This is a genomic window from Tabrizicola thermarum (assembly GCF_003574395.1).
Lineage (GTDB): Bacteria > Pseudomonadota > Alphaproteobacteria > Rhodobacterales > Rhodobacteraceae > Tabrizicola > Tabrizicola thermarum.
Genome location: NZ_QMJY01000013.1, coordinates 278,943 through 334,177 on the forward strand (window position 1 = coordinate 278,943; position 55,235 = coordinate 334,177).

Annotated in this window: 57 protein-coding genes, 1 tRNA gene and 1 other annotated feature (2 of these 59 cut by a window edge); of the genes, 24 read left to right on the plus strand and 34 right to left on the minus strand. The window is 66.6% G+C overall.

The window, feature by feature from the left end; genetic code table 11:
- A protein-coding gene (locus D5084_RS06160; protein WP_128514637.1) for an ABC transporter permease crosses the window boundary here: on the minus strand, nt 1-102 show its 5' portion. Its footprint begins 723 nt before the window's first position; 102 of the gene's 825 nt are visible here — the first part of the coding sequence; the start codon lies at nt 100-102; its stop codon lies beyond the left edge, outside the window.
- Between the two features lie 110 nt (nt 103-212).
- On the opposite strand from D5084_RS06160, the gene cysQ reads away from it, so the two are divergent.
- The 7 genes from cysQ to D5084_RS06195 all read left to right on the plus strand — a co-directional run bounded on the left by cysQ (nt 213) and on the right by D5084_RS06195 (nt 8,075).
- The gene (gene cysQ, locus D5084_RS06165) at nt 213-1,001 is read left to right on the plus strand and encodes a 3'(2'),5'-bisphosphate nucleotidase CysQ (RefSeq protein ID WP_128514638.1); all 789 of its coding nucleotides are present in this window, start codon (nt 213-215) and stop codon (nt 999-1,001) included.
- Entirely contained in the window at nt 998-1,789 is a 792-nt protein-coding gene (locus D5084_RS06170; protein ID WP_128514639.1) for a 3-deoxy-manno-octulosonate cytidylyltransferase, read from the plus strand. The genes cysQ and D5084_RS06170 overlap by 4 nt, the downstream gene beginning before the upstream one ends.
- Nucleotides 1,790-1,965: 176 nt before the next feature.
- Entirely contained in the window at nt 1,966-2,862 is an 897-nt protein-coding gene (gene galU / locus D5084_RS06175; RefSeq protein ID WP_128514640.1) for a UTP--glucose-1-phosphate uridylyltransferase GalU, read from the plus strand.
- 71 nt (nt 2,863-2,933) lie between these two features.
- Complete coding sequence (locus D5084_RS06180) at nt 2,934-3,968, plus strand: glycosyltransferase family 2 protein (protein ID WP_128514916.1); 1,035 nt, start codon at nt 2,934-2,936, stop codon at nt 3,966-3,968.
- Between the two features lie 13 nt (nt 3,969-3,981).
- Entirely contained in the window at nt 3,982-4,992 is a 1,011-nt protein-coding gene (locus D5084_RS06185; RefSeq protein WP_128514641.1) for a glycosyltransferase family 2 protein, read from the plus strand.
- On the plus strand, nt 4,989-6,686 hold the full coding sequence (locus tag D5084_RS06190) for a DUF5927 domain-containing protein (RefSeq protein ID WP_128514642.1): 1,698 nt from the start codon (nt 4,989-4,991) through the stop codon (nt 6,684-6,686). The genes D5084_RS06185 and D5084_RS06190 overlap by 4 nt, the downstream gene beginning before the upstream one ends.
- Nucleotides 6,687-8,075: a nodulation protein NodH gene (locus tag D5084_RS06195; protein ID WP_128514643.1), complete on the plus strand. Its 1,389-nt coding sequence runs from the start codon at nt 6,687-6,689 to the stop codon at nt 8,073-8,075.
- A gap of 146 nt (nt 8,076-8,221) precedes the next feature.
- Here D5084_RS06195 and D5084_RS06200 read toward each other — a convergent pair whose 3' ends face one another.
- The 21 genes from D5084_RS06200 to D5084_RS06300 all read right to left on the minus strand — a co-directional run bounded on the left by D5084_RS06200 (nt 8,222) and on the right by D5084_RS06300 (nt 31,173).
- Nucleotides 8,222-8,686 (minus strand): PTS sugar transporter subunit IIA, encoded by a 465-nt coding sequence (locus tag D5084_RS06200; protein ID WP_128514644.1) that lies wholly within the window; start codon nt 8,684-8,686, stop codon nt 8,222-8,224.
- Between the two features lie 32 nt (nt 8,687-8,718).
- Nucleotides 8,719-9,294, minus strand: coding sequence for a ribosome hibernation-promoting factor, HPF/YfiA family (gene hpf / locus D5084_RS06205; protein ID WP_128514645.1), 576 nt, complete (start codon nt 9,292-9,294; stop codon nt 8,719-8,721).
- A gap of 226 nt (nt 9,295-9,520) precedes the next feature.
- Nucleotides 9,521-10,294, minus strand: a complete 774-nt coding sequence (gene lptB / locus D5084_RS06210; RefSeq protein ID WP_128514646.1) for an LPS export ABC transporter ATP-binding protein — start codon at nt 10,292-10,294, stop codon at nt 9,521-9,523.
- Nucleotides 10,294-10,791: a lipopolysaccharide transport periplasmic protein LptA gene (gene lptA / locus D5084_RS06215; RefSeq protein WP_128514647.1), complete on the minus strand. Its 498-nt coding sequence runs from the start codon at nt 10,789-10,791 to the stop codon at nt 10,294-10,296. The genes lptB and lptA overlap by 1 nt, the downstream gene beginning before the upstream one ends.
- A 22-nt stretch (nt 10,792-10,813) precedes the next feature.
- A complete protein-coding gene (lptC, locus tag D5084_RS06220) occupies nt 10,814-11,416 on the minus strand; it encodes an LPS export ABC transporter periplasmic protein LptC (RefSeq protein ID WP_238382542.1) in 603 nt (200 codons plus the stop codon).
- 2 nt (nt 11,417-11,418) lie between these two features.
- Nucleotides 11,419-12,381, minus strand: a complete 963-nt coding sequence (locus tag D5084_RS06225; RefSeq protein ID WP_128514649.1) for a KpsF/GutQ family sugar-phosphate isomerase — start codon at nt 12,379-12,381, stop codon at nt 11,419-11,421.
- On the minus strand, nt 12,362-12,976 hold the full coding sequence (locus D5084_RS06230; protein ID WP_128514650.1) for a ribonuclease D: 615 nt from the start codon (nt 12,974-12,976) through the stop codon (nt 12,362-12,364). Before D5084_RS06230 ends, D5084_RS06225 begins: the two co-directional genes overlap by 20 nt.
- 227 nt (nt 12,977-13,203) lie before the next feature.
- Complete coding sequence (locus D5084_RS06235; RefSeq protein WP_128514651.1) at nt 13,204-14,295, minus strand: flagellar basal body P-ring protein FlgI; 1,092 nt, start codon at nt 14,293-14,295, stop codon at nt 13,204-13,206.
- On the minus strand, nt 14,292-15,293 hold the full coding sequence (locus D5084_RS06240) for a flagellin (protein ID WP_128514652.1): 1,002 nt from the start codon (nt 15,291-15,293) through the stop codon (nt 14,292-14,294). Before D5084_RS06240 ends, D5084_RS06235 begins: the two co-directional genes overlap by 4 nt.
- Nucleotides 15,290-16,753, minus strand: coding sequence for a flagellar hook-associated protein FlgK (flgK, locus tag D5084_RS06245; RefSeq protein WP_128514653.1), 1,464 nt, complete (start codon nt 16,751-16,753; stop codon nt 15,290-15,292). The genes D5084_RS06240 and flgK overlap by 4 nt, the downstream gene beginning before the upstream one ends.
- Before the next feature lie 6 nt (nt 16,754-16,759).
- Nucleotides 16,760-18,067 (minus strand): flagellar hook protein FlgE, encoded by a 1,308-nt coding sequence (locus D5084_RS06250; protein ID WP_128514654.1) that lies wholly within the window; start codon nt 18,065-18,067, stop codon nt 16,760-16,762.
- A gap of 90 nt (nt 18,068-18,157) precedes the next feature.
- Nucleotides 18,158-19,003 carry a flagellar motor protein MotB gene (locus tag D5084_RS06255; RefSeq protein ID WP_128514917.1) on the minus strand — a complete coding sequence of 282 codons (846 nt, stop codon included), beginning with the start codon at nt 19,001-19,003 and terminating at the stop codon, nt 18,158-18,160.
- Nucleotides 19,004-19,098: 95 nt separating this feature from the next.
- Entirely contained in the window at nt 19,099-20,994 is a 1,896-nt protein-coding gene (locus D5084_RS06260; protein WP_128514655.1) for a Hint domain-containing protein, read from the minus strand.
- A 156-nt stretch (nt 20,995-21,150) separates the two neighbouring features.
- Complete coding sequence (locus D5084_RS06265; protein ID WP_128514656.1) at nt 21,151-22,008, minus strand: hypothetical protein; 858 nt, start codon at nt 22,006-22,008, stop codon at nt 21,151-21,153.
- Nucleotides 22,009-22,039: 31 nt separating this feature from the next.
- Nucleotides 22,040-22,411, minus strand: coding sequence for a hypothetical protein (locus tag D5084_RS06270; protein WP_128514657.1), 372 nt, complete (start codon nt 22,409-22,411; stop codon nt 22,040-22,042).
- A gap of 18 nt (nt 22,412-22,429) precedes the next feature.
- Complete coding sequence (locus D5084_RS06275; protein WP_128514658.1) at nt 22,430-23,386, minus strand: dynamin family protein; 957 nt, start codon at nt 23,384-23,386, stop codon at nt 22,430-22,432.
- 31 nt (nt 23,387-23,417) lie between these two features.
- Complete coding sequence (locus D5084_RS06280; protein ID WP_238382566.1) at nt 23,418-25,481, minus strand: dynamin family protein; 2,064 nt, start codon at nt 25,479-25,481, stop codon at nt 23,418-23,420.
- Between the two features lie 133 nt (nt 25,482-25,614).
- On the minus strand, nt 25,615-28,059 hold the full coding sequence (locus tag D5084_RS06285) for a GTPase domain-containing protein (RefSeq protein ID WP_128514660.1): 2,445 nt from the start codon (nt 28,057-28,059) through the stop codon (nt 25,615-25,617).
- 3 nt (nt 28,060-28,062) lie between these two features.
- The gene (locus D5084_RS06290; RefSeq protein WP_238382543.1) at nt 28,063-29,148 is read right to left on the minus strand and encodes a PP2C family protein-serine/threonine phosphatase; all 1,086 of its coding nucleotides are present in this window, start codon (nt 29,146-29,148) and stop codon (nt 28,063-28,065) included.
- Nucleotides 29,129-29,962, minus strand: a complete 834-nt coding sequence (locus tag D5084_RS06295; RefSeq protein ID WP_128514661.1) for an FHA domain-containing protein — start codon at nt 29,960-29,962, stop codon at nt 29,129-29,131. The genes D5084_RS06290 and D5084_RS06295 overlap by 20 nt, the downstream gene beginning before the upstream one ends.
- Nucleotides 29,963-30,192: 230 nt before the next feature.
- The gene (locus D5084_RS06300) at nt 30,193-31,173 is read right to left on the minus strand and encodes a polyprenyl synthetase family protein (protein ID WP_128514919.1); all 981 of its coding nucleotides are present in this window, start codon (nt 31,171-31,173) and stop codon (nt 30,193-30,195) included.
- Nucleotides 31,174-31,257: 84 nt separating this feature from the next.
- On the opposite strand from D5084_RS06300, the gene D5084_RS06305 reads away from it, so the two are divergent.
- From D5084_RS06305 to D5084_RS06315, 3 genes are all read left to right on the plus strand, one after another.
- Entirely contained in the window at nt 31,258-31,482 is a 225-nt protein-coding gene (locus D5084_RS06305) for a putative signal transducing protein (RefSeq protein ID WP_128514662.1), read from the plus strand.
- On the plus strand, nt 31,472-32,230 hold the full coding sequence (locus D5084_RS06310; RefSeq protein ID WP_128514663.1) for a tRNA1(Val) (adenine(37)-N6)-methyltransferase: 759 nt from the start codon (nt 31,472-31,474) through the stop codon (nt 32,228-32,230). The genes D5084_RS06305 and D5084_RS06310 overlap by 11 nt, the downstream gene beginning before the upstream one ends.
- A gap of 101 nt (nt 32,231-32,331) precedes the next feature.
- Nucleotides 32,332-32,496: a YdcH family protein gene (locus D5084_RS06315; RefSeq protein WP_128514664.1), complete on the plus strand. Its 165-nt coding sequence runs from the start codon at nt 32,332-32,334 to the stop codon at nt 32,494-32,496.
- Here D5084_RS06315 and yddG read toward each other — a convergent pair.
- The 5 genes from yddG to D5084_RS06340 form a co-directional block, all read right to left on the minus strand.
- Complete coding sequence (gene yddG, locus D5084_RS06320; protein WP_128514665.1) at nt 32,493-33,353, minus strand: aromatic amino acid exporter YddG; 861 nt, start codon at nt 33,351-33,353, stop codon at nt 32,493-32,495. The genes D5084_RS06315 and yddG overlap by 4 nt on opposite strands.
- Nucleotides 33,350-34,489, minus strand: coding sequence for a sugar-transfer associated ATP-grasp domain-containing protein (locus D5084_RS06325; protein WP_128514666.1), 1,140 nt, complete (start codon nt 34,487-34,489; stop codon nt 33,350-33,352). Before D5084_RS06325 ends, yddG begins: the two co-directional genes overlap by 4 nt.
- Nucleotides 34,490-34,556: 67 nt before the next feature.
- Nucleotides 34,557-35,282: a beta-ketoacyl-ACP reductase gene (locus D5084_RS06330; protein ID WP_128514667.1), complete on the minus strand. Its 726-nt coding sequence runs from the start codon at nt 35,280-35,282 to the stop codon at nt 34,557-34,559.
- A 108-nt stretch (nt 35,283-35,390) separates the two neighbouring features.
- Nucleotides 35,391-36,566, minus strand: a complete 1,176-nt coding sequence (locus tag D5084_RS06335; protein ID WP_128514668.1) for an acetyl-CoA C-acetyltransferase — start codon at nt 36,564-36,566, stop codon at nt 35,391-35,393.
- Between the two features lie 254 nt (nt 36,567-36,820).
- A complete protein-coding gene (locus tag D5084_RS06340) occupies nt 36,821-37,675 on the minus strand; it encodes an EAL domain-containing protein (protein WP_128514669.1) in 855 nt (284 codons plus the stop codon).
- Nucleotides 37,676-37,790: 115 nt separating this feature from the next.
- Between D5084_RS06340 and D5084_RS06345 the strand changes: the two genes are divergently transcribed.
- The 6 genes from D5084_RS06345 (at nt 37,791) to D5084_RS06370 (ending at nt 42,781) form a co-directional block, all read left to right on the plus strand.
- Nucleotides 37,791-38,348 carry a DNA-3-methyladenine glycosylase I gene (locus D5084_RS06345; protein WP_128514670.1) on the plus strand — a complete coding sequence of 186 codons (558 nt, stop codon included), beginning with the start codon at nt 37,791-37,793 and terminating at the stop codon, nt 38,346-38,348.
- A 72-nt stretch (nt 38,349-38,420) separates the two neighbouring features.
- Complete coding sequence (trxA, locus tag D5084_RS06350; protein WP_128514671.1) at nt 38,421-39,323, plus strand: thioredoxin; 903 nt, start codon at nt 38,421-38,423, stop codon at nt 39,321-39,323.
- A gap of 27 nt (nt 39,324-39,350) precedes the next feature.
- Nucleotides 39,351-40,007, plus strand: coding sequence for an LON peptidase substrate-binding domain-containing protein (locus D5084_RS06355; RefSeq protein ID WP_128514672.1), 657 nt, complete (start codon nt 39,351-39,353; stop codon nt 40,005-40,007).
- Complete coding sequence (locus D5084_RS06360) at nt 40,004-40,180, plus strand: Trm112 family protein (protein WP_128514673.1); 177 nt, start codon at nt 40,004-40,006, stop codon at nt 40,178-40,180. Before D5084_RS06355 ends, D5084_RS06360 begins: the two co-directional genes overlap by 4 nt.
- Nucleotides 40,181-40,231: 51 nt before the next feature.
- Nucleotides 40,232-40,289, plus strand: a sequence feature (sul1 is cis-regulatory element that is thought to sense ions involved in sulfur or methionine metabolism; They are found in Alphaproteobacteria).
- Nucleotides 40,290-40,355: 66 nt separating this feature from the next.
- A complete protein-coding gene (locus tag D5084_RS06365; RefSeq protein WP_128514674.1) occupies nt 40,356-41,846 on the plus strand; it encodes a SulP family inorganic anion transporter in 1,491 nt (496 codons plus the stop codon).
- Nucleotides 41,847-41,860: 14 nt separating this feature from the next.
- Nucleotides 41,861-42,781: a universal stress protein gene (locus D5084_RS06370; protein ID WP_128514675.1), complete on the plus strand. Its 921-nt coding sequence runs from the start codon at nt 41,861-41,863 to the stop codon at nt 42,779-42,781.
- Between the two features lie 42 nt (nt 42,782-42,823).
- Here D5084_RS06370 and D5084_RS06375 read toward each other — a convergent pair whose 3' ends face one another.
- Nucleotides 42,824-44,527, minus strand: a complete 1,704-nt coding sequence (locus D5084_RS06375; protein WP_128514676.1) for an acyl-CoA dehydrogenase — start codon at nt 44,525-44,527, stop codon at nt 42,824-42,826.
- Nucleotides 44,528-44,640: 113 nt separating this feature from the next.
- Between D5084_RS06375 and D5084_RS06380 the strand changes: the two genes are divergently transcribed.
- Together D5084_RS06380 and mscL are read left to right on the plus strand one after the other, a co-directional pair.
- A complete protein-coding gene (locus D5084_RS06380) occupies nt 44,641-45,588 on the plus strand; it encodes an L-threonylcarbamoyladenylate synthase (protein ID WP_128514677.1) in 948 nt (315 codons plus the stop codon).
- A gap of 153 nt (nt 45,589-45,741) precedes the next feature.
- The gene (mscL, locus tag D5084_RS06385) at nt 45,742-46,119 is read left to right on the plus strand and encodes a large-conductance mechanosensitive channel protein MscL (protein WP_202910033.1); all 378 of its coding nucleotides are present in this window, start codon (nt 45,742-45,744) and stop codon (nt 46,117-46,119) included.
- A gap of 54 nt (nt 46,120-46,173) precedes the next feature.
- Here mscL and D5084_RS06390 read toward each other — a convergent pair whose 3' ends face one another.
- Together D5084_RS06390 and ald are read right to left on the minus strand one after the other, a co-directional pair.
- Nucleotides 46,174-46,782 carry a protein-methionine-sulfoxide reductase heme-binding subunit MsrQ gene (locus D5084_RS06390; RefSeq protein ID WP_128514679.1) on the minus strand — a complete coding sequence of 203 codons (609 nt, stop codon included), beginning with the start codon at nt 46,780-46,782 and terminating at the stop codon, nt 46,174-46,176.
- Nucleotides 46,783-46,844: 62 nt separating this feature from the next.
- The gene (ald, locus tag D5084_RS06395) at nt 46,845-47,963 is read right to left on the minus strand and encodes an alanine dehydrogenase (protein ID WP_128514680.1); all 1,119 of its coding nucleotides are present in this window, start codon (nt 47,961-47,963) and stop codon (nt 46,845-46,847) included.
- 147 nt (nt 47,964-48,110) lie between these two features.
- On the opposite strand from ald, the gene D5084_RS06400 reads away from it, so the two are divergent.
- A complete protein-coding gene (locus D5084_RS06400) occupies nt 48,111-48,569 on the plus strand; it encodes an Lrp/AsnC family transcriptional regulator (protein WP_128514920.1) in 459 nt (152 codons plus the stop codon).
- Here D5084_RS06400 and D5084_RS06405 read toward each other — a convergent pair.
- Complete coding sequence (locus tag D5084_RS06405; RefSeq protein WP_128514681.1) at nt 48,566-49,156, minus strand: TetR/AcrR family transcriptional regulator; 591 nt, start codon at nt 49,154-49,156, stop codon at nt 48,566-48,568. The genes D5084_RS06400 and D5084_RS06405 overlap by 4 nt on opposite strands.
- A gap of 243 nt (nt 49,157-49,399) precedes the next feature.
- Complete coding sequence (rpsU, locus tag D5084_RS06410; RefSeq protein ID WP_128514682.1) at nt 49,400-49,606, minus strand: 30S ribosomal protein S21; 207 nt, start codon at nt 49,604-49,606, stop codon at nt 49,400-49,402.
- A gap of 107 nt (nt 49,607-49,713) precedes the next feature.
- Between rpsU and D5084_RS06415 the strand changes: the two genes are divergently transcribed.
- Together D5084_RS06415 and D5084_RS06420 are read left to right on the plus strand one after the other, a co-directional pair.
- A complete protein-coding gene (locus tag D5084_RS06415) occupies nt 49,714-50,388 on the plus strand; it encodes a COQ9 family protein (protein WP_128514683.1) in 675 nt (224 codons plus the stop codon).
- 9 nt (nt 50,389-50,397) lie between these two features.
- On the plus strand, nt 50,398-51,390 hold the full coding sequence (locus D5084_RS06420; RefSeq protein WP_128514684.1) for an NAD(P)H-quinone oxidoreductase: 993 nt from the start codon (nt 50,398-50,400) through the stop codon (nt 51,388-51,390).
- Nucleotides 51,391-51,629: 239 nt separating this feature from the next.
- Here D5084_RS06420 and D5084_RS06425 read toward each other — a convergent pair whose 3' ends face one another.
- Nucleotides 51,630-52,268 (minus strand): ribonuclease T2 family protein, encoded by a 639-nt coding sequence (locus D5084_RS06425; RefSeq protein WP_128514685.1) that lies wholly within the window; start codon nt 52,266-52,268, stop codon nt 51,630-51,632.
- Between the two features lie 125 nt (nt 52,269-52,393).
- Here D5084_RS06425 and D5084_RS06430 point away from each other — a divergent pair, with 125 nt between their 5' ends.
- The gene (locus tag D5084_RS06430) at nt 52,394-53,152 is read left to right on the plus strand and encodes a DUF1013 domain-containing protein (RefSeq protein WP_128514686.1); all 759 of its coding nucleotides are present in this window, start codon (nt 52,394-52,396) and stop codon (nt 53,150-53,152) included.
- A 123-nt stretch (nt 53,153-53,275) separates the two neighbouring features.
- Here D5084_RS06430 and D5084_RS06435 read toward each other — a convergent pair.
- Nucleotides 53,276-53,360: transfer RNA gene (locus D5084_RS06435), tRNA-Leu, on the minus strand.
- 153 nt (nt 53,361-53,513) lie between these two features.
- Here D5084_RS06435 and D5084_RS06440 point away from each other — a divergent pair.
- Together D5084_RS06440 and D5084_RS06445 are read left to right on the plus strand one after the other, a co-directional pair.
- On the plus strand, nt 53,514-54,500 hold the full coding sequence (locus D5084_RS06440; RefSeq protein ID WP_128514687.1) for a complex I NDUFA9 subunit family protein: 987 nt from the start codon (nt 53,514-53,516) through the stop codon (nt 54,498-54,500).
- A gap of 4 nt (nt 54,501-54,504) precedes the next feature.
- Nucleotides 54,505-55,235, plus strand: the 5' portion of a protein-coding gene (locus D5084_RS06445; protein WP_128514688.1) for an undecaprenyl-diphosphate phosphatase. 70 nt of this gene lie beyond the right edge of the window; only the first 731 of its 801 coding nucleotides appear in the window; the start codon lies at nt 54,505-54,507; its stop codon lies off the right edge, out of view.

Here is a 55,235-nt window from a genome sequence, read left to right on the forward strand (position 1 = left end):
ATGCGTCCTGCGCATCTTCCGCACGCCGACATGGTAGATCAGTTCCAGGGTCTCGAACCCCAGGCTGAACCATGACCGTTCGTATTTCTTGTGTCGGAACATGCGGTCCAATTCTCTTCGGTGCGGCATCCTGCAACAGGAAATCTTGCCGTTCCGTTGACGCCGAAGGATAAGGACGCGCGACGCGTTGTTCAATCGCCACGGGAGCGGACATGGATTTTGCCGAACTGATGCCGCTTTTCCGCCGACTGGCGCTGCAGGCGGGCGAGCGGATCATGGAGATCTACGCCCGCCCCGACTTCGAGGTCCGCGCCAAGAGCGATGCCTCGCCCGTGACCGAGGCCGACGAGGCCGCCGATGCCGTGATCTCTGCGGGCCTGCGCGCGGCCTTCCCGCGGGTGCCGCTCATCACCGAGGAACAGGCGGCGTCGCACGCGCTGACCGCGCAGACCTTCTTCATCGTCGATCCGCTGGATGGCACCAGGGAGTTCGTCCAGCGCCGGGGCGATTTCACCGTGAACATCGCCTTTGTGCAGAACGGCGTGCCCCTGCGCGGGGTGGTCTATGCCCCCGCAAAAGACCGCCTGTTCTACACCCTGCCCGACGGCCGGGCGGTCGAGGAAACCGGACCCTTCGGTCCCGAACCCGGCGCGCTGCGGCCGCTGCGTGTCTCCACCCCCGACAATGCCGCGCTGATGGTCGTCGCCTCGAAATCCCACCGCGACCAGGCGACCGACGACTACATCGCGCGCTATGCCGTCAAGGACATGACCTCTGCGGGCTCCAGTCTGAAGTTCTGCCTTGTCGCCAGCGGAGAGGCCGACCTCTACCCCCGCCTCGGCCGCACGATGGAATGGGACACCGCCGCCGGAGATGCCGTCCTGCGCGGCGCGGGCGGCCGGGTCGTGCGGTTCGACGACCACCAGCCGCTGACCTATGGCAAGGCGGGCTGGGCCAACCCCTTCTTCATCGCCTTCGCGCCGGGAGTGGTGCTGAAATGAAGTCCCTGATCGCCATTCCCGCCCGCTATGCCTCGACCCGTTACCCGGGCAAGCCGCTCGTCACGCTGCGCGGCCCCGATGGCGAAAAGACCCTGATCCGGCGCAGCTGGGAGGCCGCGATGCAGGTCGCCGGCATCGACCGGGTCGTGGTCGCCACCGACGATACCCGCATCGCCGACCATGCCAGCGCCTTCGGGGCCGAGGTGGTGATGACCTCCTCTGATGCGCGCAACGGCACCGAACGCTGCGCCGAGGTGGCCGCCCGGCTGCCCGGCTACGATGTGATCGTGAACCTGCAAGGCGACGCCCCCCTGACACCCGCCTGGTTCGTCGAACACCTTGTGCAGGGCCTGGCGAAGGATCCCCTGGCCGACATCGCCACCCCCGTCCTGCGCTGTGATGGCCGCGCGGTCGCGGGCTTTCTGAACGACCGCCGCAATGGCCGCGTCGGCGGCACCACCGCCGTCTTCGGCGCCGGGGGCCGGGCGCTGTATTTCTCGAAGGAAGTCATCCCCTATACCGGGACCGACTACGCCCCGGACGACCCCACCCCGGTCTTCCACCATGTCGGCGTCTACGCCTACCGCCCCGCCGCCCTGGCCGCCTATCCGACCTGGCCCATCGGCCCGCTGGAAACCCTGGAAGGGCTGGAGCAGCTGCGCTTTCTGGAACAGGGCCGCCCGGTGCTTTGCGTCGAAGTCGAAGCCCGGGGGCGCCGCTTCTGGGAACTGAACAACCCGTCGGACGTTCCGATCATCGAGGCGATGCTGGCGGGCCAGTCCGCCTGATGGCGCGAAACCGAGTATGGATTGCCTTCTGCCTGTCGTTTTTTGCTGCGAAAGGAGGCGGAGTGGTGCAGTTTATGAATATTGCCGCGGCGCTGCCCGTTTAAGGTCAGATTCGGCTGCGAATGGCATTCTGACCAGAGCATTGCGCCGGGACGGACGGGGTTAGGACGAGTCACATGAAAGTCAGAAAGATCACCAAGGCGATATTTCCAGTTGCGGGCCTGGGCACGCGCTTTCTGCCCGCCACCAAGTCGATCCCGAAAGAGATCATGACGCTGGTCGACCGGCCGCTGATCCAGTACGCCATCGACGAAGCCCGCGCTGCCGGGATCAAGGAATTCATCTTCGTGACCTCGCGCGGGAAATCCGCGCTGGAGGATTATTTCGACCACGCGCCCGAGCTTGAGGCCGAGCTGCGCCGCAAGAACAAGACCGACCTGCTGGACATCCTGAAGGACACCAACATGGATTCGGGCGCCATCGCCTATGTCCGGCAGAACCGCCCGATGGGTCTGGGCCATGCCGTCTGGTGCGCCCGCCGCCTGATCGGGAACGAGCCCTTCGCCGTGCTGCTGCCCGACGACGTGATCGCGGCGGAAACGCCTTGCCTGCAACAGATGGTCGAAGCCCATGCCGAAACCGGCGGCTGCATGGTCGCCGCGATGGAAGTCGCCCCGAAAAAGACCTCCAGCTACGGCATCCTCGACATTGCCGAGGACGACGGCCGGATCGTCAAGGTCAAGGGCATGGTGGAAAAGCCCAAGGCCGGCAGCGCCCCGTCCAATCTGGCGGTGATCGGGCGCTATATCCTGACGCCCAGGGTCCTGACCAACCTCAACAAGATCAAGCAGGGCGCCGGCGGGGAAATCCAGCTGACCGACGCCATCGCTCAGGAAACGAAGAAGACGGACGGCGTGTTCGGCCTGCGCTTCCGGGGCCAGCGCTATGACTGCGGCTCCAAGATCGGCTTCCTGCAAGCCACGGTCGCCTTCGGCCTGTCGCGGCCCGAGTTCGGCGCCGAGTTCGCCGATTTCCTGAACGACCTGACCGCGATGCAGAAGGCGGCGCAGTAGGCTTGGCGACCCTGGGCAAGACGGCTGGTGGCTTTCCCCGGGGCCTGCCCCATGCCTGCCCGATCGGCGCGCTGTCCGAACCGCTCGGCGGACTTTCGGGCCTTCTGCTGGCGCTGAAATTGCGCAGCCGCCGCCAACGCCTTTTGCTGCGCGCCTGGCGCAAGCGCGGCCAGCTTGCCGCCGTGGCAGACCGGACCGCCGGGATCGCCCCCGGCGACATCCTGTGCTTTCTCTGCCTCCGCAACGAGGCCCGGCGCCTGCCGCATTTCCTGGCGCATCATCGCGCCCTTGGCGTGCGCCATTTTCTGGTCGTCGACAATGCCAGCACCGACGGCTCGGGCGCGCTTCTGGCCGACCAACCGGATGTCTCGCTCTGGCAGACCGGGGCCAGCTACAAGGCCTCGCGCTTTGGCATGGACTGGCTGACCTGGCTGATGCTGCGCCACGGGCACGGGCATTGGTGCCTCACGCTTGATGCGGATGAACTGCTGATCTACCCCTACTGGCAGACCCGCCCCCTGCCCGCGTTGACGGATTGGCTGGACACCCAGGGCCGCGTCTCCTTCGGCGCGCTGACCGTGGACATGTATCCCGAAGGCCCGGTGTCACAGGGGCAGGTCGCGCCGCAGGACGACCCGCTGACCCACCTGGCATGGTTCGACGCCGGGAACTATCAGGTCCAGGTCCAGCCCCGGATGCGCAATCTGTGGATCCAGGGCGGGGCGCGGGCGCGGGCCTTCTTTGCCGACACCCCCCGCCGCGCGCCAACGCTGAACAAGACCCCGCTGGTGCGCTGGCACTGGCGCTATGCCTATGTCAACTCGACCCACGCCCTGCTGCCCCCGCGCCTGAACGAGGTCTATGCGACCGACGGGGGCGAGATCACCTCGGGCGTCATCCTTCACACCAAGTTCCTGCCGGGGATCACCGAGAGGTCGGCCGAGGAAAAGGCGCGGGGCGAACATTTCGCCGATGCCGCCCAGTATGCCGCCTACTACGACCGCCTCACCGCCGACCCGATCTTGCATACGCCCGCATCCACCCGCTACACCGGCTGGCGGCAGATGGAGGCGCTCGGCCTGATGTCACGGGGCGGCTGGATATGACGGGACAAGTCGGATGGGCCTGATCCAGCTTTTTCGCCTCCGCACCAAGCGCCAGTATCTGCTGGTCCGCGCCTTCCGTCGTCGGCGCCAGCTGACGCCGGTGCGGGACCGCACCGCTGGCCTGACCGCGCAGCCGATCCTCCTGTTTTCCACCCTGCGCAACGAACGGGTGCGGCTGCCGTATTTCCTGGCCTACTACCGCCGCCTTGGCATCGACCACTTCCTCATCGTGGACAACGGGTCCGACGACGGCACCCGCGAATACCTTTCCGAACAGCCCGACGTGTCGGTCTGGACCACGACGCACAGCTACAAACGCTCGCGCTTCGGGATGGACTGGCTGATGCACCTGCTGCGCCAGCACGGCCACGGGCGCTGGTGCCTGACGGTCGATGTGGACGAGTTCCTGGTCTACCCGTTCTGCGAGACGCGCCCCCTGCGCGCCCTGACCGACTGGCTGGACAGCGCCGAGACGCCCAGCTTTTCCGCGATGATGCTGGACATGTATCCCAAGGGCGCGATGCACGAACAGCCCTACCGCGAGGGGCAGAACCCGTTCGAAATCGCGCAGTATTTCGACAGCGGCAACTACGTCATCAGCCGCAACCCGCTGTATCGCAACCTCTGGATCCAGGGCGGCCCCCGCGCCCGGCTGTTCTTTTCCGACCGCCCGAAACATGCGCCCGCGATGAACAAGACTCCGCTGGTCAAGTGGCACAAGTCCTATGCCTATGTCTCCTCGACCCACATGATGCTGCCGCGCGCGCTGAACCTGACCTACGACGACCAGGGCGGCGAGCGTCCCTCGGGCGTCCTGCTTCACGCCAAGTTCCTGGATACCTTCGCCGCCAGGGCCGCCGAGGAACTGGCCCGCGGCGAGCATTACGCCCAAAGCAACGAATACCGCGCCTACCGTGAGGGGATCGCCCGCGAGCGTGATCTCTGGTGCAATTGGAGCGAGAAATATGTCAACTGGCGTCAGCTGGAGGTTCTGGGGCTGATGTCGAAAGGAAACTGGGCGTGACGCTGGGAGTGGTGATGCTCTGCCACGCCGCGCTGGACCGTGCGGCGCAACTGGCGCGGCACTGGGCGCAGCACGGCTGCCCGGTGGTGATCCACGTCGATGCCCGCACCCCGCTGGACCAGTTCGCCGGACTGAAGACCGCCCTTGCCGACCTGCCCGACATCCGCTTTTCCCGTCGCACCCCCTGCGAATGGGGCACCTTCGGCATCGTCCAGGCCACCATCGACGCCAGCACGCAGATGCTGGCCGACTTTCCGCAGGTCAACCGGGTTCTGCTCGCCTCCGGCTCCTGCCTGCCGATCCGCCCGGTCCGCGCGCTGCAAGCCCATCTGGCCGCGAACCCCCATACCGATTTCATCGAAAGCGTCACCACCGCCGATGTCGGCTGGACCGTGGGCGGCCTGAACGAGGAACGCTTCACGCTCCGCTTCCCCTTCGCCTGGAAGCGCCAGCGCCGCCTGTTCGACAGCTATGTCACGCTGCAACGGCTCTTGCGGTTCCGCCGCCGCCTGCCTCCCGGCCTTGTGCCGCATCTTGGCAGCCAGTGGTGGTGCCTGACCCGCGCCACGATGCACGCCGTGCTGACCCATCCCGACAGGCCCCGGCTCGACCGCTACTTCCGGCGCGTCTGGATCCCGGATGAAAGCTACTTCCAAAGCCTGGTCCGCCAGGTCTCCTCCCGGATCGAAAGCCGGTCGCTGACCCTGTCCAAGTTCGACTATCAGGGCCGCCCGCATGTCTTCTACGACGATCACCTGCATCTCTTGCGCCAGACCGACGCCTTCATCGCCCGCAAGATCTGGCCGCAGGCCGACCTGCTGTACCGCACCTTCCTGACCCCGGACGGCGACCGCGCGCTTGCCATGCAGCCGAACCCCGGCAAGATCAACCGCCTGTTCGCCAAGGCGGTCGAACGTCGCGTCAAGGGCCGCCCCGGCCTGTACATGCAAAGCCGCTTTCCCACCCGCGCCCGGGGCGGCACCCAATCCGCCGCGCCCTACGGCGTCTGTTCCGGCTTTGCCGAGCTGTTCCACGACTTCCAGCCCTGGCTGGCCCGGGCGCTGGACGCCCGCGCCCACGGCCATCTCTTCGCCTTCGACCGCGTCGAATTCGCTGGCGGCGAGCGCGTGTTCAAGGGCGGTCTCTCCGACAGCCCGACCCTGCGCGACTACAACCCGCGTTGCTTCCTGACCAACCTGATCTGGAACACCCGGGGCGAGACTCAGGTCTTCCAGTTCGGCCCCGCCGACGAACAGGAGATCGTGCCCTTCATCGCCTCGGACCCCAACGCCACGATCTTCGCCATCACAGGGGCCTTCGCGGTGCCGCTCTGGCAATCCGGCCGCACTGCCGCCGAACTCCGCCCCGAAGCGGCGCGTCTGCAGAAGGTGGAATCCGACTTCCTCGCGGTTCTCGACCGGCCCGATACCAAGGCCCGTGTCCGCGTCTGGTCGCTGAGCGAATTCATCGAGAACCCGGCCGAGCCGCTGGAAGAGATCGTCGATCTGCTGAACCCCCGTGCCGCACACCGCACGACGGGCCTGCCGCAGCTGAAGCCGCTGCACGGTTTCGGCTCTTTCCTGCAGGACCTGCGCAATCAGGGCATGGCCCCGGTGCTGATGGGCGATTTCCCGTCGGACGCCGATCTTGCCCAGCCCGACCGGACCTTCGCCCGCCCCCGGATCGTCCGCTAGATGCCGCGCTTCACCTCGTTCGTCGTCTTCGCCGAAATGCGCACCGGCTCGAACCTTCTGGAGGCGAACCTGAACGCGCTGCCCGGGGTCCACAGCTACGGCGAGGTCTTCAACCGCTATATCCTGGGCAAGAAGGACCGGACCGAGCTGTTCGGCATCACGATCGAGGACCGCGACCGCGACCCGCGACCCCTGCTGCGCAAGCTGCGGGAAAAGACCGAGGGCCTGCCCGGTTTCCGCTTTTTCCACGACCACGACCTGCGCATCCTGGACGACGTGCTGCCCGACCCGACCTGCGCCAAGATCATCCTGACCCGCAACCCGCTGGAAAGCTACGTCTCCTGGAAGATCGCCCAGGCGACCGACCAGTGGAAGCTGACCAATCCCAAACGGCTGAAGACCGCCAAGGTCCGCTTTGACGTGCCGGAATTCCTCAGGCATCTGCAGGACATCCAGGCCTTCCAGATGCTTCTGCTGCACGCGCTTCAGACCACGGGCCAGACCGCCTTCTACCTCGATTACGAAGACCTCGGCTCGGTCGAGGTGCTGAACGGCCTCGCGGCCTTTCTGGGTGTCGAAGGCCGGTTGAAGGCGCTGGACGACACGCTGAAAAAGCAGAACCCCGGCCCGATCGAGGACAAGCTGGAAAACCCCGAGGCCCTGGCCGAAGCCATCGCCGCCGTCGATGTCTTCAACCTTGGCCGCACCCCCTGCTTCGAACCGCGTCGCGCCGCCGGGGTGCCGACCGTGCTGGCCTCGGACGCGGGGCTTCTGTTCTTCCCGATCCGCTCGGGCCCCGAAGCCGCGATCCGCGGCTGGTTCGAAAGCCTGGGCGCGGTGAGCGAGGGCTTCGAGCAGAAGTCGCTGCGCCAGTGGAAGCGCAGGCATCCCGGCCACCGCAGTTTCACCGTGCTGCGCCATCCCCTGCTGCGCGCCCATGCCGCTTTCCGCCGCAAGATCGTGGCAGGCGAGGCGCAGGATCTGCGCCGCATCCTCATCAACGGCTTCCTGGCCGAGTTGCAGCCCCCGGGCGAGCCCTTTGCGACCCCCGAGGCGGAACGCGCCGCCTTCCTGATCTTCCTCACCTACTGCCGCCTTGCGGTGGGCGGCCAGACCGGCGCGCGCGTCGATCCCAGCCTGGCCAGCCAGACCGCGCTGGTGCAGGGCATGGCGGGCTTCCAGCCGCTGGACCATCTTCTGCGCGAGGATCGCCTGGCCGAAGGCCTTGCCGCCCTGGCGGACGAGGTGGGCGCTGTCCCGCCCGCCGTCGTCCCCGACCCGACCGAGGCGGCGCTTCTTTCGATCTGGGACGAAGCCCTGGAATCCGCCGCCGCCGAGGCCTATGCACGCGATTACATGGGCTTCGGCTTCAGCCGCTGGCGCAGGTGACGCTTCCTCGTTCGACGTCGTCTCCCTGTCGCAAGGCAGCGAGGAGTGACGAAGTCATCGACGAGGGATTGGTTAAGCAGACCTGAACGCCCGCAGCCAAGCCATTGATTTCATTGTGGCTGGGCAAGTGCCCGCGCGTGGGCAGCCTAGGCCGCCTGCGGCGCCCGCGCCTCGGTCAGGATCGCGTAGAGCTTGGCCGGATCGGAGTTCGCCCGCAGCTTGGCCACCACGCCCTGATCCCGCATCGTCCGGCTGACCAGCGCCAGCGCCTTCAGATGATCGACCCCGGAATCCTTGGGCGCGAACAGCCCGAAGACCAGGTCCACCGGCTGGCGGTCGACGCTGTCATAGTCCAGCGGCTTTTCCAGCCGAAGAAAGACCCCGATGATCCCCTTCAGGTCCTCAAGCCGGGCGTGGGGCAGGGCAATGCCATGTCCCACGCCGGTCGGTCCCAGCGTCTCACGCTCTTGCAAGCCCTCGATGGCCGCCGCCCCGTTCAGCCCATAGGCCTGCGCTGCGATCTCGCCCAGTTCCTGGAACAACCGCTTCTTGGAGGTCAACTGCCCGACCACCCGAACGGCGCCTGGGACAACGAGCTTGGAAAGTTCCATGTATCGGCGTTTTTCCTGCGTCGCGCGACGCGTTACTTGCTGTTGCGAGGGTCGATCCAGCCGATGTTGCCGTCATCCCGACGGTACACCACGTTCACGCCCCCATGGCCTTCGTTCCGGAACACCAGCATCTTCTGACCCGCCAGCTCCATCTGCATCACGGCCTCGCCCACGGTGATCGAAGGGATCTTCGTCTCCATCTCGGCGATGACCACGGGTTGCAGGCTTTCAGGCTCAGCGTCCTCGGCATCCTCGGTTGCGGCGAGGATATACGAGGACGCCCCGCCGAATTCAACAGGGCCCGCACGATGGTTGTGGTGGTTGCGGATCCGCCGCTTGTAGCGCCGAAGCTGCTTGTCCAGCTTCTCGCGGCAGCTTTCGAAGGCCGCATAGACTTCGGACGCATGTCCCTTGGCTTGGGCCGTCAGACCGGTGGACAGGTGAATGACCGCCTCGCACACGAATTCATGCGCAACCCGCGAGAAAACCACGACACATTCGGTCGGACGTTGAGCGTATTTCTCAACCACCTCCCCCAGTTCCGCCTTCACATGGGTCTGAAGAGCCTCACCGACGTCGATCTGTTTTCCGCTGATCTGGTAACGCATGGTCTCTCCTTTTCGCATGCTTGCGACCGCCCCGGGGTCAGCCCCCGGCGCGCCCGACTGTCAAGAAACTGGCCTAGACAACGTCGCGTCACACCGTCTCTGCCGGGTGGGGTCACCGCAGAAAGTCCGACGGGCACATGGGCATGAAACGCGCTCATTGGGGTCATTTGGCGTCAGCCCGGGCCGGGTTGTCAACCGAATCGATTGCGGCATTTCGGGCGGTCGCCTAGACGATGCGGAAGTTCTCGCCCAGATAGACCCGGCGGACGGTTTCATCCCGCACGACCTCGTCCGTCGTGCCCGTCATCAGCACCTTGCCGTCGTGCAGGATGTAGGCCCGGTCGACGATCTCCAGCGTTTCCCGGACGTTGTGGTCGGTTATCAGAACGCCGATCCCACGCGCCTTCAGGTCATGCACCAGGTGGCGGATTTCCCCCACGGCAATCGGGTCCACGCCGGCAAAGGGTTCGTCGAGGAGAAGATACTTCGGGTCCGCCGCAAGGCAGCGCGCAATCTCGACCCGCCGCCGTTCGCCCCCCGACAGGGCCAGCGCCGGGGTCCGCCGCAGATGGGTGATCGAAAACTCGGACAGGAGTTCCTCCAGCCGCTCCCGCCGCTTGTGGCGGTCGGGCTGGACGATCTCCAGCACGGCCAGGATGTTGTCCTCGGCCGAGAGCCCCCGGAAGATCGAGACCTCCTGCGGCAGATAGCCGATCCCCAGCCGCGCGCGGCGGTACATCGGCAGCGAGGTCACGTCCTTGCCGTCGATCAGCACCTGCCCGCCCTCGGGCACCACCAGCCCGGCAATCGCGTAAAAGCAGGTCGTCTTGCCCGACCCGTTCGGGCCCAGCAAGGCCACAACCTCGCCCCGGTGCAGGTCCATGCTGACATCCCGGATCACCGGCCGTTTCCTGTAGCTCTTGCGCAAGCTGCGGATCTGCAACCCGGCCTGGCCATCGGTCACCGTCAGGTCGGGACGCGCAGCGGTCGGACCGGCCATCAGTTGCCCCCCGGCACGAAGGTCGTCGTCACCCGGCCTTCCATGAGGCCCGTCCCGTCCTTGAGGTTGATCGTCAGCTTCTGCCCTGCCATGGCCGACGGTCCCTGCGTCAAAAGCACGTTGCCCGTCAGCACGATCACGCCGCTGTCGATGGTGTAGACCGCCTCTTGCGCCTCGGCCGCGTCGCCCAGGTTCGTCACCGTCACCCCGCCCGAGGCGACAAGCTCCTGTATGTTCTTCTGTCCGGTTCCGTACTTCACCCGCACTTCGGCCGCGGCCAGCTTCATCTTGCCCTGAGTGACCACGACATTGCCGCTGAACACCGCCGTACCATCGGCATTGTTCACCGCCAGCTGATCGGCGGACACTTCGACCGGCAGGGTCGTGTCCTGGTTGAGATCGCCGAAGGCAATCTTCTGCTGCGCCTCGGCCCCCCCCGCCAGCAGGGCAAGACCGAGGGCCAGAGCGAAAGCGAAAGACCGTATCGTTAATGACATGCGAAAAACCTCTGCGCGCCCGTTAGCCGCCGGGCCGGTATACCAGCCGGACGCCACCATTGAAAACCAGAACATAGGCACCGGGGGTCTGGTCATCCTGACGCAGGACCATCCCGTCCGCCCGTATCTCGCCCACAGGCCCCGCCGCCGTCACCGGCGCGCGGCTTTCCAGCCCCGTCCGGTCCAGTTTCGCGGCGAGTTCCGCCGTCTCCAGCCGGTAGCCCGACGACGTCGTCATCGTGACCCCGCCGGACAGGACGATTTCACGGCTCTCGGGGTCCAGTCGCGCGCTCGCAGCGGCCAGATCGCTGCGCGATCCGTCCGGCGAAGCCAGTTCCATCCGCAAGCCCGCCGCAGAAGCCGGGGCATCCTTGGTCGAGGGGCGCGCGATGTCGGCCGACAGGGTCAGGGACGATCCGTCCGAGGTCGTGCCGGCATAGGTCGGTGCCGTCATCCGCGGTTCGCGGGCCAGATCCCGGACGTCAACCTCGGCATAGGGCAGCGCGGCCTCGGGGTCGATCCGTCGCGCGACCAGAAACAGCGTCGACAGGATCGCCAAGGCCGCCAGCGGCAGGACCACCTTCAGCCAGCCGACCAGCCGGGTATGGATATCGGCCCGCGCCATGGTCAGGCGACACCGGCGCGGAGGCAGTCATGCACATGCAGGATGCCGATCGCCCTGCGACTGTCGGCGGAGGTGACCAGAAGGCAGGTGATCTTGCGGTCGTTCATCAGGGCCAGCGCCTCGCCCGCCAGCGCATCGGGGCCGATGGTGCGCGGGTTCGGCGTCATCACCTCACCCGCCGTATGCTGCAAGAGCCCGTCGAGATGCCGCCGCAGGTCGCCGTCGGTGATGATGCCCGCCAGATCGCCGCTGGAATCGGTCACACCGACGACACCGAAGCCGCGCCGGGTGATCTCGACCAGCACTTCGCCCATCGCCAGGCTCTCGTCCACCAGCGGCGGGTCTTCGTGCATCAGGTCGCGCACCCGCAGAAGCCGCGCCCCCAGTTTGCCGCCGGGATGGAACATGCGGAAATGCTCGGGCGTGAAGGCGCGATGTTCCATCAGCGCGATGGCCAGCGCATCGCCCAGGGCCAGCGTCATCGTGGTCGAGGTGGTGGGAACGATCCCCTTCTCGCAGGCCTCGGGGACATCGGGCAGCAGAAGGCCCACTGTCGCCTGCCGCATCAGGGTAGAGCCCGCGCGGCTGGTGATCGCGATCAGCGGAATGGCAAAGCGCTTGGCATGGGCCAGCATGTCCGCCAGCTCCGGCGTCTCGCCCGAGTTCGACAGGACAAGCAGCACGTCGCCCTCGGCCACCATGCCCAGATCGCCGTGGCTCGCCTCGGCCGGGTGGACGAAATGCGCGGGCGTGCCGGTGCTGGCAAAGGTCGCCGCTATCTTGCGCGCGACATGGCCCGACTTGCCCATGCCCGACACGATGACCCGGCCCCTGGCTGCCATCAGCAGGCTGACGGCGCGGGCAAAGCTGTCGTCCAGCGCCCCGGCAAGGGCTTCCAGCGCGCCCGCCTCGCGCCGGATCACCCGGCGGCCGGTGGCGAGAAGGTCAATGGAGGAAGATGTCATTGGCGTCGTTCCAGCCCAGCAGATCCAGTTCGGCCCGCGTCGGCAGGAAAGCGAACAGCCTTTGCGCCAGCTCCAGCCGGTCCTCGCGGATCAGCCGGGCCTCAAGCTCGGCCTTGAGCGCGTGCAGATACAGCACGTCGGACGCGGCATATTCCTTCTGCGCCTCAGTCAGCTGCGCGGCACCCCAGTCGCTGGTCTGCTGCTGCTTGGACACATCGACCCCGACCAGATCGGCCAGAAGGTATTTCAGCCCGTGCCGGTCGGTGAAGGTGCGGATCAGCCTTGAGGCGATCTTGGTGCACCAGACCGGTGCCGTGGTGACGCCGAAGGCCTGTTTCAGCGCGGCAATGTCGAAGCGGCCGAAGTGAAAGAGCTTCAGCGTGGCCGGATCGGTCAGCAGCCGCTCGAGGTTCGGCGCGCGGGTCTGGCCCCTGGCGATCTGCACCAGATGCGCGTCGCCGTTGCCATCGGACAGTTGCACGACACAAAGCCGGTCCCGGCGCGGGTCAAGGCCCATCGTTTCGGTGTCGATGGCGACGACCGGGCCAAGGGTCAGCCCGTCGGGAAGGTCGGATTGGTGCAGATGAATGGTCAAGGGGATGCTCTTTCCTGGGTCCACCCCGGATTACGCCCCCGGCCGGGTACGGTCAACTGCGGCCCTCCCGCCCTTGCGCGGGGCCGCTCGTCGATGCGCTGCGTGCCCTGCTCGTTGTCTTGCGTATCGCGGACCTAGGGGCCCCGAGGAACCCGGAGCCGCCGCCCGAACGCTGAGTCCAACGGCTCCCGAAGGGGGGCGGACCGCGGTTCAGCCGAGACCACAGATCAGTTCACCACGAACTCGGCATGCAACGCGCCGGCGGCGTTGATGCTTTTCAGGATGTCGATCATGTCATGCGGCGCCACGCCCAAAGCGTTCAGCCCCGCCACCACCTCGGCCAGATCGGTGCCGCCCCGGATCTCGGCCAGCCCGGTCCCGGTCTTGCCGATCTCGGCGTTCGACCGGGGGACCACCACCGTCTCGCCTTCCGCGAACGGGTTCGGCTGCACGACCAGCGGGCTTTCATCGACCCGCAGGGTCAGGTTGCCCTGCGCGACAGCGACCCGGCTGATCCGGACGTCGGCCCCCATCACGATCGTCCCCGACCGCTGGTCCACCACCACACGCGCCCGGGTTTCCGGCTGGACCAGAATGCCTTCAAGCCGGGCAAGCACATGGGCCGGAGACTGCATTCCCGTCGCCCCGATGTTCACCGCGACTGTGCCCGCGTCCTGCATTTCGGCGACGCGGCGGCCGAATTCGGCGTTGACCGCGCGCTCGATCCGTTCGGCTGTGGTGAAATCAGCGGACTTCAACGCCAGCCGCAGCACGGGGAGGTCGGCAAAGTTGAACGCCACCTCGCGTTCCACCCGTGCGCCCGAGGGGATCACCCCGGCGGTCGGCACGCCCTGGGTCACCTTTGCACCCTGACCTTCGGCCGCGACCCCTCCCGCGATGATCGTGCCCTGCGCCACCGCATAGATCTGTCCGTCGGCCCCGTTCAACGGCGTCATCACCAGCGTCCCGCCCAGAAGGCTTTTCGCATCGCCGATGGCCGAGACCGTCACGTCGATCCGCGCGCCCGACCGCGCAAAGGGCGGCAGCTCGGCGGTCACGAAGACAGCGGCGACGTTCTTCGGCCGGAACTCCTCGCCCGTGACATTGGCACCCAGCCGCTCCAGCAGGTTGGCCATGATCTCTTCGGTGAAAGGCGCATTGCGCAAGCCGTCGCCGGTGCCGTTCAGGCCCACCACCAGGCCGTAGCCCACCAGGTCGTTGCCGCGCACGCCGTCGAACTCGACCAGATCCTTGATGCGGATCGGTTCGCCCAGGGCCGCGCTTGCCGTCAGGATCAGGGCCAGAAGGAAGCGGATCATCGCAGATACTCCGTAAGGCTGAGGCGGGAGACGCGGGCGGTGACGAGATAGAGCGATTCAAGCTGCGCGCGGACGGTTTCCAGGCGGGTCGCAGCTTCATAAGGGTCAACCGAGCCGATGTCCGACCGCAGGATGCCAAGCGAGGTTTCCTCGGCAGAGTTGCGGGTGCGGGCGGCCTCGATCTGCGCCTCGACCGTGCCGATACGGGCCGAGAGGGTGATCCGCGCCTCTTCGCTGCCGGTCAGCGACTGACCCGCGATGACGGCCAGGCGCGCCCGCTCTTCCGGGTTGCCGGCCAGCATCCCGCGGTCCAGAAGGGCGGCGGTCGCAAGGCCCGCCAGGGTGTCGCGGATCGCGGGGTCCATCGCCGTGGTCGAAAGGTCCGCCTGCTCACCCGGGGCGATGGGAGACCCGGTCAGAGGCGCGCTGCCCTGATAGAAGGCGCCATAGCCCAGCGGGTTGGCAAACCAGGTCGCAACGGCCGCCGCCACCTGACCCGCTGTCGTCGCACCCGCCGCCGCCGTCTCAAGCGCGGCGAGCAGGTCATCGGCGGACCCCAGCGGCACCACGTCCGTCGCCTGCCCGGCAAAGACCGCCCGGCCCGAGGCCTGCGTGTTCAGAAGGCTGATGGCCGAGCCGAGCCTTCCGCGCGCATCGGCCGCAAGCGTGTTGATCTGTGCCGGGGTCGCCACATCCGTCACGCCCAGCAGCTGGGTCGAGATCCCGCTGGCCAGCTTCGACAACCCGGTGATCGATGACTGCTGCGCGGCAGTGTGAAAGGCGGCATCCGCCGTCGTCGCCTTGAAGGCCGCTAGCCGCGCGAGACTGGCGTCGATGGCCAGCAGAGGCGAGAAATCCCCGCGCAGGGCCAGGCCGATATCGGCATGCTTGCCCGACGCGATCTCTTGCGAGGCGCGCTGGACCTGACCGCGCAGGTCAGCGCCCTGGCGGGCCAGGACGTTCGTCAGGCTGGCGTCACCGACCGAGACCCGCATCATCTGTCCAGCCTGATCAGGATGTCGATCATCTCGGCTGCCGCCTGGATGACCTTGGCATTCGCGGCATAGTTCTTTTCGATCACCAGAAGCTCCTGCATTTCGCGGTCGGTATCGATGCCGTCCTGCGCCTCGAGATCGGTCAGCGTGGCCAGCTTGGCGGCAGCGAAGGTCTGCTCGGATTGCGCCGACAACCTCCGGGCCGAGGCGTCGGACAGAAGATCGCCGGTCAGCGCGGCAAAGCTGCGGTTTCCGGCGGTGAAGGCGGTCGAGGACAACGGTCGCGCGGCCGTCAGCGCCTCATGCAGGGCCTGCAGGATCGACCCGTTGCCCGGCGGGCCCTCGGTCACCGCCCCAAGCCCGTCGCGCAGGCGGAAGAGCTCTCCTCCCTGGGCCGGATCGGCGAGCGGATTCAGACGCAGTCGCGCCGCAAGCCCGACTTCGTCCAGCGGGTTGAAGGCGAGCCCGGCATCGGTGAAAAGCCCCGGTGCGCCCGGCGCCAGGGTCGGATCGACGCCCGGGGCCGAAAAGCGTTCGACCAGGTCGCGGGCGACGGCGTCGAGCTGGCCTTGCGCTGTAACGGCCATCTCGTCGCGCACCGCGAACAGGGCGCCCAGCGTGCCGCCCAGGATCGGGCTTGCCGACCCCGCAGTGTCGTAGGGCCGCCCGTTGATCGTGATCCCCGACAGCCCGCCCAGTGCCTGGGTCATTTCGGGCGTGATCGTGTGGGTCGGCGAAAAGCCGATCACCGAAGCCGAGCCTTCGAGGAGCGGCGCACCTCCGACCGTGAACAGCGCGATCTGGTTCAGGTCGCGCGGGATTTCGCGCACCGGGACGATGGCCGCCACCTGGTCGATCAGGCGCTGGCGTTCGTCGAGCAGCGCCGAGACATCCCGCCCCGCGCCGGTGAAGGACCGGAGCTCGACGTTCAGCTCGTGCAGCTGGCCGAGGGTGGCGTTCAGCTTGCCCACTTCCTCGCCGATCCGGCGGTCTGCGGTTGCGCGGGCCGACTGGATCTCTTTCGATGCCGCAGCCAACCCGTCGATCAGCGACCGCGCGGTGGTGGCGATCGTGCCCAGCCGTGGCTGCGATTCGGGGCGCCCCGCAGCCTCGACCAGCGACTGGTCGAAGGCTGCCAACCGCGCGGCAAGCGAGCCCGCACTGTCCGGCGTGCCCAAGGCCTTTTCCAGCCGGCTGAGGAACCCTGCCCGCACATCGCGGTCGCCGCCGCCCGCCTGGGCAATCCGGCGTTCGCCAAGAAGATGGCTGTCGACGTCGCGGGTGACGCCCAGGATCTGCACCCCCTGCCCGGTGCCCGCCAGCACCGCCGCGCCCAGGCTGACCTGGCGGCGGGCATAGCCCGGGGTCGTCGCGTTGGCCACGTTCGACGACAGGATTTCCGCCTGCCGCGAGGTGGCCGACAGGCCCGACAACGCTCCTGCAAGGGCAGAGGTGATGCTCATCGCCTATCACCGCTTGATGTTCGTGGTTTCCTGCAGCATCTCGTCCACCGTCTGGATCACCTTGGCGTTCGAGGAATAGGCGCGCTGGGTCTGGATCAGATTGGTCAATTCGGCGGCGACATCGGTCTTCGATCCTTCGCGCGAATAGCCCTTGATCGACCCGGTCGGGCCCGACCCCGCGTCCCACAGGAAGAATGACCCCGATTCGGGCGAGACCTGGTAGGTCTGGTTCGACAGTGACAAGAGGCCGTTGGGGTTCGGCACGTCGGCCAGCGGGATCTGGTAAAGCCGTTTGGTGAAGCCGGTGTTGTAAGTGGCATTGACATAGCCCTTCTCGTCCACCTCGACCGTGGTCAGGTTGCCGACCGGCGAGCCGTTCTTGGTGATCGATACCGGGGCGAAGTTGTCGGACAGCTGCGTCAGCCCGTTCGGATCGCCCAGGCGGCCGATCCCCACGGTCATCGGGCCACCGGCCACGGTCAGCGCCAGTGTGCCGTCGGCCGGATTGTAGGCCCCGCCCGACACCACGGTGACCGAGGCCAGCGTGCCGCCCGCGCCGCGGCTGTCGTCGAAGGTAAGGTTGTATTCGCCGATCAGGTTGCCGCCCCCGGCGCTGTCGCGGATCTGCATCGTCCACTGGTTCGACGCGCCAGAGACGGGCACGATCGGAACGAACGAGACTTCCAGCGCCTCGGACGTGCCGAGGTTGCCGAAATATTCCACCGACAGCGGCGGAGGCACGGCGGTGGAACCGGCGACGGTATAGGTCGCGGGAAGGTTCACGCCCAGGTTCATCGCGGTGGTCGGGTCGCCGGCCGTCTGGTTGGTGTTTATCACCACCGGCACCAACCCGGCGATCGTGTCGCGCGGCCGAGCGGGGATCGACCCATCGGCATTGGCGGGCCAGCCCAGAAGCACAAGGCCCGCATCGGTCTTCAGCACGCCGTCGGCATCGGTGCGGAAACTGCCGGTCCGCGTCATCAGAAGCGGCGTGTCGGACAGCGCGTTGCCCAGCGACACCTCGTTGATCACCGGCAGCATCCCGCGCCCTGCAATAGCAAGGTCCAGCGGGTGCCCGGTACCAATCAGATCACCCCGTTCGTCGATAAGCCGGACCGTCGAGGCCCGCACACCCCCCGCCGAATAGGAGCTGGTGCCCCGCGTCGACGAGATCACCATGCTGGTGAAATCGGTCGAGGCACGCTTGTAGCCATAGGTGGCAGAGTTCGCGATATTGTCGGAAATCGAGGCCAGACGGGTGGCGTTCGCGTTCAACCCGGCCACGCCTGCGGACAGCGAGGAGGAAATCGTCATGGAAAGCGCCTTTCTGCTGCTTCGACCACTGTTTGCACAAAGCTGCATCCGGATCGCTTAACATGGCCCTAACGGATAAAAGTCGAACGATTATCGGTCGCGGCGCAGAAGGATGACCTCGATCCGGTTGTTGCGCTCGGCAGCGGGGTCGGCGACGACGGGCTTGCGGTCGGCATAGCCGGACACCCGCTGCATGCGGGCCGGGTTGATTCCGGCGGTTTCCAGCATCCTGCGGGTCCGTTGCGCGCGCAGCGACGACAGATCCCAGACCGGATTGTCGATCAGCGTGACAGGATGGGCGCGCAGATGCCCGCTGACCGCGATCTCGTTGGTGGTCAGGTTCAGCACGTCGGACAGAAGGTCGGCAAGCGCCAGCACCACGGGAGACGGCTCATCCGTTTCGCCGATGAACAGGGGCGCGTCGGGAAGGTCGAAAAGCTCGATCACCAGCCCCTCGTCGGTGACCTTGGTGACCACATGGCGCAGAAGCTGCTCCATGGTGTTGCTTTCGCCGCCCCGCGCCATCAGGGCCTTCTCGACATTCTCAAGCTCGGACTGCGCGCGGCCATCGCCCGATACCCCCCGGCCGGCATCGTCGCCCGTCTGATCGACCGAGGCGGTTTCCGCCCGGCGGTCCATCGCCCCGGTGCCGGTATGGGCCATCGTCTCTTCCGCGAACACGCTGTCGCCGCCGAAGGCTCCGTCGCCACCGCCCGAGATGCGGTTTACCGGGATCGTCGGATTGAAATAATCCGAGATGCCTTTCCGTTGCTTTTCCGTTGTCGCGTTCAGCAGCCACATCAAGAGGAAGAACGCCATCATGGCGGTCACGAAGTCGGCGTAGGCCACTTTCCAGGCCCCGCCATGGTGGCCCCCGCCACCCACCACTTTCTTCCGCTTGATGATGACCGGCGCCGCATTGCTTTGCGCAGCCATCCACATCACCCAAGTCATTACCCAAGTCCGGTTCTACAGGCCCAGCATTGACAGGCACTTAACTGATTGGATTTTAGCGGTATTCCGCGTTTCGGTCACATTTGCCGACAAAGCAGGACGCGGGTCTCGTGGGCCTTCAGGGTGGCCCGCACCGCCGGATAGCCCTCGGCGCGGTCAAGCTGTGGAAACAGCTGAAGAAGTTCGTCGCGCTGCGGATCGGGCATCGCGCCCAGGACCCGTTCTCCCGGCTGGAAGCTTTCGCTCCAGACGCCATGTGTCCGGACGATCTGATGCCGGTCGAACATCAGATGCACATATGTCACCGGCGCCAGCGGGCGGGACGCGCCGACGCGCCCGGACAGATGCAGGGCCGGGACCAGAACCTCGGTTTCGCCGAACAGAAGCTCGCACCACGGGCCGCCAAGCAGCAGACGATGCTGGGGCGACAGGGTCAGGGCGCGGTCCGGCAGGCCGGGGCCAAGCGCGCCGACAGCCAGTTCGACCGGCCGCAGCGCCGGGGTTGCCATGACTTCGGCCAGAGAGAGGCTCCGCTGCCCGGTCCACCGCACGACCTGCGGGCCGCAGTCCCGCGTCAGAACCAGATCTCCGGGCCGGATGCTTTCCACGGGGCGCGGTCCGTCCGGGGTCTCGACAAGAGTGCGCGAGGCAAAGCAGGGAATGACTTCCTCGATCTCGCTGAAGAACATCCGGCCAAGATAGCCGCCGGAGGCATCGAAGAAGTCCACATAGCCGTTTTCGCGGTCGGGGGTGAGATAGGTGATGTCGGTCCGCGCCCAGCCGTAGCCGGACAGGTCGAGGATGTCGTAGTCATCCCCCGCCGAGCCGCCGTCGACCGTATCGCCCACCGAGAAATCGCCATCGAGAAAGGTGAACCGGTCCCGGTCCGCGCCGCCGAACAGGGCGTCCGCCCCGGCCCCGCCCTGAAGGAGATCGTTGCCGCTGTCCCCGGACAGGACATCGTTTCCGGCCCCGCCGGAAAGCAGATCGGCATCGGCACCGCCGTACAGCGTGTCATTGCCGATGCCGCCGTAAAGCGTGTCATTTCCGGCGTCGCCGAGAATGCTGTCGTCGCCATCATCCCCGGCAAGAAGATCGTCGCCAAGTCCGCCGTCGATCGTATCGTTGCCGATCCCGCCGTAGATCGAATCGGCATCCGCGCCGCCGAACAGCCGATCCGCCCCGTCGCCGCCATAGATCAGATCCTGGCCGCTTTCGCCCAGGATGGAATCGTTGTCTGCCCCGCCAAAGAGGGAATCATTGCCTCCGCCGCCAAGGATCGTGTCGTCGCCCGCCTCGCCCAGTATGCTGTCGTTGCCATCGACATGGCCCGGCGCGGTCGGGGGCACCCCGATCAGGGAGGAGGTCGCCAGATCGGTTGCGCCAAAGCCCGGGCCGGCGATGGTCGCGCTCAGGCTGTCGGCGCCCTGGTTTTCCCAGAAATAGACCTCGATCGTGTAGGTCTGCCCACCCGTAAGGGTCACGCTTCCGCTGCGCGTTGTGGCCGCCTGGTGGAAGTCGTTGTTCAGGTTGAAGACGATGTTCCCGCCGGAATCCCGGATGATGATCCGCGATCCGTCGTCGGATGTCGTCGAGAAGGTATAGGTCCCGCCAGTCGTGATCCCAAGGGTCGAGCTATAGACGATCCCGTAGTCGTTCCGGTCCGTGCCCGGCGCGGTTCCGCCCAGGGTATTGCGCAGGGCCCGGACGCCGAAGTCATCCACATAGCCATGCCCGATCAGCGTTCCCGAGGTGATGAACTGGGTCTGGTTGTTGGCGCTGCTGAAGTCGCGGTCATAGACGCTGTACTGCCACTGGCCTTGCAAAGGCGCATCGCCCGACAGCCGGTCCGCACCGCCGCCGCCGATGATGGTATCCGAGCCGCCGCCCCCCGTCAGGGAATCGACACCAGCCGTGCCGGTGATCGTGGTGCCGCCCGCTGTCGCCGGGTTTGTGCTGCTGTTTTCGGCCATGATCGTTACTCGCTAACTTCTGGTTGTGTATCACGGCCTCTGATCTGGCAGAATGGGAACAATCGCACCCTGTTCCCCGTATCGGCGAACGCCAGCCGATACCGCAGCAGCGCGCGCCACGGCTTATGGCAGTGATGCGGCCGCTGCTTGGCCAGATCATCCCGCCGGGCCGCGCCAGGCGGCCAGCGCGCTCTGGGTGCTGTCGCCTTCGACCACACCCAGCATCAGGGCCTCCTGCGCCCTGGCGCAGACGATGCTGTGCCCCTCGATCAGAGTGATGCCCAGCAACAGGCAGACCGGCTCTCCCGGCGTGTCGCACATCAGATCCAGCTGGCGCAGGACCGAGTCCCGCTCGTCCTCGAGAAAGCCCACCAGATGCGACACCATTTCGTCCGGGCCGCTGCTCTGACCGTCCTCCGTCCCGCCCTGGATCAGCCAGGCGATCAGCGCCGGGCCGAGTCTCTGCGCAAACCCGGTCAGGCTGGTGCCGGTCGACGGCAGCTCCTCGGGTCCCGCGTCAGGCCCGGCCTCCGGCGCACCCCCTGCATCGGCGCTGTCGCTCTCGATCTCGTTCAACTCCACCAGCAAGAGATCTGCCAGCAGCGCGACCGGCAGGCCCACGCTGACCTCTGCCCCGCCGCGCCCGATCGGGCCCGAGATCACCCGCAATTCGTGGTGCGGGGCAGCCAGGGCCTGCAACAGCTTTATCAGGTCGTCCTTGTGGTCGTCTTCCAGCACCTCGGCGCCCAGACAGGCCTCGGCTCCAGAGAGACCATGGCAAGCGGTCACGCGCAGCACCCGGCGCCCGACCACATCCAGCGTCACCGACGCCCCCGTGGAGGACTGGAATTCCAGCGACCGGCCCAGCATGGTCTCGTTCGCGGTCCGCAGAAGCTGCGCCACCGGATTGCGATCCGTTGGCCGGGCGATGACGCGCGAGCCGCCGGACAACACCACAACGTCCGCCTGCAGGCTCCGCAGACGAGCGAGGATTGGAACGATGCCCTTGTTCAACGGTTTCTTCGGCCCCGGTCACGCATGCACATCACCCGCCATTGGTAATGCGATCCAGCGTGTCGCGGATTTTGGCCACAAATGCCGGAAGGTCAATGCCGGGATCGCAGATGCAGCACAGGGCATCGGCGGGCTCGATTTCCGATCTCAGGAACACCCGGACATTCGCCGGCCCCATGACCACCGCCGTATGCGGCTCGCCGAAGGCCTCGACCGACAGAGAAAACAGCGGGTCGTCGAAACAGGTCCGCGCCTGATGGCACAGCCGGTCGAGATGTTCCTGCGTCGTGTTCATCGGTCCGGCGCTGGTCAGGATCATGCGCGCCGAAAGATCGGCAAACGCCACCAGACGTGCCTGCGGAAAGGCCTTCACCACCGCCCCAAGGCTTTCCGGGACACTCACTCCTGCGTCCTTTCCGCGTTACGAGCTCTTCACACGACCATAAGGCACCGCATTGCCCGTGCCGACGATGTCATCGGCAAAGGTCACCAGCGTCGGGCCTGCGTCGGCCGTCGGCCGTTCGGTGCGCAACAGCCGTTCGGTCTTCGCCTCGACCCGGCGCGGCTGTATCCTGATGACCGGAGTGTTGCGGATCGCCGTCAGACGCTCGAAGGTCCGGGCGATCAGGCTCTGGCTGACTTCGGTCTCCTCGACCGGGTCCGGGGTGACGGCAGGTTTGCCCGCATCGCCCGGCTCGGGGTGGCCCTCGTCGATGATACGGTGAATCACCTCGAACAGCGCCTTGGCAAAGGCATCGACACCGCTGTCGATCCACATGGCCTCGTCGTCGCCCGCCCGCATCGCCTGCAACAGCGACACCGGGAACACCGCGGCGAACTGGTCTGCGGTTTCCTGTTCGACCCGCTTCAGCACCTTGGCGCGGTCCTTCTCGCCGAGGATCTTGTCGAAGCGGGTCACCAGAAGCAGGCTGTTGCGGCGCATTTCCTGGGGGAACGTCGACCAGACGCCGGATTCCGACTGCCGCCAGGCCTGCGTCGCATGGGTGCACCACAACACGCCATCGGCCAGGTGCGTCATCCGCTCCCACACTTCCGAGGACATCGACGGGTCGGAAATGCCCGGCATGTCGATCAGGTCGCAATAGCGCAGGATGTCGCTTTTCATGAAGATGCGGACGTGCTCGGTCGTCTCCAGGCTCACGTCTTCCAGTTCGGCCAGGTCCAGGTCATAGGCATGGCCGTCCAGACCCATCGTGTAGGCGTCGTCCGGGCCGTAGGACAGCCAGACCGGCGGCAGCTGCGTCGCCGTCACCTTTTCCAGCAGCGGCCTTGCCCCCATCAGCACGTTGCAGAGCGTGCTCTTGCCCGAGCTGAATTCGCCCATGATGGCGATGCGGGGTTTGCGGGTCAGCGGCATTGCTCAGGTCCTTTCGTAACCCTTTACGCACCTAGTCAGCATAAATCGCAAGTTCGTCCATGATCGAGGCCAGACATTCCTGGCGGTCCTCCCAGGCGTTCACGCCGAACAGCTCCTTCATTTCTTCCATCGAAATCTCGGAACTTGCCAGAGCGCTCATCAGAAGTTCGCGCTGCTCCTGCAGGAAGTCCCGCAGGGTGGACTGGGTCCGCTCCCGGAACAGGCCGATCTGGATCGTCTTGAGGTCGTTGATGATCGGATCGGTCTCGGCCCGGATCAGCTTGTTGAAGTCCTGCGCAAAGGCCTTGTAGCCGCGCCGGCGCTGCCACCAGCCCTTCCACCAGCCGACCTGCAGGTCCAGCGCGATGGTCTGGCCCAGGTTGATCGGCGGCGGGATGTAGGACACGACCGGAGTCTCGATCTTGAAGCCCTCGACCGTGATCGAGAAGGTCTTGCCGTAAAGATCGGCGATTTGCACCGCCGTCTCGTTGTTCACCTCGGCCGCGATCGCGTGCATCTTCTTCAGCACGACCTGATAGCTGGACGAGAGCAGCATCCGCAGCCCCAGCGGGCTGTAGTGCCAGGTCGCATCCTCGCCATTGGTCTGAAGATGCTCGATCAGGCTGTTCGTCGCGCGGTCCAGAAAGCGTTCATAGCTCTGGTCGATGCGGTTGGTGAAATCCTTGCAGACGTTGTTCGTCAGATGCGTCAGCTTCTCGATCGCCGCCTGTTCGATCTTGCGCAGTTCGGCGTCCAGCTGCTGCGGCGTCATCGTCCGGTTCAGCTGGCCATCCGATTCCAGGATGCGGACCTGATCCACCACATCCAGCGACTGCGCCAGGTTCAGCGCCTGACGCGAGGCCTTCTGCAAGGCCTCGCGCACCGGGCCTTCGTACATCCGCTGGCCCAGCGCATCCAGCAGCGCCGGCACGCCCGAGGCATGCCAGACCAGCTGTTCCGCCGTCCATTCGCTCATCTTGTCGGCAAAGGCGGCGCGGGTCCAGTTGATCGCCGACTCGGTCGAGTCGTCGGTCATCTCGTCGATCTTGCCTTCCAGCACCGCATTCGCCCAATGGGCCGACCCGTAGATGATGTCGATATCCGGCGGCGCGTTGTTCTTTTCCAGCGTTTCCAGGATCGAGCGATGGATCTCGGGCACCTGGTTCGCCGGATCGGGCAGTTCATCGATCCGGTTGACGAAGATGATGATCTCGCGGCTCTGGCGGTGCGCGATCAGGCGGATCAGCGCCATGTCCATCGTGGTCAGCGCCTGGTGCGCCGACAGCACGACGATACAGGACCGGCTGTCGCGGACCGCGTTGATGGTGATCTGCTCGCGCATCATGAACGTGTCGTTCACGCCGGGCGTGTCCCGGATGCACATCTGGATCGGGAAATCCTCGCGCTCGATATACAGGTCCGCCGACTTGGTGATGTCGGTGAAGCGGCCCGCCTCGGCCCCGCCCGATTCCTCGTCGCCGACGCAGACATAGCGGCGCAACAGCGCGTCATCGACCGTGCCATAGCGATGCTCGGTGCCAAGCAGCATCTCGAATTTGCGGCCCAGCCGCGCCTGAGCCTTCTCGCGCATGGCGACGACCTGAAGACGCAGCTTCTCCAGCTCTTCGTCCGCCCCGGCGCGCGCCGCCAGCTGGCCGATCCGGCCGCCGTTCGACACCAGCTTTTCCCATTCCGCGTTGTCGAAGAACTTGAACTTCGCCCGCACGTTCAGCTCGGGCGAGGGCGTGTTGATGTGCAGCGAGGTGACGACCGAGGTCCAGGGGTTCACGTCCGTCGGCAGCAGGTTCGGCGCGCCGATCATCGCGTTCAGAAGCGAGGTCTTGCCCGCCTTGATCTGGCCGATCACGGTGACCGAGGGCTCGACCTCGCGCACCTGGCTCATGATCCGGGTGACCTTCTTGGCCGTGTCCGGGTCGGCCATGGTCACGAAATCGCGCAGCACATCCTCGAACTGCTTGATCGACTCGGCGATGCGTCCCAGCCCGGGGAAATTGCGCTTCAGGGCAACGTCCGGTGCCTGGGCGGCGATGCCGTCCAGCGTGTCCTCGTTCTCTGCAACCGCACCGAGTCCCATGTTCACCTCACACTTGCAGGGCTGAATCGCCTGGTTCGAGCACCATTCGACAGAAGTCCCCGCAATCATGTCATAAGTTTGGAAAGTGGTCCCAATTGGGCACATTCTTGACGATTCTACGCTCACAATGGCGTCAGACGGCGCGCAATGTTTCCAGTTCGCGTCTAAGTTGCAAGAGCATGGTCAGCGCGTCATCCGCAGGGGCGTGACCTTTTTCCAACTGCATCAGCATGATGTGGTCCAGCACCTCGCCAAGGTCGCTGCTGATTCGGCGCATCGCCTCGGATTTGCCCCGCGACACCACCGCCATCACCTGCTCTCCCGTCTCGCGGGCATGGTCCAGGATCAGATCGACCGGAACCTTCGCCTCGAGATCGATCTCGCTCTCCAGCGCGGCGGCTCGGGCCCGGATGACCGCAATCGCCTCGTCCGCCACACCTGCGTCCACGCCGACATCCGGGGCAGGCGCAGCGGGGGCGGCGCTTGCCGGAACGGCCCGCGGGGCGATCCGCGGACGTTCGCGCCGCGGGGCGGGCTGGCCCGTATCGGCAGGTCGCTCGCGCATCATGATCGCACGCGGCGAGAACTGGGCCGCGTCCAGCGCCGGCGCGGCTGGCGCTGCCGGTGCGGGCGCAGCGGCCCGGGCCGAGGCAGGCAGACGCTGGACCGGAACGTCACGCGGGCGCGGCGCGTCACGCGGGGGGGCGACCGGCTCGGCAGGGCGCGGGCGCGGTTCGCGGTTGAAAAGCCGCGGCCGCTCGACCGGGGCGGGCCTTGTGGCGGCCCCGACAGGCGCCTCGGGCGCCGGTTCCGGCTTGCTGAACAAGACCGGCTCCATCGCCTCTGCCGTTTCCTCGGCGCTCGGCTCCCCGGCGACATCCGGCAGGTCGACCGGCTCGGCCGCATCCTGATCCGGGGCCGGATCTTCAACCGCCTCCGCTTCGGCCATCTCTTCGGGGGTGGCGCGCAGCGAGGACAGGTCAGGCAGGGGCGCGCCACGGGTCAGACCCGAGGCGGGAGTGCGCGGCGCACCGAACAGCTTGCGCCGTGCGGCGGCGGGTGCGTCCCGGTCGGCATCTTCCGGCGCGGGGCGAGGCACCTCGGCGCCGCTGTCGGGACGCGGCGTCACAGCGCGCGGCGGCTGTTCGCGCGGCGGGGCAGGGTCTTCGGTCGCCGGTTCGGCCTCGGCTTCGGGTTGCGCCGCAATCCGGGCCACCATCCGGGCCAGATCGCCCCCATCGGGCACCGGTTGCGCGGCCGGGCGCGGCCGCCGCGTCGCTTCGGGGGGCTTTGCTTGCGGCTCCGGCTCGGAAGGGGCTTCCAGCTCGGCCTTCGATTTCCAGGTCGATCGCAAGGGGACCACCGGCGCCGCCACATCGGCATCGCCGGCCACCCGCTTGATCCGGTCGGCAAACCGCCTGCGCGGTTCGGGCTGTGCAGGGTCGGCTGCATCCTCCGGCGGAGGGGCGGCGATCACCGGCTCCGGGGCGATCGCCTCTTCAGAGTCCGGTGCTTGCTCGACGGCCTGCGCAGCCTCCGCCTCCTCCTCGACGGCCTCCTCGGCCTCCGCCCTTTCGGCCGGGTTCTCGTCGTCCCCGACGGGTTCGGACGCCTCGTCGGCATCCTGATCGACCGCTTCGATCTCGGCCTCCACGGGCGGTTCCGGCGCCTCGGTCTCGGGCGGCGGAGTCCACGGGCCGGGCGCTTCCGTTGCCTCGCCCGCTTCGGCAAAGCGCCGCGCCACCAGTTCCGAGGCCTCGACATGCCGCGCCAACAGCAGCTCGGCCGTATCCATGTCGGCCCGGCGGCCCGACTGGACGCGCTGCTTGATCGCCGAGATCACCGCCGTCGCGCCACTGTCGCGGAACAGCTCGCGGTTCACCGGGCCTCCCGGCGGCATCGCGGCGCGGGCTTCCTTGGCCGAGATCGACAGGATCTGGCGGAACTCCTCGCCCGCGCGCAGTTCGACCCGATCATGCATCGCCGAGGCCGCCTGGCGGCTGCCCAGAAGATCGACCTTGGTCAGGAACATGAAACTGTTGTCCTTGACCGACTCCGGCAGGCTTTCCCAGACCGCCTGCTCTTTCGGCAGATAGGACGTGGTGCACCAGATCACGATATCGGCGCGCTTGCTGGCCCAGCTGGCGGCCCGCTTCTGCTCTGCCTCCATCGGCCCGGCCGACACCTCAAGCAGACTGATGACCTTCAGCGCGGGCAGGTCCATCTCCAGCGTGACCAGAGCCGGAGCCAGGGGCAGAACCTCGGCCAGATCGCTGCCCGGCAGGATCGTCGTGCTGCCGTCGGTCAGCGTGCACATCATCCGGGCCGTTTCGCCGTGCTGGACGACAATCGTCGGCAGGCGCAAGGTCTCGGGGACGACGGTCGCGCCGACAAGCAGGTTCAGGATCGAGGACTTGCCGGACCCGGGCAGCCCCAGAAGGGCGACGCGGGCCGGGCGCTCCAGACGTTCGATCAGCCGTTCCGCAGCCTCTGCCGGCCCGCCCGCGGGCAGGAGCCCCCGGTCAAGTGCGCGGCCAAGCCGCTGGGCGACTGTCAGTTCCTCATCCGGATTTGCCATGTGTTACTTTATGACGGTGACTCGCCTTGGCCGCAACCGCGCTGTGGACAAATCCTCGACCAGCGGATCAGGGTTGCTTTCTTGCACCGCCCGCACAACCTGGCGCGGTGGCCGCGACGGCTTCGGCTCGGGCAGGGGCTGCGGCGGCAGCGGCGACACGGCAGGTGCGGGCTGCGGCGCGGGGGCGGGCCTGGCAATCGGCAGGGAAAGATGCTCCGGCGCGACGGTCGTCAACCGGCGCGGCCGCGCCACAGACGCCGACGGGCCGCTCGGCCGTTCCTGCCTCGGCCGGACAGAGGCGTCGTTCACCTTGATGAGGGTAAAGCTGATGTTGTCCTGATCCGGATCGTCCAGCCGGGCGAGTTCGTCCAGCAGCCTCTCGGCGATCTCGGTCGAGCGGGCCTTGCGATACCTGTTCAGCAGTTTCTCGATCTGCGCATTGGTCAGGAACTGCACTCCGTCCGATGCGCACAGGACGATATCCCCGGCTTGCAGCTCAAAGGGCCGGGTCGGGCAGTCGATCTTGGGGATCCGCGTGCCCATCAGCACCGAAATCAGACAGTTGCGGTCGGGATGGTTGGCGGCAACCGCCGGATCCATGAGGCCCGACTTGACCATGAAGTCGATCTGCGGCGCCATCGAATGGTCTTCGTTCAGCTGCGTCAGGCGCCCGTTGCGAAACAGGTACAGGGGCGAGTCGCCCACCGAAATCCACCACAGCCGGTTCTCGACCAGGGCCGGGACGACCAGCGTCGCGCCCATGCCCTCGGTCTCCGGGTGGCTGCGGGTGTGCTGGCGCAGGGTCTCGTTCGCGAATTCCGCGACATTGCGCAGGATTTCGGGCGCCCGCGCCTCAAACGACCGCACATCGGCGAAATGAAACTTCAGCTCGCTGAAGACTTCGGTCAGGACGATCTTCGACGCGACATCCCCGGCGGCATGGCCCCCCATTCCGTCGGCAAGAACCACGAAGCCGGCCTCTGCCCCCACGGGGAAATCGGCCGTGATCGCGTCTTCCTGATAGTCCCGTGCGCCCTGACTGATGCCCGAGGCTACGTCATACCGTGGCTCACGCGATCGCCATATCATCGGCGTCCCCCTCGGAGTCGACTGCCGACCAATTGAAGTCAGCTGTACACAACACTTTCAGCACCAAAGTCGTCTCTCCGATCTGGATCTCGTCGCCGTCGCCGACAACGGACGTGGACAGAAGGGGTTTGCCGTTCAACCGCACCAGGTTCGATTTGCCGCCATGGCCAAGATGGAACTGGTGCGTCATGGGATCATAGGCGATGGCGGCGTGATGCTGCCGCGAGATCGCCATGTCGCCAAAGTCCAGCGCGATGGTCTGGTCGGACCCGCGCCCGATCTGCGACACACCCCGCAGCACCGGAAACGCCGCGCCGCGGCCCGGACCGGATTTGATTACCAGCCAGCCGGTCGGATACATCACCACGCCCGACTTGTCGCCCGGCTCGATCGTGTCGTCCATCCGCCCCTCGTCGAACAGCGGCACGACCGAGGCCGGCTGCGGCTCGAACCCAAGGACACGCGTCTTGGTCCGCGACGCACGCCGACGCACGCCCGCATCGGCGGAAATCTCGCGCGCCGGGGTCGGCATCGGCGGCGGGGCGGGCGGCGCAGCCTCTTCTTCCATCTCCCAGATGTTGACCGTCGGCTTCGGGCCTTCCTTGGCGACCACGGCGCTGTTCGCGGTCTGGGTCAGCACCTCCGGGTTGCCATCCGACAGCTTCGGAAACCGTCCGGCGGCCGGACCGCTGCCCTGCGCGACCGCACCGATGACGGCCTTCGTGGCCTCGATCTGCTCGGCTTCGCTGCCGTCGAACCGGGCGGCGCGCGATGCCTTGGCCTTCCGACGAAACAGCCAGTCGAAAAATTTCATCTTCCGCACTCCACCCCGGGAGAAGCCCCGGGTCCATCCATCTTCACCCGGCAACGGTTACCAGGGTCTCAACGGGCGCGCCGTGGCCAGTTCCATGGCCTGCCGCATCGCCCAACCCTGCCGCCGTCGAACCCGGGCCCATTGCCCACATGTCACAATTTTTAAACAGAGACTTTGTCCAAAAAGTGATCTGATTCCGGTCATTTCACGGATCAGGCGCTTGTTTCGGCTCAGGATAGGCGACGCACCACGAAATCTGCAAGCTCAGACAGAATGTCCCGCAGCGGATGCTCGGGAAGGTTGTTCAGCGCGGCCTTGGCCCGTTCGGCCCAGGCCAGGGCCTCGGCGCGGCTGTCCAGAATCGCCGCATGGCGGGCCAGAATCGCCACGGCTTGCGCCAGATCCCCCTCGCGCTGGTCGCCCTTTTCGATCACCCGGGTCCAGAAGGCGCGCTCTTCCGCGTCGGCCTTCGCCACCGCCTTGATGACCGGCAGCGTCAGCTTGCGTTCGCGGAAATCGTCGCCGGTGTTCTTGCCGATCACCGCATCCGAGCCGCCATAGTCCAGGATGTCGTCGACGATCTGGAAGGCGATCCCCAGCGCATCGCCATAGTCGAACAGCGCCCGCACCTGCGCGTCGGGCGCCCCCGCGATGACCCCGCCCACTTCGGTCGCGGCGGAAAACAGCGCCGCGGTCTTGCCGCGGATCACCTGCAGATAGATCCTCTCGTCGGTCTTCAGATCCTGCGCGGCGGTCAGTTGCAGCACCTCGCCCTCGGCGATCGTCGCACTGGCATTGGCCAGGATGTCCAGCACCCGAAGGCTGCCGGTTTCCACCATCAACTGGAAACTGCGCGAAAAGAGGTAGTCACCCACCAGCACGCTGGACTTGTTGTCCCACAAGAGGTTCGCCGTCGGCCGCCCACGACGCCGCTGGCTTTCGTCCACCACATCATCATGCAACAGCGTCGCGGTATGGATGAATTCGACCGTGGCGGCCAGCTTGACGTGGTCCGCGCCCGCATAGCCCAGCATCCGGGCCGCCGCCAGCGTCAGGAGCGGCCGCAGCCGCTTGCCCCCCGCCTCGACCAGATGCGCCGTCACTTCGGGGATGCGCGGGGCGTGCTCGCTGGCCATCCGCTCGCGGATCAGCAGGTTCACCGCCGCCATATCCTCGGCCAGAAGCGCGCTCAGCCTGTCCTGCGGTGTCATCGTTCCCTGCACCGCGCCTTCGCCCGCCCCGTCCATGACCTTGCCGCCCTTGCCCCGCCCGTCCCGCGGTTGTAACCCGAAGTGATGAAGGAACTTCTGCGCACGACCGACCCGACGGTGATCGCCTTTGCCACGGTCCTTCTTGAGGGCGAGGGTATAGCGGCGTTTCCGCTGGACGTCCACATGAGCGTCCTCGACGGAAGTCTGGGCATCTTGCCGCAGCGCCTGATGGTGGCGGACCGCGATCACTTCCGCGCCCGCGCGATCCTGCGCGACAACGACATTCCGCTCGCCGCCGATGTTCGCTGACGCCGAACTGTCGGACGACAAGTTCCTCTGCGGCCGGTTGCGCCTCTTGCAGCCGCTGAAGGGCTACCGCGCCGCGACCGACCCCGTGCTTCTGGCCGCCGCCTGCCCCGCCGAGCCGGGACAAAGCGTGCTGGACCTTGGCTGCGGTGCTGGCGCGGCGGCACTGTGCCTGGGCCTGCGCGTATCGGGCCTGGCCCTCGCCGGGCTGGAACTGCAACCCGCCTATGCCGATCTCGCCCGCCGCAATGCCCTTCGCAACGGCATCGCCGTCGAGGTGCATGAGGGCGATCTGACCCGGATGCCCCCATCCCTGCGCCGAGACTTCGACCATGTCATCGCCAATCCGCCCTATTACCCCGCCCAGGGCAGCCCCTCGCCCGTCGCCGCCCGCGCCCGCGCCATGCAGGTCGACACGCCGCTCTCCGCCTGGGTCGCCGCCGCAACCCGCCGCCTGCGCCCGGGAGGCTGGCTGACGCTCATCTGCGGCGCGGACGGCTTGCCCGAGGTCCTCGGCGCCCTGGCCCCCAAGATGGGCTCGGCCGCCGTTCTGCCGCTGGCCCCGCGCGACGGTCGGCCCGCGCTGCGCGTCCTTCTCCGCGCCCGCAAGGGAGGCCGCGCCCCCTTCCGCCTGCTCGCCCCCTTCGTCATCCACCAGGGCGCGGCGCATGACGGCGACCGCGAAAGCTACACGCCCGCCGCCAATGCCGTCTTGCGGGATGGTGCCGACCTTCTGGACCAGTTCGGCTGAATTCGACGCATCATTCTGTCACATGCCCGTAACAAGGGATGACACGACTCGGGTTTCGTGCTGCACTTCCTGTCGTGGATAGCTTTGACAGGAGGACGACCATGACGATCGCATCGCATCTGGTGGAACTGCGCAGGAAGCACGAAACGCTCTCGGAAATGGTCGAAAAGGCTCAGCGCAGCCCCGCAACAGATGCCCTGAAGATCGCGGAACTCAAGAAGCAGAAGCTGCGCCTGAAAGAGGAAATCGAGCGGCTGAGCCACTAATCCCTTCCGGCGCTGGCCCTTGCGGCCAGCGTCGCACCTGCCGTAATCAGCACCGCCGCCAGGGCGATGCTCCAGTTTGGCCTGGCGAAACCAGAGACGACCAGGGCCAGCGTGGACAACAGCGGTGCCGCATAGCTCGCGACGCCCAGAAGCTGGATGTCGCCGCGCTTCATCCCGATGTCCCAGGTGAAGAAGGCCGCGCCGACCGGCCCGATCCCCAGCGCCAGCACGGCGGCCCAACCCAGGGTCCCGGACGGCCAGACCGTCTCTTCCAGCGCCAGATGGATGACCGCCGACAGGATCGCCGTCGCCAGGCAGAACACCGTCACGCTTTCGGTCGGCACCTCGCCCAACCGCCGCGACAGGACGGAATAGCCCGCCCAGGTCAGCGCGCAGAGGAAGGCCAGAACCAGCCCCAGGGTCGAACCTTCCGCATCCTCCCCACGCCCCAGCACGATCACCGCGGCCCCGGCAAAGGCGACCAGAGCGCCGATCACATGTCGGCTCCGCAACCGCTCGCCCGGCAGAAGGCCCGAGAGAAGCACGATGAACAGGGGCCAGAGATAGGCGATCAACCCGGTCTCGGCGGTGGGCGACAATCGGAACGCGGTGAAATACAGGAAGTGATAGCCGAAAAGACCCGCCGTCCCAAAGGCATAGACCTTCCAGCTGACCGTCTTGAGCACGCCGAACCCGGAGCGCGCCGTCCAGAAAAGGCCGATCACCCCGCCGATCCCGAAGCAGATCGCGTTCAGCAGCAAGGGCGGCACGGGATCGCTGCCGATGGTCAACAGCGCCAGCAGAGACCACATCAGGACGGCCGTGAAACCGATCAGCGTTGCGCGCGTGCGGCTCATGTCCCCCCCTTGCAGCGCTTGCGCAGCAGCTGCCGTGCCGCATCCAGCCTTGTCCTGTGCTCGGGGTGCAGGAACCCGCGCCGATAGGCCCGCTGATAGGACATGTGCAAGGGGTTCGAGTTCACCTCGCCGATCACCGGACCCCGCCGGGTGATCGCTATGTCCCAGCCGATCAGGGCATGGCCCGGGAACAGACGGTGCGCCGAACGGCAAAGCTCGACGATCTCGGGCCAATGCGGCAAGCGATAGCCCACCAGCGGCAGGTCGGGATTGACCAGGCTGTGCGTGAGCGCGCGTCCGCTGAACAGATCGCCCATCTGCGCCGCCGTCACCGTTCCCTCGCCGTCCAGCGCGCAGCCGACATTCGGCTTGCCGAAGATCGCCGCATCCACCCAGGTCCCCGGCGCGGGATGCCGCCAGACCGCGTACAAGACCTGCGGCCCCTCTGCCTCCCAAAGCGTCACCACCCGCACTGTCCCGATCCCCGGTCCGATCAGCGCCTCGATCTCGGGGGGCTGGCGCAACTGCTCCTGGATCAGCCAGCCGCGCGGGTAAAGCCGCGCCACCTCGCGCGCCAGGGCCGCAGTCTCCACCACCTTCGCACCGATATGCACCCGGCCCGGCCCCGCCGCCGCCAGCGGCACCGAGCCCAGCGACATCGACCCGTTGACCGGCTTGGCGAAGGCGGGCAAGTGCCCCGGCTCTCCCAGCCAGCCCGCCAGTTCTTCGGCCGAACACGATGTTGGGGTCGGGCCGAACATCCTGGCCGCAGCATAGACCGCCTTCACCTCGGGCACCGGATATCCGTTGGCCTGCAAGACCAGTCCCGCCAGATACTTGTCGGCCATCAGCTGGGTCTGGTCATCCACGCCCTTCGCGATCAGCGACAGGTTCACCCGACGGTTGGACGTCGCGCCCACAAAGGCCGACCGCGCGGCCCTGTCGCCCGTCCATGCGCCCTGCACAAAGTATTCGTCCGGGCGCAGCCGTTGCTGGCCCAGCATGCGACCGATCATGTCCATGCCGATCCGCATCGGCGACCAGCCGGTCTCGCGGGCGGCGCGGGTCAACGCCCCGGCAAGGTCAAACCGCGGGCTCGGTCGCCGGTTGATCAGAATCGTCGTGGTGTCGGCCAAATTGGATCCTGCAAGCCGGGGACGCAAGCCGCAGTGCTAGCGGTGGCCAGGCGCCCCTGGCAAGGGGTCAGACGAAAAACTGCCCGCCGTTCGCGCTGATGGTGGACCCGGTGATGAACCCCGCTTCGTCTGCGGCAAGGAACACCACGATCCGCGCGATCTCTTCCGGTTCGCCCAGGCGGCCGACCGGGATCTGCGGGATGATGCGTTCGTTCAGGACCTTCTCGTCGATGGCGCGCACCATTTCCGTGCCGATATAGCCCGGGCAGATCGCGTTGACGGTGATCCCGGCCCGCGCGCCTTCCTGCGCCAGCGCCTTCGTGAACCCCAGGTCCCCGGCCTTGGCCGCCGAATAGTTGGCCTGCCCGGCCTGGCCCTTCTGTCCGTTGATCGAGCTGATGTTGATGACGCGCCCGAACTTGCGGTCGCGCATCCCCGACCACAGGGGATGGGTCATGTTGAACAGGCCCGTGAGGTTGGTGTCGATCACCTCTTTCCACTGCTGCGGCGTCATCTTGTGGAACATCGCGTCCCGGGTGATGCCGGCGTTGTTCACCAGCACCTCGACCGGGCCCAGATCGGCCTCGACCTTGGCGATCCCCGCCGCGCAGGCGTCATAATCCGCGACCGACCACTTGTAGGTCGGGATGCCGGTCTCCCTGGTGAAGGCCGCCGCCGCCTCGTCGTTGCCGGCATAGTTCGCCGCAACCCTGTAGCCCGCCGCCTTCAACGCGACCGAGATCGCTGCGCCAATCCCCCGCGACCCGCCCGTGACCAATGCAACCCGTGCCATTTTGCCTCCTCCCGGCATACTGTTGTATTCCTTGAAATCCTGTTACCGAAACGAAAGAGGGCGCGCAAGATTATTGCGCGCCCGATCCGGCTCTTCGAGTGAAAAGGCTCAGGCGCGTTCCAGACACATGGCGACACCCATGCCGCCGCCGATGCACAGCGTGGCCAGACCCTTGTTCGCGCCGCGACGGCCCATCTCGAACAGCAGCGTGTTCAGGATGCGCGCTCCGCTCGCGCCGATCGGGTGGCCGATGGCAATCGCGCCGCCGTTCACGTTCACGATCGCCGGGTCCCAGCCCATGTCCTTGTTCACCGCGCAGGCCTGCGCCGCGAAGGCCTCGTTCGCCTCGACCAGATCCAGGTCGCCGACCTTCCAGCCCGCCTTGGCCAGAGCCTTGCGGCTGGCATGGATCGGGCCGACGCCCATGATCGACGGGTCCAGACCCGCCGTCGCATAAGACGCGATCCGCGCCAGCGGGGTCAGGCCGCGCCTGGACGCCTCTTCCGCCGTCATCAGCACCACCGCCGCCGCGCCGTCGTTCAGACCGCTGGCATTCGCCGCCGTGACCGAGCCGTCCTTCACGAAGGCGGGTTTCAGCTTCTGCATCGCCTCGATGGTCGCGCCGTGGCGAATGTATTCGTCCTGGTCCACCACGATGTCGCCCTTGCGGGTCTTCACGGTGAAGGGCACGATCTCGTCCTTGAACTTGCCCGCCTTCTGCGCCGCCTCGGCCTTCAGCTGGCTGGCCAGGGCGAATTCGTCCTGCATGTCGCGGCTGATCTGCCACTGGTTGGCGACGTTCTCTGCCGTCTGGCCCATGTGATAGCCGTTGAAGGCGTCCCAGAGCCCGTCCTTGATCATCGAGTCGATGAAGTTCAGGTCGCCCATCTTCTGCCCGGCGCGCAGATGCGCGACATGGGGGGCCAGCGACATCGATTCCTGTCCGCCCGCGACGACGATCTTCGCGTCGCCCAGCTGCACATGCTGCGCGCCCAGCGCCACCGCCCGCAGCCCCGAACCGCAGACCTGGTTCAGCGACCAGGCGCTGGACTCCTTGGGAAGACCGGCCTTGATATGCGCCTGCCGTGCCGGGTTCTGGCCCTGGCCGGCGGTCAGCACCTGGCCCAGGATGGTCTCCTCGACTTCGGCCTTGTCGATCCCGGCTCGCGCCACCACCGCCTCGATCACGGCGGCCCCCAGGTCATGCGCCGGGGTATTGGCGAAAGAGCCGTTGAAGCTGCCCACAGCGGTGCGGCCCGCCGACACGATTACGACATTGGTCATCTGGTTCCTCTCCCACAAGCGCCCGAGGGGTGCGCCACGGCACGAGGGGCTTCGCGCCGCATCCCTTCATGCCCTAAGGGCATCTTGCTGCACTTGCAAGAAGGATGGTGGTCTGCGGGCAAGGTACCGCAGACCGCTCCGCATCTGCCGGTCGCGCCCGCTCTTTGCCGTCCTGCCGGGCCAGAGGACACGCCCTGCCGCCGGGATGGGTGCCGCAGGGTCCGGCTGCCCCCCAGTCCCGTCTTGCGCCAGCATCAGCCGGCGAGATTCGGCCGCCCGTGGCGGAAGGCGCGAAAGTCCGGGGTGACAGTCGGGGCCCCGAACAGATAGCCCTGCAGGCACCCCACCCCGGCGTCGCGCAGCCAGTTCGCCTCACCCTCGGTTTCCACCGATTCGGCCACCACATACATGCCCAGCTCCTGCGCCATGGCGATTGCGGCCCGCGCCGCCGACTTCGCCGTCGGGCTGCGGTCGACATCCTTCACCAGCACGCCGTCAATCTTGGCGATCTCGAAATCCAGCTCTTCCAGCAGGCGCAGCGATGTCATGCCTGCCCCGAAATCGTCCAGCGCAAAGACGATTCCCTTCTCGCGCATCTCGGACATGAAGGGTTTCAGCACATCGGGGACCTGCAACGCCGATTCCTCGTTGATCTCGAGGATCAGGTTGGAGCCCAGGCGCGGGCTGTCCTGCAAGGCGCGGTTCAGCAGGTCCATCCACGGCCGATAGCCGACCGACCGGGCCGACATGTTGATGGAAACCCGGATCTGCGGATTGCGCTGCATCGCCATCAGCCCCAGTTGCAGCGCCGCACAGTCGATGTCCCGGCCAAGTTGCCGCTGTTCCACTGCCGCCATGAAATCGCGGGCCGGGATGACCTGGTCGCGCAGGTTCAAGAGGCGGATGAACCCCTCGAAGAAGCCGATCAGCGACGTGTCCGCCGCATAGACCACCGGCTGGAAGGCCAGGCGCATCCGCCGATCCTTCAGCGCCGAGGCAACCATCGCCAGGGTATCGCGGTCCTGCTCCGAAATCGCCACGTTCAGCGGGCTGGACGTGGCGGGGTCCCGGTCGAATTTCGAAACCCTTGGTTCCTTGATGAAACTCATGCACACCCCCGGCCGGTCAGTTCCTTGTCGACAGCCTAGTCCGGCCCGGGTAAACGGAACGTCAATATTCGCATTTTGTTCCAATTCGCCCTGCCCGAAATCCGAAGGTCTGCGTATGGAAAATACGGAAAATTCGAACCGTTGCCCCTGGTGCGGGACCGATCCGCTGTATCAGGCCTACCACGACCGCGAATGGGGTCGGCCCGAGCAGGATCCGAAACGCCTGTTCGAGCTTCTGATCCTCGAATCCTTCCAGGCCGGGTTGTCCTGGATCACCATCCTGCGCAAGCGGGACGGCTTCCGCGCCGCCTTCCGGGGCTTCGATCCCGGCGTCCTCGCCACCTGGGGACAGCCCGAGGTCGCCCGCCTGATGCAGGACCCGGGCATCGTCCGCCACCGCGGCAAGATCGAGGGCACGATCCGCGGCGCGCAGGCCTTCCTGCGGATCGAGGCGCGCGAGGGCTTCTCTCCGTTCCTGTGGTCCTTCGCCCCGCCGCCGGGGCCCAGACCTGCAACCCTTTCCCAGGTCCCGGCCCAGACGCCCGAGTCGCGGGCCATGTCCAGGGCCCTGAAGCGCGAAGGCTTCACCTTCGTCGGCCCGACCATCACCTATGCCTTCATGCAGGCCGCAGGTCTGGTCAACGACCACATCGCCGCCTGCGACTGGGGCTGATCCTGGGGCTGACCCCTTGGCCTTTCGCGCCGCAACCGCCATATAAGGCCAAACATCCTTTCGGAGGTCCGAATGCTGGGTATGGGCGAAAAACCGCAAGCCGACGCTACTCTCGTCAAGGACGGAACCGAGGCCACCTTCATGGCCGACGTGATCGAGGCCAGCCGCGAGGTGCCGATCATCGTCGATTTCTGGGCCACCTGGTGCGGCCCGTGCAAGACCCTCGGGCCCATGCTCGAATCCGCCGTGACCGCCGCCAAGGGCAAGGTGCGCATGGTCAAGGTCGACGTCGACCAGAACCAGCGCATCGCTGCACAACTGCGCATCCAGTCGATCCCCACGGTCTATGCCTTCTGGCAGGGCCAGCCGGTCGACGGCTTTCAGGGCGCCGTGCCTGCATCGGAGCTCAAGGCCTTCATCGACCGCGTCGCGGCGCTGGCCGGGGACGGCGGCCTGGCCGAGGCGATCCAGGCGGCCGAGGACATGCTGGCCGAAGGTGCTGCCGTCGATGCCGCCGAAACCTTCGCCGCGATCCTGGGCGAGGACCCGGAAAACGCCGCCGCCTATGGCGGGCTGATCCGGGCCCACCTTGCGCTGAACAACTTCGACCAGGCCGAGGGGCTGATCGCCGCGGCACCCGGCAAGCTGGCGAAGTCCAAGGAACTCGACGCCGCCCGCGCGCAGCTGGAACTGGCGAAACTGGCCGCGAAGGCCGGCCCCGTGGCCGAACTGCGCGCCGCCGTCGAGGCCGACCCGAACAACCATCAGGCCCGCTTCGATCTGGCCGCCGCGCTTCTGGCCGCCGGGAATCCGAAAGAGGCGGTGGACGAGCTTCTCGAACTGTTCCGCCGCGACCGGGAATGGAACGGCGGGGCCGCCAAGACGCAGCTTTTCACCATCTTCGAGGCGCTCAAGCCGCAGGACCCCATCGTGCTGGCCGGCCGTCGCAAGCTGTCGTCGATGATATTTGCCTAAGTCGGTTCCTGGGCTAGTTTGGGGATCATGTTCACCGCAGCCGACCTGCCGGACACGATTCCGGTCTTTCCCCTGCCGGGGGCGCTCATGCTCCCCCGGGCACGCCTGCCGCTGCACATCTTCGAGCCCCGCTATCTGGCGATGATCGAGGATTGCCTGAAGACCCCGCATCGGCTGATCGGCATGATCCAGCCGCGCGAGACGCCGGCCAGCGAAAGGCGCGCGGGGGAAAAGCGGCTCCAGGCCATCGGCTGCGCAGGCCGCCTGACCGGGTTCTCGGAAACCGAGGACGGTCGCTACATGATTACCCTCTCGGGGATCTCGCGCTTTCGCGTCCGCGAGGAGGTGCAAGGCTTCACCCCCTACCGCCGCTGTCTGGTGGACTGGGCGCCCTTCACCCGCGACCTCGGCCCCACCGAAGACGACCCCGGCTTCCGGCGCGAGGATTTCATGGGCCTGCTCGGGCGCTACTTCACCAAGCTGAACCTTTCCACCGACTGGAACAGCCTCAAGGAGGCCGAGACAGAGCTTCTCATCAACTCGCTCTCCATGCTCTGCCCCTTCTCGCCCGAGGACAAGCAGGCGCTTCTCGAAGCCCCGACTCTCGTCACCCGGCGCGAGACCATGGTCACGCTGATCGAATTCGCCCTGCGCGGCGGCGCCGACGAAGAGATCCTGCAATGACCGAGGCCGCCGACCGCCGCATGCTCGAGGCTCTGGTCTGCCCCGTCACCCACGCTGTCCTGACCTATGACGCCGACCGGCAGGAGCTTGTCTCCAAGGCCGCGCACCTCGCCTTCCCGATCCGCGACGGCATCCCGGTCATGCTGCTCAGCGAGGCGCGCGAGGTGGACTAGGCTTTCCGCCTTGGCAATCCGCTGAAAGCCCGTTACTGATCCGCCAGCGAACTTGGAGCCGGGTGCAACTCCCGGCTGGCTCTTCCGGCCGCCGATCCGCCGGACCACCGTCAAACCGACCCATGCCACAGATCAACCGTCGGTCGCCGGCGGATTGGTCCCGAACGGATTTTTCGTGATTGCACTCGACGCCTACCGCAATCAGTGGTCCGGCAACATCAAGCCCGACCTTTTGTCCGGTCTTGTCGTCGCCCTCGCCCTGATCCCCGAGGCCATCGCCTTCTCCATCATCGCGGGCGTAGACCCGAAGGTCGGCCTCTACGCCAGCTTCTCCATCGCCGTCATCACCGCCATCGCAGGCGGCAGGCCCGGGATGATCTCGGCCGCCACGGCGGCGACCGCCGTGCTGATGGTCACGCTGGTCCGCGACCACGGCCTGCAATACCTCCTGGCCACGACCATCCTTGCCGGCCTGCTGCAAATCGCCATGGGCCTTGCCCGGCTGGACTTTGTCATGCGCTACGTCTCGAAATCGGTGATGACCGGCTTTGTGAACGCGCTGGCGATCCTGATCTTCATGGCCCAACTGCCCGAGCTTGACCCCCGGCAGGTCACCTGGGCGACCTATGCCCTCGTCGCCGCCGGCCTCGCCATCATCTACCTCTTTCCCTATGTCACCAAGGCCATCCCCTCGCCCCTGGTCACGATCGTCGTCCTCACCGCCCTGACCATGACCTTCGGCTGGGACGTCCGCACGGTGGGCGACATGGGCGCGCTGCCCGACACGCTGCCGGTCTTCCTGATCCCGGACGTGCCCCTGAACCTGGAAACGCTCCAGATCATCTTCCCCTACGCCCTTGCGGTGGCGGTCGTCGGCCTTCTGGAAAGCCTGATGACGCAATCGCTGGTCGATGACCTCACCGACACGAAATCCGACCGCAACCAGGAATGCATCGGCCAGGGCCTTGCCAACACCGCCACCGGCTTCATCGGCGGCATGGCGGGCTGCGCGATGATCGGGCAAAGCATGATCAACGTGAAATCCGGCGGACGCGGGCGGCTGTCCTGCGCCTTTGCCGGTGTGATGCTCCTGATCTTCTGCGTGGGCCTTGGCGACTGGGTCAGCCAGATCCCGATGCCCGCGCTGGTGGCGATCATGGTCATGGTCTCGATCGGCACATTCTCCTGGTCCTCGATCAGGAACCTTGCCACCCATCCCCGCTCCTCCTCGGTCGTCATGCTGGCGACGGTGGCTGCCGTCGTCTACACCCACAACCTCGCCATCGGAGTCCTCCTCGGCGTTCTCCTCTCCGGCATCTTCTTCGCCGGCAAGATCGCCCAGCTCTTCCGCGTCACCAGCACGATCACCGCCGACGGCCGCACCCGCACCTACCGCGTGGAAGGCCAGCTCTTCTATGCCTCGGTCGAGGATTTCATGGCCGCTTTCGACTTCAAGGAAGCCCTTGACCGCGTGGTGATCGACGTCACCGACGCGCATATCTGGGACATCTCCTCGGTGCAGGCGCTGGACATGGCGGTCCTGAAATTCCGCCGTGACGGGGCCGAGGTCGAGATCGTCGGCATGAACGCCGCCTCCGAAACCATCGTCGACAGGCTTGCGATCCATGACAAGCCCGGCGCGATGGACAAGCTGATGGCGCATTGAGAAAGGGCCACGACATGACCGAACACCCGCAGAAGATCGTCGCCCTCGTGGATGGCTCCGTCTATTCGGCCAGCGTATGCGACCACGCCGCCTGGATTTCGCAACGCACCGGCGCGCCGGTGGAACTGATCCACGTCCTCGGCCGCCGCGAGGCCGCGGATACCCATGACCGCTCGGGCGCGATCAGGCTTGGCGCGCGGACGGAACTCCTGAACCAACTGGCCGAGCTTGACGCGCAACGCGCCAGGCTCATCAGCCACCGGGGCCGGGCCATTCTGGAAGACGCCCGCGCGATCCTCGACCGCGACGGAGTGCATGAGATCACCACCCGCCTGCGCCACGGCGACATCGTCGAGACGGTGGCCGAAGTCGAAAAGGACGCCCGCGTCATCCTGATCGGCAAGCGCGGCGAGGCGGCGGATTTCGCCAGGGGGCATCTGGGCTCCAACCTCGAACGCATCGTGCGCGCCAGCCACAAGCCGGTCTTCGTCGCCTCGCGCGCGTTCAAGCCGATCTCGAAGGTGCTGGTCGCCTACGATGGCGGCGCTTCGGCGATGAAGGCCGTCGATCACATCGCCCGCAGCCCGCTGTTTCAGGGGCTGAGCGTGCATGTGGTGACCGTGGGCCATGCCACGCCCGAAGCGGTCAAGGGTCTGGACGATGCCAGGGCGATGCTGAAGGCCGCCGGGATTGCGGCCGAGACCTCGATCCTGCCCGGCCAGCCGGAAACCGCCCTCGGCAAGCTGGTGGATGAGGCGCAGTTCGACATGCTGGTGATGGGGGCCTATGGCCACAGCCGCATCCGCAGCCTCATCATCGGGTCCACCACGACCGCGATGATCCGGTCCTGCAAGGTGCCGGTGGTGCTGATCCGCCAGGACGCAGGCGCGGCGGCGGGATCGGTTAACCAGACCCTAACGCCCACGCGCAGGTGACTGAAAACACTGACCCGCAAGATCTGCCCACGCGTGGGCAGCTCACGCCGCCAGATCGTCCGGCCCCACCTCGTACAGCCCCGCCGCCCCTTCCCGGACCTGCGCCAGAAGGGCGCCATGTTCCGGCAGCAGCCGCCGGATCATGACCCGGGCCAGTGCCTCCCGGCCCGCGTCCGCCAGCGCCGCCTTCAGATGCGCCTGCCCGCCCAGAACCCGGGCAAAGGCCCGCAGATAGGCGACCGCCCCGGCAAAGCGGTCGTTCAGCCCCATCGCCACCAGCGCCTCGGTCGCCTCCCGCAGCGCCTCGGCCGCCGCCCAGACATCGCCCGCCAGATCGGGGAGCTTCGCCCGCGCCGCCTCGGCCCCGCGCTGGACCTCGTCGATCAGCCGGAACGCGACCTCGCCCCCGTCCGCCATCTTCCGCCCCACCAGGTCCATCGCCTGGATCCCGTTGGTCCCCTCGTAGATCGGCAGGATGCGGGCATCCCGCAGGAACTGCGCCGCCCCGGTCTCCTCGATGAAGCCCATGCCGCCGTGCACCTGCACCCCCTGATGCGCCACCTCGCAGGCGATGTCGGTGCAGTGGGCCTTGGCGATGGGGGTCAGGAAGGCCGCCCGCGCTTTCCAGTCCGCCGCGCCCGTCGCCGTCGCCATGTCGATCGCCACCGCGCAGGAAAGGGCGATGGACCGCGCCGCGAAGACCTCGGCGCGCATCGCGGCCAGCATCCGGCGGACATCCGCGTGCTCGATGATCGCCCCGTCCTGCGATACCGGAGTCACCCCCTGCCGCCGCCCTTCGGCATAGGCCAGCGCGTGCTGCAAGGCCGCCTCGGCGACGCCCACCCCCTGCGCCGCCACCGACAGCCGGGCGTTGTTCATCATCGTGAACATCGCCGCCATCCCGTTGTGCGGTTCTCCGACCAGCCAGCCCGTCGCGTCCTCGAACTGCATCACGCAGGTCGGGCTGCCGTGGATGCCCAGCTTGTGCTCCAGACTGACCACCCGCAGACTGTTGCGGGCCCCCGGATTGCCCGCCGCGTCGGGCAGGAACTTCGGCACCATGAACAGACTGATCCCCTTGGTCCCCGGCACCCCGTCCGGCAGCCGCGCCAGCACCAGGTGGCAGACGTTCGACACCAGATCGCTGTCGCCCCAGGTGATGAAGATCTTCTGCCCGCTGACCGCATAGGTCCCGTCCCCCTTCGGCACCGCCTTCGACCGGAGCGACCCCACGTCGGTCCCCGCGTGCGGCTCGGTCAGGTTCATCGTCCCCGACCATTCGCCCGAAGTCAGCTTCGGCAGATACAGCGCCTTCAGCGCGTCCGAGCCGTGATGCTCCAGCGCCTCGATCTGGCCCTTCGACAAGAGCGGCTTCAGCTGCAACGCCAGACAGGCGCCCGACATCATCTCGTCCACCGACAGCGCCAGCGCGATCGGCAGGCCCATCCCGCCATGCTCCGGGCTTGCCGCCATCCCGACCCAGCCGCCCTCGGCAATCGCGCGGTAACCCTCGGCATAGCCGGGAGAGGACACCACCGCCCCGTTCTCCAGCCGCGCCGGGTTCAGATCGCCCGCCCGGTTCAGCGGGGCGAGCACATCCGTCGAAATCCGCCCCGCCTCGGCCAGGATAGCCTCGGTCAGGTCCGGCGTGGCGCTGGAAAACCTCGGCGTGGCCGCAACCTCCGCAAAGCCCACGACGTGATCCAGGATGAACCGGATATCCTTGACCGGAGCGCGATAGGGCATGGACCTCTCCCGTGGCAAGCCTTGGCAAAACAGGGGACCTGCCGTAAGGGAGGCCCCGAGCAAGGCTAGTCCTTTCGCCCAAGCCTTCAAGCCGGACGCTGCGTCAGACGCCCATGACCCTTTTGCTTTCCCCCGATGACGCAGGCATCGCGCAGGCCGCAGGGCTTCTGCGCCGGGGGGAACTGGTCGCCTTCCCGACCGAGACCGTCTATGGCCTTGGCGGCGACGCGCGGTCGGACCGGGCCGTGGCGGGGATCTTCGCCGCAAAGGGCCGTCCCAGCTTCAACCCGCTGATCGTCCACCTGCCCGACCTCGCCGCGGCCGAGGCGATTGCCGACATCGGCCCCAGGGCGCGCGACCTTGCTGCGGCCTTCTGGCCCGGACCGCTGACCCTGGTCCTGCCCCTGCGCGTCGATGCCGGGATCTCGCCGCTGGTCACCGCTGGCCTGCCCACCGTCGCGATCCGCGTTCCGGCCCATCCCCTTGCGCAACGTCTGTTGCGCGCCTTCGGCGGCCCGGTCGCCGCGCCCTCGGCCAACCCGTCGGGCCGCGTCTCGCCCACCCGGGCCGAGCATGTGCTGGACGGCCTCTCGGGCCGCATCGCCGCCGTTCTGGATGGGGGCCCCTGCGCCGTGGGACTGGAATCCACGATCCTGCTGGCTGATCCCGATCCCGTCCTCCTGCGCCCCGGTGGCCTGCCGGTCGAGGCGCTGGAGGCCGCCCTCGGGACCTCGCTTGCCATCGGCACCCCCTCCTCAAGACCCACCGCGCCCGGTCAGCTTGCCTCGCACTATGCACCGCAGGCGGGCGTGCGCCTGAACGCGACCAGCGCGCAGGCGGGCGAGGTTCTTGTCGGCTTCGGCCCGGTCAAGGGTGCGCTTACCCTGTCGGACAGCGGCGACCTGGTCGAGGCCGCCGCCCGCCTGTTCCAGACCCTGCGCGAGGCAGACCGGCTGGCCGGACCCGGCGGACACATCGCCTTTGCCCCGGTGCCCGAAAAGGGCCTTGGTCGCGCGATCAATGATCGGCTGCGCCGGGCCGCGGCACCCCGGTCGGGTTAGACCGAAACCTTTCCGTCGCCATGAAAATGCCGGTGCAAGAAACGGCGAATTTTCCCCGTCAATTTTCGTTTTACCTGTGCGATAGTTCGCCCGGGCCAGAGAGCCCGGACAATCAGACCTCCGGCCATCCAAGGCGGGACAACCAAGGGAACCGTGGAAATGCTTAACGAATTCAAAGCTTTCATTGCGCGTGGCAACGTGCTTGATCTGGCCGTCGGTGTTGTGATCGGGGCTGCCTTCACGGCCATCGTCACCTCGCTTGTGGACGACATCATCAACCCGCTTATCGGCCTGATCGTCGGCGGGGTGGACTTCAGCGGCCTCAGCTTCGGCATCGGCGAAGCGCAATTCATGTATGGCAACTTCATCACCGCGATCATCAAGTTCCTGATCGTCGCCTGGGTGGTGTTCCTGATCGTGAAGGCGGTGAACCGGCTGATGCCGAAGAAGGAAGAGGCTCCGGCCGCCCCGGCCGGTCCGACGGACAATGAGCTGCTGAAGGAAATCCTTGCAACGCTGAAGGCGAAGTAAGCCGGGTTCGGGATCGGAGCGGCCCGCGGGAGCAATCCTGCGGGTCGATCTTTTTCAGGCAGCAGCAATCGGCGCGCGCGGCCGCAGATACCAGTACCAGAGCCGATAGGCCCACAGCGCCACAAGCGGGCCGAAATGCACAGCGGCGGGCGGCCAGCTGCCCCAGTTGTGCAGGGCGGCCCAGTGGATCAGGACCAGCACGGCAGCAGGATAGGCCCAGCGTTGCAGCGTCTTCCAGCCCGCGTGCAGCCAGCGTTGCGCGGCGCTGTTCGAGGTGACCGCCAGCGGCACGAAGATCAGCATGGCCAGCCAGCCGGTCCAGATGTCGGTATGAGGCAGGGCTTCGACGATCCGGTCCCAGGTGCCGCGGTCGATGACGTAGATCACGGTGTGAAGGGCCGCATAGACAAAGGCCGCCACCTCGATGTCGCGGCGGTGGTGGACCAGCCAGCGCGGCCACTGGCGTCCCTTGAACAGCAGCATCAGGCCCGAGGCCATCATGCCGATGATCATGAAGCGCGCCGCCCATTCCCCTGTCGGATGCAGCAGGCGGTGGAAGGCCTGCGCGTCATCTCCGAACAATGGGCCGATCAAGGGAATGGCGGGGATGGAAAGCACGACCCAGAGGACAAGGGTCGAGGGTTTCTGGCCGAGAAATGTCATGGGGCACCTGTTGTCTGGTGCCCCACATACGCCGGAACCCGGCGGATCCGTCGTGATCCGGATCAGAGTTTCAGCGCCTCCGCTGCCGAAATCACCGGCATGTTCAGCGCAACCCCGACCGCCTCGTAGGTCAGCTTGCCCGCATGCACGTTCAAACCGTTCAACAGGTGCTTGTCGTCCGCGCAGGCCTTCTTCCAGCCCTTGTCGGCCAGCGCCAGCATGAAGGGCATCGTCGCGTTGCCCAGCGCCTGCGTCGAGGTGCGCGCCACGGCGCCGGGCATGTTGGCAACGCAGTAATGCATGATGCCGTCGACTTCGTAGATCGGGTCCTGATGCGTGGTCGGCCTCGAGGTCTCGAAACAGCCGCCCTGGTCGATGGCGACGTCCACCAGCGCCGCACCAGGCTTCAGCTCCTTCAGTTGCGCCCTGGAGATCAGCTTCGGCGCCGCCGCGCCCGGGATCAGCACCGCGCCGATGATGAGATCGGCCTCGCGCGCCAGCGCAATTGTGTTCCCCGCGCTTGCATAGGCGTTCTTGAACTGGCCGCCAAAGACATCGTCCAGATAGCGCAGCCGGTTGATCGACCGGTCCAGCACGGTGACATCCGCGCCCATCCCCGCCGCGACCTTGGCCGCATGGGTGCCGACGACCCCGCCGCCGATGACCAGCACGCGGGCAGGCGACACGCCCGGCACACCGCCCAGCAGCACGCCCCGCCCGCCGTTGGCCTTCTGCAAGGTCCAGGCCCCGACCTGCGGCGCCAGACGGCCCGCCACCTCGGACATCGGCGCCAGCAGCGGCAACCCGCCGCGGTCGTCGGTCACGGTTTCATAAGCGATGCAGGTCGCCCCGCTGGCCAGAAGATCCCTGGTCTGCTCGGGATCGGGCGCAAGGTGCAGGTAGGTGAACAGCACCTGACCTTCGCGCAGACGCTTCCGCTCCACCGCCTGAGGCTCCTTGACCTTGACGATCATGTCGGCCTTGGCAAAGACCTCCTCGGCCGTGTCGACGATCTTCGCCCCCGCCGCCACATAATCGGCATCGGCAAAGCCCGCGCCCATTCCGGCCCTGGCCTCGATCATCACTTCATGGCCATGGTTGACAGCCTCCCGCACGGCGTCGGGCGTCATGCCGACGCGGAACTCCTGCGGCTTGATCTCTTTCGGGCATCCGATTCTCATGATTTCCTCCCTCTTGGGACCTGGTCCCTGTGCAAGCAATCCTGATCCGATTTCCTGACGATGCTTTGAATTCTGGTTGGCGCTTTGCTGCATCCGGCGTAGATTCTTCGGACGAACCAGCCAACAAGCGCAGAATCTTCCATGGCCCTGGACCTTGACGCCACCGACCGCCGCATCCTGACCGTGTTGCAGAAGAACGGCCGGATCACCAACGCCGAACTGTCCGAGGCGGTGAACCTGTCGCCCTCGGCCTGTCATCGGCGCGTGCAGCGGCTGGAGGAAGAGAAGTATATCGCAGGCTACGTCGCGCTTCTGGACGCGCGGCGCCTGGGGCGGATGACCACGGTCTTCGTGGAGATCACCCTGCAAAGCCAGGCCGAAGACCTGCTGGACGCCTTCGAACGCGAGGTGGCCAAGGTGCCGGACCTCTTGGAATGTCACCTGATGGCGGGGACGGCGGACTATCTGCTCAAGCTGATGGCCGAAGATACCGAGGACTTCGCCCGCATCCACCGCCAGTTCCTGTCGCGCCTGCCGGGCGTGCGGCAGATGCAGTCCAGCTTCGCGCTGCGGACCGTGGTCAAGACGACCGCGCTGGCGGTCTAGGCGGCGACCTGAAGATAACCCATCACCGCGCGGCGGGTGCGGTCGGCCAGGGCCGAGCGGTCGCCCTCATGCGCTTCGCTGGCCGCGTCGATCATGCCGTGCAGGATCGCCAGAATGTCCTGCGCCGTGGTTTCCGGGCGCTCGACCTTCAACTCGTCCAGCCGCGCCGCGATCAGCACGGTGATCCGCGCCGAAAATTCGGCCGCAGCCGGGTCGGGCGGCAGCTGGGTCCGCGCCAGGTTCAGCGTCCGCGACAAGGCCGGCCGCGCCAGATAATGGGCAACCGTGGCCTCGATCAACTCGTCGACCAGGTCCGACAGGTTCAGCGCGGCATCCGAACTGACGATCCGCTCCACCGCCTCCAGAAGGTTCGCCCGTTCGTCCCGGATCAGCGCGGCCAGCAGCGCCGCCTTGTGCGGAAAATACTGGTAGAGCGACCCGATCGAGATCCCGGCCCGCGCCGCCACCGCGTTGGTCGTCACCGCCTCAAGCCCGCGGCCCGACACGATATCGGCTGCGGCGGCAAGAATGCCCGCGACCTTGGCACGAGAACGGTTCTGGCGGGGATGTTTGCGTAGCTGCGTCATGCCCCAGACCTACGGCGCTCCGGGCCACCGGCAAACAGCTAAATGTGGCACAAATTGGAAATAATCTGTTGATACCCGCCCCAGTTGCAACATGCCGCCGCCACGATTTCGCCATACAATCCTCAGTTGCAGGCAGCCTGTCTGTCCGGGGTTCGCAGACGGTCTTAGGGCAATGAAAAACCCCCGGGCCGGGGGCGCGGGGGTTGATCGGGCGGGAATCGCTTCCCCAGTGTCGCTGACGCCTTAAAGACCGCCTTCGCGCTGAAGCTTCTTCCGGGCAAGTTTCCTTGCACGGCGGACCGCTTCGGCCTGTTCCCGCGCCCTCTTGACGGAGGGCTTCTCGAAATGCTGCTTGAGCTTCATTTCGCGAAACACGCCTTCACGCTGAAGTTTTTTCTTCAGAGCACGGAGAGCCTGTTCGACGTTATTGTCGCGGACGCTGACCTGCATGTGGTTGTCACCACCTTCCTAAGCTAGAGTTGCACTATGATGTGCAGGCTCGCGGCCTATAACAAACACCGGGTGGCTTGTCCACCGACAGCACAGGAGTGACGGAAATGGCCGAAGACCCGGTGAAGGCGCAGCTTCTGGACGCTGCCCTGGTGCATGTGCCCTTTGATGGCTGGTCGGACAAGACCCTGGCGGCAGCGGCCGCCGATGCGGGCATTGCCACTGGCCTGGCGCGGTCTCTGTTCCCGCGCGGCGGCGTCGACCTCGCGCTGGCCTATCACCGGCGCGGCGATGCCGAAATGGCGGCCCGACTGGGCCAGATGGACCTTTCGGGCCTGCGCTTCCGCGACCGGATCGCCCGCGCCGTGCAAGTGCGGCTTGACCTTGCGGACCGCGAACTGGTGCGGCGAGGCAGCGCCCTGTTCTCCTTGCCGCATCACGCGGCCGACGGCGCCCGGGCGCTCTGGGGCACCGCCGACGCGATCTGGACCGCGCTTAGCGACAGCTCGGACGATCTGAACTGGTACACCAAGCGTGCGACGCTTTCGGCTGTCTACGGGGCCACTGTCCTGTTCTGGCTTGGCGATGATTCGTCAGGTCATCAGGCAACCTGGGACTTCCTCGACCGCCGCATCGACCAGGTGATGCAGGTGGAAAAGCTGAAGGCATCCTTCCGGGAAAATCCGCTGGGCAAGGCGCTCATGGCCGGTCCCGGAAAGATTTTCGCAAGCATTCGTGCCCCAAGAAGGCCGGACGACCTTCCCGGCCACCATCAAGGTTGAGTTGAACTGATGACCCTGTCCGACAGCATGCTTGCGATGGAAATCTCGGCACCCGGGGGGCCCGACGTGCTGATGCCGGTCGCCGTGCCGGTCCCGGTGCCCGGCCATGGCCAGATCATCATCCGCGTCGCCTATGCCGGGGTGAACCGCCCCGATGCGCTTCAACGTGCCGGGGCCTATGCGCCCCCGCCCTCGGCCTCGCCGCTTCCCGGTCTGGAATGTTCCGGCACCGTGGTCGAGGTCGGGCCCGGCGTCAGCCGCTGGAAGATCGGCGATCGGGTCTGCGCGCTTCTGCCCGGCGGTGGCTATGCCGAATATGCCGTCACGCATGAAGCGCACGCCCTGCCGATCCCCAGGGGCCTGTCCCTGAAAGAGGCCGCCTGCCTGCCGGAAACCTGCTTCACCGTCTGGTCGAACATGGTGACACGGGGCGGGCTGCGGGCGGGGGAAAGGTTCCTGGTCCACGGCGGCACCAGCGGCATCGGCACCACCGCGATCCAGATCGCCAATGCCCTTGGAGCAAGGGTATTCGCCACCGCCGGGTCGGACGAAAAGTGCGAGGTCTGCCGTTCGCTTGGCGCCGAAGTGGCGATCAACTACCGGACCGAGGATTTCGTTTCGGTCATGACGGCGGAAGGCGGCGCCAACCTGATCCTCGACATGGTCGGCGGGCCCTATATCGAACGCAACATCAAGGCGCTGGCCGACGGCGGCCGCCTGGTGCAGATCGCCTTCCTGCAAGGCGCCAAGGTCACGCTGAACCTGGCCGAGGTGATGACCCGCCGCCTGGTCCTCACCGGATCGACGCTGCGCCCGCAGTCCGACCTCGCCAAGGCGCGAATCGCCCGGGCGGTCGAGGCCGAGGTCTGGCCGATGATCGAACGCGGGGCGGTCCGGGTGGTGATGGACAGCGAGTATGAACTGCCGCAGGCCGCGGCGGCGCATTGGCGGCTGGAATCGGGGGCCCATGTCGGCAAGATCGTGCTGCGCGTCGAAGAATAGGGGGGCCGCCGTAGGGATTTCCTTACCTTCAACCACGTGGTGGGGCTTTGACGCTTTCTTCACGCGCAAGCGAAGTTGACGTTTGGTAAACCTGTCTCAGGCGGGATCGGATGTTTCGATCCACAACTCAGGCCCGCAGGCGCTTCCCCAGACGCCCAAAGGCACCGATGATTTGATAAAGCGGTTTTCCCCAGACTTCCCCTCGACGGTTGCTTTTTCAGATTGCCGATCCCGCCCCCTCACCGCACCGGCTTCAGCACCGCGTCCTGCAACCGGCAGTCCCGGATGACATCGTCGCCGCAGCGGCGGAACGCCAGGTCCGGGGTCAGGCAGACCCGCGCCTCCTGGATCAGCCCGTCCTTGCAGGTGATGGTGATCTGATCGCGCGCAAGGCCCGGATTCGCCTCAAGAAACGCCGCTTCGATCACACTGGCGGGCAGGGTCAGCGGGCTTGAGACATCCTTGAACAGGTCCGGAATGGCAACGCGCCCATAGGCCTCGCGCGCCGCCCGGTAGAACTCGGCCGCAGACAGGCCCGAACAGCGCCCGTGCTTCTTCCACTGATGGAACGCCGTCCCCGACCCGCCCATGATATCGGCCATCGCCGCCGTCTCGGCGCGGGTCGGATCGCGCTCCACCGTGCGGCACCAGGACGGCCAGCCGCTTTCGTACTGCGGCCAAAGCCCGTGCAGCACGAAGGTCAGCCCGCGCCCGGTGTCGCATTGCGGATCACCGCGCCCATCCCCCTCCAGTGCACACCAGGCGGGCGACCAGGACAGGGACAGGACATAGTAGTCGAAATCCCCCGCCCGCTCGCCCTCGGCCCGTGCGGCAGCGGCCCAGCACAAAGCCGCAACAGCCATCAGGAACAGGCGCATTTCCGCTTTCCCTTCTTGCGTTTCGGCCCTATATGCACGCTGGAATTCCCCGAAATCGTGGAACTCGCGGGCCAGGCCCGCAGCCGTTTTCCCGGCACGGGACAGGTTTGTAAAGGAGAGATCCGATGTCGAAACCGCTTATGGCCAAGGCCACTGCCGTCTGGCTGGTGGACAACACGACGCTCAGCTTCGCGCAGATCGCGGATTTCTGCGGGATGCACGAACTGGAAGTGCAGGGCATCGCCGACGGCGACGTCGCAGCCGGGGTCAAGGGCTTCGATCCCGTCGCCAACAACCAGCTTGACCCGATCGAGATCGAACGAGCCCAGGCCGATCCGCTGTATCGGATGAAGCTGAAATTCAACCCCGCCGCCCAGGGCGAGGAAAAGCGTCGCGGTCCGCGCTACACGCCGCTGTCGAAACGCCAGGACCGTCCCGCCGCCATCCTCTGGCTGGTGAAATTCCACCCCGAACTGTCCGATGGCGCCATCGGCAAGCTGGTCGGCACCACCAAGCCCACGATCCAGTCGATCCGCGAACGCACGCACTGGAACATCGGCCAGATCCAGCCCATCGACCCGGTCGCGCTCGGCCTGTGCAAGCAGTCCGAACTTGACGCCGCCGTCCAGGCCGCCGCCCGCAAGAAGGCCGCCGAGGGCACGGTGATGTCCGACGACGAACGCCGCAAGCTGGTGTCGACCGAACAGTCGCTCGGCATGGCGCCCGAGCCGCGGATGCCCTCGTCGCTCACCGGTCTTGAAGTCTTCGGCGACGACGAAAAGGACAACGGCCCGGCCGCGGACTTTTCGGACGCCGACAGCTTCTTCAACCTGCCCGGCGGCGACCACGACGACGAGGACGAAGACGACACCCGTCGCCGCTGATCCCGCCCGTCCGGCAAATCCGAACCCGGTCGCCCCGCGGCCGGGTTTTTTCTTGTCCGCCGACCGAAGACCGCAAAAGCAAAAAGCCCGCAACCGGTTAGGGTTGCGGGCTTTTTTGATAGCTGGTGCCCAGAAGAGGACTCGAACCTCCACGCCTTGCAGCGCTGGTACCTGAAACCAGTGCGTCTACCAATTCCGCCATCTGGGCACTGATGGGCGATGTAACGGCGCCATTTGCCAGAGTCAACGGCCCCGCCGCGAAATTTCGCAAGACCGCTTTGGCCTTGCCCGGGAAGGACGGCACGGATATTGATCCGCGAGGATTCCGGCGCCCCGGGGCGCCCTTTCGGAGATTGCGCGGATGAGCAAGCTGGTCACCATCTTTGGCGGTTCGGGCTTTGTCGGACGCTACATCGCCCGCCGCATGGCCAAGGAAGGCTGGCGCGTCCGCGTCGCCGTCCGCCGCCCGAACGAGGCCCTGTTCGTCAAGCCCTACGGCGTGCCGGGACAGGTGGAGCCGCTGGCCTGCAACATCCGCGACGATGCCTCGGTCCGGGCGATGATCCGGGGGGCGGATGCGGTGGTGAACTGCGTCGGCATCCTGAACGGGGTCGGCAAGAACACCTTTGACGCGGTGCAGGCCGAAGGTGCCGGCCGGATTGCCCGCATCGCTGCCGAAGAGGGCGTGGCGACCTTCGTGCATATCTCCGCCATCGGCGCCGACGCAGACTCGGACAGCGCATATTCCCGTACCAAGGCCGAAGGCGAAGCCGCCGTTCTGGCCGCTTTCCCCAACGCGGTGATCCTGCGCCCCTCGATCATCTTCGGCACCGAGGACGGCTTCTTCAACCGCTTTGCCGGCATGGCCCGGCTTGGTCCGATCCTGCCCATCGTCGGCGCCGACACGAAATTCCAGCCGGTCTATGTCGATGACGTGGCCCAGGCCGCCGTGAAGGGCGTTCTGGGTCAGGCCGCGCCCGGCATCTATGAACTCGGCGGGCCCGAGATTGACACCTTCCGCGGGCTGATGCGCCGGATGCTGAAGGTCATCCACCGCCGCCGCGCCGTGATCGGCATCCCGTTCTTCCTCGCCCGGATCATGGCCTTCGTCTTCGACATGGTGCAGGCCGTGACCCTTGGCCTGATCGAGAACAAGATGCTGACCCGCGACCAGGTCCGCAACCTTGCACGCGACAATGTCGTCGCCCCGGGCGCCAGGGGCCTGTCCGACCTCGGCATCACCCCGACCGCGATGGAGGCCGTGTTGCCCGAATACCTCTGGCGCTATCGCCCGGCAGGCCAGTTTGCGGCGATCAAGGAATCGGCCAAGAACCTGAAGAAGGTCTGAGGTCGTGGACACCACGCTCACGGCGGCCGTTCTGGGGCTTCTGGAAGGGCTGACCGAGTTCCTTCCGGTCTCCTCCACCGGGCATCTGCTGCTGGCCGGTCATTTCCTGGGCTTCGAGTCGAAGGGCCGCACCTTCGAGGTGGTGATTCAGCTGGGCGCCATCCTGGCCCTGTTCTCGGTCTATGCCGCGCTGATTGGCCGGCTTCTCGTGCGCGCCCGGCACGACGATGCGGCGCGGCGGGCGATCGTCTCGGTTCTGCTGGCCTTTCTTCCCGCCGTCTTCGTCGGGCTCCTGGTGCATGACTTCGTCAAGACGGTCCTGTTCGAAACACCCGCGCTGATCGCGGTGATGCTGATCCTGGGCGGCATCGTCCTTCTGGTCATCGACCGCATCGCTCCGGCCCCCGTCCACACCGATGCGCTCGCCCTGCCCTTCGGCAAGTCGCTGGTGATCGGCTTCTGCCAGTGCCTCGCCATGGTGCCCGGCGTATCGCGATCCGGGGCCACCATCGTCGGCGCGCTGCTGCTCGGCGTCGAAAAGCGCGCGGCGGCAGAGTTTTCGTTCCTGTTGTCCCTGCCCACCATGGGCGCCGCCGTCGCCTACGACCTGTTCAAGAACCGCGACGTGCTGGATTTCGGCGCCGTATGGGAGATCGCCGTGGGCTTTGCCGTCGCCTTCGTGACCGCCGTGATCGTGGTGCGCTGGGTGCTCAGCTTCATCAGCCGCAACGGCTA

What these genes read in the sequence shown, in the direction of transcription:
- cysQ (WP_128514638.1), top strand. Translation starts at nt 213, where the DNA reads ATGGATTTTGCCGAACTGATGCCGCTTTTCCGCCGACTGGCGCTGCAG.
- D5084_RS06170 (WP_128514639.1), top strand. Translation starts at nt 998, where the DNA reads ATGAAGTCCCTGATCGCCATTCCCGCCCGCTATGCCTCGACCCGTTAC.
- galU (WP_128514640.1), top strand. Translation starts at nt 1,966, where the DNA reads ATGAAAGTCAGAAAGATCACCAAGGCGATATTTCCAGTTGCGGGCCTG.
- D5084_RS06185 (WP_128514641.1), top strand. Translation starts at nt 3,982, where the DNA reads ATGGGCCTGATCCAGCTTTTTCGCCTCCGCACCAAGCGCCAGTATCTG.
- D5084_RS06195 (WP_128514643.1), top strand. Translation starts at nt 6,687, where the DNA reads ATGCCGCGCTTCACCTCGTTCGTCGTCTTCGCCGAAATGCGCACCGGC.
- D5084_RS06200 (WP_128514644.1), bottom strand. Translation starts at nt 8,686, where the DNA reads ATGGAACTTTCCAAGCTCGTTGTCCCAGGCGCCGTTCGGGTGGTCGGG.
- hpf (WP_128514645.1), bottom strand. Translation starts at nt 9,294, where the DNA reads ATGCGTTACCAGATCAGCGGAAAACAGATCGACGTCGGTGAGGCTCTT.
- lptB (WP_128514646.1), bottom strand. Translation starts at nt 10,294, where the DNA reads ATGGCCGGTCCGACCGCTGCGCGTCCCGACCTGACGGTGACCGATGGC.
- lptA (WP_128514647.1), bottom strand. Translation starts at nt 10,791, where the DNA reads ATGTCATTAACGATACGGTCTTTCGCTTTCGCTCTGGCCCTCGGTCTT.
- lptC (WP_238382542.1), bottom strand. Translation starts at nt 11,416, where the DNA reads ATGGCGCGGGCCGATATCCATACCCGGCTGGTCGGCTGGCTGAAGGTG.
- D5084_RS06225 (WP_128514649.1), bottom strand. Translation starts at nt 12,381, where the DNA reads ATGACATCTTCCTCCATTGACCTTCTCGCCACCGGCCGCCGGGTGATC.
- D5084_RS06235 (WP_128514651.1), bottom strand. Translation starts at nt 14,295, where the DNA reads ATGATCCGCTTCCTTCTGGCCCTGATCCTGACGGCAAGCGCGGCCCTG.
- D5084_RS06240 (WP_128514652.1), bottom strand. Translation starts at nt 15,293, where the DNA reads ATGATGCGGGTCTCGGTCGGTGACGCCAGCCTGACGAACGTCCTGGCC.
- flgK (WP_128514653.1), bottom strand. Translation starts at nt 16,753, where the DNA reads ATGAGCATCACCTCTGCCCTTGCAGGAGCGTTGTCGGGCCTGTCGGCC.
- D5084_RS06250 (WP_128514654.1), bottom strand. Translation starts at nt 18,067, where the DNA reads ATGACGATTTCCTCCTCGCTGTCCGCAGGCGTGGCCGGGTTGAACGCG.
- D5084_RS06255 (WP_128514917.1), bottom strand. Translation starts at nt 19,003, where the DNA reads ATGGCTGCGCAAAGCAATGCGGCGCCGGTCATCATCAAGCGGAAGAAA.
- D5084_RS06260 (WP_128514655.1), bottom strand. Translation starts at nt 20,994, where the DNA reads ATGGCCGAAAACAGCAGCACAAACCCGGCGACAGCGGGCGGCACCACG.
- D5084_RS06275 (WP_128514658.1), bottom strand. Translation starts at nt 23,386, where the DNA reads ATGCCGCTGACCCGCAAACCCCGCATCGCCATCATGGGCGAATTCAGC.
- D5084_RS06280 (WP_238382566.1), bottom strand. Translation starts at nt 25,481, where the DNA reads ATGGGACTCGGTGCGGTTGCAGAGAACGAGGACACGCTGGACGGCATC.
- D5084_RS06285 (WP_128514660.1), bottom strand. Translation starts at nt 28,059, where the DNA reads ATGGCAAATCCGGATGAGGAACTGACAGTCGCCCAGCGGCTTGGCCGC.
- D5084_RS06290 (WP_238382543.1), bottom strand. Translation starts at nt 29,148, where the DNA reads ATGATATGGCGATCGCGTGAGCCACGGTATGACGTAGCCTCGGGCATC.
- D5084_RS06295 (WP_128514661.1), bottom strand. Translation starts at nt 29,962, where the DNA reads ATGAAATTTTTCGACTGGCTGTTTCGTCGGAAGGCCAAGGCATCGCGC.
- D5084_RS06300 (WP_128514919.1), bottom strand. Translation starts at nt 31,173, where the DNA reads ATGACACCGCAGGACAGGCTGAGCGCGCTTCTGGCCGAGGATATGGCG.
- D5084_RS06305 (WP_128514662.1), top strand. Translation starts at nt 31,258, where the DNA reads ATGAAGGAACTTCTGCGCACGACCGACCCGACGGTGATCGCCTTTGCC.
- D5084_RS06310 (WP_128514663.1), top strand. Translation starts at nt 31,472, where the DNA reads ATGTTCGCTGACGCCGAACTGTCGGACGACAAGTTCCTCTGCGGCCGG.
- D5084_RS06315 (WP_128514664.1), top strand. Translation starts at nt 32,332, where the DNA reads ATGACGATCGCATCGCATCTGGTGGAACTGCGCAGGAAGCACGAAACG.
- yddG (WP_128514665.1), bottom strand. Translation starts at nt 33,353, where the DNA reads ATGAGCCGCACGCGCGCAACGCTGATCGGTTTCACGGCCGTCCTGATG.
- D5084_RS06330 (WP_128514667.1), bottom strand. Translation starts at nt 35,282, where the DNA reads ATGGCACGGGTTGCATTGGTCACGGGCGGGTCGCGGGGGATTGGCGCA.
- D5084_RS06335 (WP_128514668.1), bottom strand. Translation starts at nt 36,566, where the DNA reads ATGACCAATGTCGTAATCGTGTCGGCGGGCCGCACCGCTGTGGGCAGC.
- D5084_RS06340 (WP_128514669.1), bottom strand. Translation starts at nt 37,675, where the DNA reads ATGAGTTTCATCAAGGAACCAAGGGTTTCGAAATTCGACCGGGACCCC.
- D5084_RS06345 (WP_128514670.1), top strand. Translation starts at nt 37,791, where the DNA reads ATGGAAAATACGGAAAATTCGAACCGTTGCCCCTGGTGCGGGACCGAT.
- trxA (WP_128514671.1), top strand. Translation starts at nt 38,421, where the DNA reads ATGCTGGGTATGGGCGAAAAACCGCAAGCCGACGCTACTCTCGTCAAG.
- D5084_RS06355 (WP_128514672.1), top strand. Translation starts at nt 39,351, where the DNA reads ATGTTCACCGCAGCCGACCTGCCGGACACGATTCCGGTCTTTCCCCTG.
- D5084_RS06360 (WP_128514673.1), top strand. Translation starts at nt 40,004, where the DNA reads ATGACCGAGGCCGCCGACCGCCGCATGCTCGAGGCTCTGGTCTGCCCC.
- D5084_RS06370 (WP_128514675.1), top strand. Translation starts at nt 41,861, where the DNA reads ATGACCGAACACCCGCAGAAGATCGTCGCCCTCGTGGATGGCTCCGTC.
- D5084_RS06375 (WP_128514676.1), bottom strand. Translation starts at nt 44,527, where the DNA reads ATGCCCTATCGCGCTCCGGTCAAGGATATCCGGTTCATCCTGGATCAC.
- D5084_RS06380 (WP_128514677.1), top strand. Translation starts at nt 44,641, where the DNA reads ATGACCCTTTTGCTTTCCCCCGATGACGCAGGCATCGCGCAGGCCGCA.
- D5084_RS06390 (WP_128514679.1), bottom strand. Translation starts at nt 46,782, where the DNA reads ATGACATTTCTCGGCCAGAAACCCTCGACCCTTGTCCTCTGGGTCGTG.
- ald (WP_128514680.1), bottom strand. Translation starts at nt 47,963, where the DNA reads ATGAGAATCGGATGCCCGAAAGAGATCAAGCCGCAGGAGTTCCGCGTC.
- D5084_RS06405 (WP_128514681.1), bottom strand. Translation starts at nt 49,156, where the DNA reads ATGACGCAGCTACGCAAACATCCCCGCCAGAACCGTTCTCGTGCCAAG.
- rpsU (WP_128514682.1), bottom strand. Translation starts at nt 49,606, where the DNA reads ATGCAGGTCAGCGTCCGCGACAATAACGTCGAACAGGCTCTCCGTGCT.
- D5084_RS06415 (WP_128514683.1), top strand. Translation starts at nt 49,714, where the DNA reads ATGGCCGAAGACCCGGTGAAGGCGCAGCTTCTGGACGCTGCCCTGGTG.
- D5084_RS06420 (WP_128514684.1), top strand. Translation starts at nt 50,398, where the DNA reads ATGACCCTGTCCGACAGCATGCTTGCGATGGAAATCTCGGCACCCGGG.
- D5084_RS06425 (WP_128514685.1), bottom strand. Translation starts at nt 52,268, where the DNA reads ATGCGCCTGTTCCTGATGGCTGTTGCGGCTTTGTGCTGGGCCGCTGCC.
- D5084_RS06430 (WP_128514686.1), top strand. Translation starts at nt 52,394, where the DNA reads ATGTCGAAACCGCTTATGGCCAAGGCCACTGCCGTCTGGCTGGTGGAC.
- D5084_RS06440 (WP_128514687.1), top strand. Translation starts at nt 53,514, where the DNA reads ATGAGCAAGCTGGTCACCATCTTTGGCGGTTCGGGCTTTGTCGGACGC.